Annotated in this window: 49 protein-coding genes, 2 tRNA genes and 1 other RNA gene (2 of these 52 running past the window's edge); 42 read left to right on the top strand and 10 right to left on the bottom strand. The window is 59.8% G+C overall.

Annotated elements, in window-relative coordinates; all coding sequences use genetic code 11:
• Together gap and tkt are read right to left on the bottom strand one after the other, a co-directional pair.
• Window positions 1-991, bottom strand: the 5' portion of a protein-coding gene (gap, locus tag PL640_RS10630; RefSeq protein ID WP_269699015.1) for a type I glyceraldehyde-3-phosphate dehydrogenase. The gene continues 20 nt to the left of window position 1, outside the view; 991 of the gene's 1,011 nt are visible here — the first part of the coding sequence; the start codon lies at window positions 989-991; its stop codon lies beyond the left edge, outside the window.
• Window positions 992-1,053: 62 nt separating this feature from the next.
• Window positions 1,054-3,036: a transketolase gene (gene tkt, locus PL640_RS10625; RefSeq protein ID WP_052819449.1), complete on the bottom strand. Its 1,983-nt coding sequence runs from the start codon at window positions 3,034-3,036 to the stop codon at window positions 1,054-1,056.
• 325 nt (window positions 3,037-3,361) lie between these two features.
• Between tkt and PL640_RS10620 the strand changes: the two genes are divergently transcribed.
• From PL640_RS10620 to PL640_RS10590, 7 genes are all read left to right on the top strand, one after another.
• Entirely contained in the window at window positions 3,362-3,634 is a 273-nt protein-coding gene (locus PL640_RS10620) for a DUF4164 domain-containing protein (protein WP_046799912.1), read from the top strand.
• Between the two features lie 10 nt (window positions 3,635-3,644).
• Window positions 3,645-4,022, top strand: a complete 378-nt coding sequence (locus PL640_RS10615) for a cell division protein ZapA (protein ID WP_046799911.1) — start codon at window positions 3,645-3,647, stop codon at window positions 4,020-4,022.
• Between the two features lie 78 nt (window positions 4,023-4,100).
• Window positions 4,101-4,259, top strand: a non-coding RNA gene (ssrS, locus tag PL640_RS10610) — 6S RNA.
• A 230-nt stretch (window positions 4,260-4,489) separates the two neighbouring features.
• Window positions 4,490-5,752: a hemolysin family protein gene (locus PL640_RS10605; RefSeq protein WP_046799910.1), complete on the top strand. Its 1,263-nt coding sequence runs from the start codon at window positions 4,490-4,492 to the stop codon at window positions 5,750-5,752.
• Window positions 5,752-6,369, top strand: coding sequence for a 5-formyltetrahydrofolate cyclo-ligase (locus PL640_RS10600; RefSeq protein WP_271361815.1), 618 nt, complete (start codon window positions 5,752-5,754; stop codon window positions 6,367-6,369). The genes PL640_RS10605 and PL640_RS10600 overlap by 1 nt, the downstream gene beginning before the upstream one ends.
• Window positions 6,370-6,439: 70 nt before the next feature.
• The gene (locus tag PL640_RS10595) at window positions 6,440-7,264 is read left to right on the top strand and encodes a TIGR00282 family metallophosphoesterase (RefSeq protein WP_269699017.1); all 825 of its coding nucleotides are present in this window, start codon (window positions 6,440-6,442) and stop codon (window positions 7,262-7,264) included.
• A gap of 119 nt (window positions 7,265-7,383) precedes the next feature.
• Window positions 7,384-8,226 (top strand): MBL fold metallo-hydrolase, encoded by an 843-nt coding sequence (locus PL640_RS10590; protein ID WP_271361814.1) that lies wholly within the window; start codon window positions 7,384-7,386, stop codon window positions 8,224-8,226.
• A gap of 65 nt (window positions 8,227-8,291) precedes the next feature.
• Here PL640_RS10590 and PL640_RS10585 read toward each other — a convergent pair whose 3' ends face one another.
• Window positions 8,292-8,795, bottom strand: coding sequence for a pyridoxamine 5'-phosphate oxidase family protein (locus PL640_RS10585; RefSeq protein ID WP_142841537.1), 504 nt, complete (start codon window positions 8,793-8,795; stop codon window positions 8,292-8,294).
• A 199-nt stretch (window positions 8,796-8,994) separates the two neighbouring features.
• Here PL640_RS10585 and PL640_RS10580 point away from each other — a divergent pair, with 199 nt between their 5' ends.
• Window positions 8,995-9,741 carry a YebC/PmpR family DNA-binding transcriptional regulator gene (locus tag PL640_RS10580; RefSeq protein ID WP_003497595.1) on the top strand — a complete coding sequence of 249 codons (747 nt, stop codon included), beginning with the start codon at window positions 8,995-8,997 and terminating at the stop codon, window positions 9,739-9,741.
• 57 nt (window positions 9,742-9,798) lie between these two features.
• On the opposite strand, the gene PL640_RS10575 is transcribed toward PL640_RS10580, so the two are convergent.
• Complete coding sequence (locus PL640_RS10575; RefSeq protein WP_142841536.1) at window positions 9,799-10,800, bottom strand: LLM class flavin-dependent oxidoreductase; 1,002 nt, start codon at window positions 10,798-10,800, stop codon at window positions 9,799-9,801.
• Window positions 10,801-10,927: 127 nt separating this feature from the next.
• Entirely contained in the window at window positions 10,928-13,237 is a 2,310-nt protein-coding gene (locus PL640_RS10570; RefSeq protein WP_271361812.1) for a methyl-accepting chemotaxis protein, read from the bottom strand.
• A gap of 249 nt (window positions 13,238-13,486) precedes the next feature.
• On the opposite strand from PL640_RS10570, the gene ruvC reads away from it, so the two are divergent.
• The 24 genes from ruvC (at window position 13,487) to PL640_RS10450 (ending at window position 37,868) form a co-directional block, all read left to right on the top strand.
• Window positions 13,487-13,999, top strand: coding sequence for a crossover junction endodeoxyribonuclease RuvC (gene ruvC, locus PL640_RS10565; protein WP_003523217.1), 513 nt, complete (start codon window positions 13,487-13,489; stop codon window positions 13,997-13,999).
• A gap of 28 nt (window positions 14,000-14,027) precedes the next feature.
• On the top strand, window positions 14,028-14,645 hold the full coding sequence (gene ruvA, locus PL640_RS10560; RefSeq protein ID WP_046799902.1) for a Holliday junction branch migration protein RuvA: 618 nt from the start codon (window positions 14,028-14,030) through the stop codon (window positions 14,643-14,645).
• A 128-nt stretch (window positions 14,646-14,773) separates the two neighbouring features.
• Complete coding sequence (gene ruvB / locus PL640_RS10555) at window positions 14,774-15,814, top strand: Holliday junction branch migration DNA helicase RuvB (RefSeq protein WP_271361805.1); 1,041 nt, start codon at window positions 14,774-14,776, stop codon at window positions 15,812-15,814.
• Between the two features lie 53 nt (window positions 15,815-15,867).
• On the top strand, window positions 15,868-16,086 hold the full coding sequence (locus tag PL640_RS10550; protein WP_271361804.1) for a DUF2945 domain-containing protein: 219 nt from the start codon (window positions 15,868-15,870) through the stop codon (window positions 16,084-16,086).
• A 36-nt stretch (window positions 16,087-16,122) separates the two neighbouring features.
• Complete coding sequence (locus tag PL640_RS10545) at window positions 16,123-16,701, top strand: DinB family protein (RefSeq protein ID WP_271361802.1); 579 nt, start codon at window positions 16,123-16,125, stop codon at window positions 16,699-16,701.
• Window positions 16,701-17,228: an NUDIX hydrolase gene (locus PL640_RS10540; protein WP_110758342.1), complete on the top strand. Its 528-nt coding sequence runs from the start codon at window positions 16,701-16,703 to the stop codon at window positions 17,226-17,228. The genes PL640_RS10545 and PL640_RS10540 overlap by 1 nt, the downstream gene beginning before the upstream one ends.
• Window positions 17,225-17,761, top strand: coding sequence for an NUDIX hydrolase (locus PL640_RS10535; RefSeq protein ID WP_271361800.1), 537 nt, complete (start codon window positions 17,225-17,227; stop codon window positions 17,759-17,761). The genes PL640_RS10540 and PL640_RS10535 overlap by 4 nt, the downstream gene beginning before the upstream one ends.
• Window positions 17,758-18,198, top strand: a complete 441-nt coding sequence (ybgC, locus tag PL640_RS10530) for a tol-pal system-associated acyl-CoA thioesterase (RefSeq protein ID WP_045019133.1) — start codon at window positions 17,758-17,760, stop codon at window positions 18,196-18,198. Before PL640_RS10535 ends, ybgC begins: the two co-directional genes overlap by 4 nt.
• A gap of 261 nt (window positions 18,199-18,459) precedes the next feature.
• A complete protein-coding gene (tolQ, locus tag PL640_RS10525; protein WP_003497570.1) occupies window positions 18,460-19,179 on the top strand; it encodes a protein TolQ in 720 nt (239 codons plus the stop codon).
• 61 nt (window positions 19,180-19,240) lie between these two features.
• On the top strand, window positions 19,241-19,702 hold the full coding sequence (tolR, locus tag PL640_RS10520) for a protein TolR (RefSeq protein WP_020012206.1): 462 nt from the start codon (window positions 19,241-19,243) through the stop codon (window positions 19,700-19,702).
• A gap of 9 nt (window positions 19,703-19,711) precedes the next feature.
• The gene (locus PL640_RS10515; RefSeq protein ID WP_269699027.1) at window positions 19,712-20,881 is read left to right on the top strand and encodes a hypothetical protein; all 1,170 of its coding nucleotides are present in this window, start codon (window positions 19,712-19,714) and stop codon (window positions 20,879-20,881) included.
• Window positions 20,882-20,901: 20 nt separating this feature from the next.
• A complete protein-coding gene (gene tolB, locus PL640_RS10510) occupies window positions 20,902-22,209 on the top strand; it encodes a Tol-Pal system beta propeller repeat protein TolB (RefSeq protein ID WP_052819686.1) in 1,308 nt (435 codons plus the stop codon).
• 210 nt (window positions 22,210-22,419) lie between these two features.
• The gene (gene pal / locus PL640_RS10505; RefSeq protein ID WP_046799894.1) at window positions 22,420-22,950 is read left to right on the top strand and encodes a peptidoglycan-associated lipoprotein Pal; all 531 of its coding nucleotides are present in this window, start codon (window positions 22,420-22,422) and stop codon (window positions 22,948-22,950) included.
• 158 nt (window positions 22,951-23,108) lie between these two features.
• A complete protein-coding gene (gene ybgF / locus PL640_RS10500; protein WP_271361799.1) occupies window positions 23,109-24,125 on the top strand; it encodes a tol-pal system protein YbgF in 1,017 nt (338 codons plus the stop codon).
• Window positions 24,126-24,155: 30 nt separating this feature from the next.
• Complete coding sequence (gene tilS / locus PL640_RS10495; protein WP_271361798.1) at window positions 24,156-25,493, top strand: tRNA lysidine(34) synthetase TilS; 1,338 nt, start codon at window positions 24,156-24,158, stop codon at window positions 25,491-25,493.
• A gap of 154 nt (window positions 25,494-25,647) precedes the next feature.
• Window positions 25,648-27,612 carry an ATP-dependent zinc metalloprotease FtsH gene (gene ftsH / locus PL640_RS10490; RefSeq protein ID WP_046799891.1) on the top strand — a complete coding sequence of 655 codons (1,965 nt, stop codon included), beginning with the start codon at window positions 25,648-25,650 and terminating at the stop codon, window positions 27,610-27,612.
• Between the two features lie 189 nt (window positions 27,613-27,801).
• Window positions 27,802-29,154 carry a phosphoglucosamine mutase gene (gene glmM, locus PL640_RS10485; RefSeq protein ID WP_046799890.1) on the top strand — a complete coding sequence of 451 codons (1,353 nt, stop codon included), beginning with the start codon at window positions 27,802-27,804 and terminating at the stop codon, window positions 29,152-29,154.
• A 185-nt stretch (window positions 29,155-29,339) separates the two neighbouring features.
• Window positions 29,340-30,185: an outer membrane protein gene (locus tag PL640_RS10480; RefSeq protein WP_142841529.1), complete on the top strand. Its 846-nt coding sequence runs from the start codon at window positions 29,340-29,342 to the stop codon at window positions 30,183-30,185.
• A 212-nt stretch (window positions 30,186-30,397) separates the two neighbouring features.
• Complete coding sequence (locus PL640_RS10475) at window positions 30,398-31,576, top strand: phosphoserine transaminase (RefSeq protein WP_271361797.1); 1,179 nt, start codon at window positions 30,398-30,400, stop codon at window positions 31,574-31,576.
• 85 nt (window positions 31,577-31,661) lie between these two features.
• Window positions 31,662-33,257: a phosphoglycerate dehydrogenase gene (gene serA / locus PL640_RS10470; protein WP_271361795.1), complete on the top strand. Its 1,596-nt coding sequence runs from the start codon at window positions 31,662-31,664 to the stop codon at window positions 33,255-33,257.
• A 225-nt stretch (window positions 33,258-33,482) separates the two neighbouring features.
• Window positions 33,483-34,562, top strand: a complete 1,080-nt coding sequence (locus tag PL640_RS10465; RefSeq protein ID WP_271361794.1) for a Tim44 domain-containing protein — start codon at window positions 33,483-33,485, stop codon at window positions 34,560-34,562.
• A gap of 497 nt (window positions 34,563-35,059) precedes the next feature.
• Window positions 35,060-36,250: an OpgC family protein gene (locus PL640_RS10460; protein ID WP_142841525.1), complete on the top strand. Its 1,191-nt coding sequence runs from the start codon at window positions 35,060-35,062 to the stop codon at window positions 36,248-36,250.
• Window positions 36,251-36,459: 209 nt separating this feature from the next.
• Window positions 36,460-37,656, top strand: coding sequence for a tRNA 2-thiouridine(34) synthase MnmA (mnmA, locus tag PL640_RS10455; RefSeq protein WP_142841524.1), 1,197 nt, complete (start codon window positions 36,460-36,462; stop codon window positions 37,654-37,656).
• A 135-nt stretch (window positions 37,657-37,791) separates the two neighbouring features.
• Window positions 37,792-37,868: transfer RNA gene (locus tag PL640_RS10450), tRNA-Met, on the top strand.
• Between the two features lie 830 nt (window positions 37,869-38,698).
• Here PL640_RS10450 and PL640_RS10445 read toward each other — a convergent pair.
• Window positions 38,699-38,773: transfer RNA gene (locus PL640_RS10445), tRNA-Gly, on the bottom strand.
• A 256-nt stretch (window positions 38,774-39,029) separates the two neighbouring features.
• Here PL640_RS10445 and PL640_RS10440 point away from each other — a divergent pair.
• The 10 genes from PL640_RS10440 (at window position 39,030) to PL640_RS10395 (ending at window position 54,070) form a co-directional block, all read left to right on the top strand.
• The gene (locus PL640_RS10440; RefSeq protein WP_225338763.1) at window positions 39,030-39,539 is read left to right on the top strand and encodes a prolyl-tRNA synthetase associated domain-containing protein; all 510 of its coding nucleotides are present in this window, start codon (window positions 39,030-39,032) and stop codon (window positions 39,537-39,539) included.
• 53 nt (window positions 39,540-39,592) lie between these two features.
• Window positions 39,593-40,561, top strand: a complete 969-nt coding sequence (gene trxA, locus PL640_RS10435) for a thioredoxin (protein WP_046799884.1) — start codon at window positions 39,593-39,595, stop codon at window positions 40,559-40,561.
• Between the two features lie 68 nt (window positions 40,562-40,629).
• Complete coding sequence (locus PL640_RS10430; RefSeq protein WP_161991344.1) at window positions 40,630-41,301, top strand: LON peptidase substrate-binding domain-containing protein; 672 nt, start codon at window positions 40,630-40,632, stop codon at window positions 41,299-41,301.
• Window positions 41,302-41,310: 9 nt separating this feature from the next.
• A complete protein-coding gene (locus PL640_RS10425; protein WP_006310303.1) occupies window positions 41,311-41,499 on the top strand; it encodes a Trm112 family protein in 189 nt (62 codons plus the stop codon).
• 118 nt (window positions 41,500-41,617) lie between these two features.
• On the top strand, window positions 41,618-47,071 hold the full coding sequence (locus PL640_RS10420) for an alpha-2-macroglobulin family protein (RefSeq protein ID WP_271361793.1): 5,454 nt from the start codon (window positions 41,618-41,620) through the stop codon (window positions 47,069-47,071).
• Window positions 47,068-49,146 (top strand): penicillin-binding protein 1C, encoded by a 2,079-nt coding sequence (gene pbpC / locus PL640_RS10415; protein WP_271361792.1) that lies wholly within the window; start codon window positions 47,068-47,070, stop codon window positions 49,144-49,146. The genes PL640_RS10420 and pbpC overlap by 4 nt, the downstream gene beginning before the upstream one ends.
• A gap of 513 nt (window positions 49,147-49,659) precedes the next feature.
• Entirely contained in the window at window positions 49,660-50,586 is a 927-nt protein-coding gene (locus PL640_RS10410) for a substrate-binding domain-containing protein (protein WP_161991693.1), read from the top strand.
• 86 nt (window positions 50,587-50,672) lie between these two features.
• On the top strand, window positions 50,673-52,208 hold the full coding sequence (locus tag PL640_RS10405) for a sugar ABC transporter ATP-binding protein (protein ID WP_271361791.1): 1,536 nt from the start codon (window positions 50,673-50,675) through the stop codon (window positions 52,206-52,208).
• A gap of 35 nt (window positions 52,209-52,243) precedes the next feature.
• Entirely contained in the window at window positions 52,244-53,257 is a 1,014-nt protein-coding gene (locus PL640_RS10400) for an ABC transporter permease (protein ID WP_046799878.1), read from the top strand.
• Between the two features lie 57 nt (window positions 53,258-53,314).
• A complete protein-coding gene (locus PL640_RS10395; RefSeq protein WP_236774974.1) occupies window positions 53,315-54,070 on the top strand; it encodes a sulfite exporter TauE/SafE family protein in 756 nt (251 codons plus the stop codon).
• A 10-nt stretch (window positions 54,071-54,080) separates the two neighbouring features.
• On the opposite strand, the gene PL640_RS10390 is transcribed toward PL640_RS10395, so the two are convergent.
• From PL640_RS10390 to PL640_RS10375, 4 genes are all read right to left on the bottom strand, one after another.
• Complete coding sequence (locus PL640_RS10390) at window positions 54,081-54,965, bottom strand: MurR/RpiR family transcriptional regulator (protein WP_110758040.1); 885 nt, start codon at window positions 54,963-54,965, stop codon at window positions 54,081-54,083.
• Between the two features lie 75 nt (window positions 54,966-55,040).
• Window positions 55,041-56,165, bottom strand: coding sequence for a Gfo/Idh/MocA family protein (locus PL640_RS10385; protein ID WP_271361790.1), 1,125 nt, complete (start codon window positions 56,163-56,165; stop codon window positions 55,041-55,043).
• A complete protein-coding gene (locus PL640_RS10380; protein WP_271361789.1) occupies window positions 56,158-57,126 on the bottom strand; it encodes a hydroxyacid dehydrogenase in 969 nt (322 codons plus the stop codon). The genes PL640_RS10385 and PL640_RS10380 overlap by 8 nt, the downstream gene beginning before the upstream one ends.
• Window positions 57,127-57,671: the 3' portion of an HpcH/HpaI aldolase family protein gene (locus PL640_RS10375; protein WP_271361787.1), read on the bottom strand. It continues 268 nt past the right edge of the window; 545 of the gene's 813 nt are visible here — the last part of the coding sequence; its start codon lies beyond the right edge, outside the window; the stop codon is at window positions 57,127-57,129.

Below are 57,671 nucleotides of genomic sequence, written 5' to 3'. Positions count from 1 at the left end.
CGACGGCCGTGTCCGACATGCGGTTGGAGAAGCCCCACTCATTGTCGTACCAGGACAGAACGCGCACGAACCGGCCTTCCATGACCTTGGTCTGGTCGATCGCGAAGATCGACGAATGGCTGTCATGGTTGAAGTCGCGGGAAACCAGCGGCTCTTCGGTATAGCCGAGAATGCCCTTCAGCTTGCCGTTGGAAGCGGACTTGATCGCTTCGTTGACTTCTTCAACCGTCGTGTCGCGCTTGGCGATGAACTTGAAGTCGACAACCGAAACGTTCGGGGTCGGAACGCGGATGGACGTGCCGTCCAGCTTGCCCTTGAGGTGCGGCAGAACGAGGCCAACGGCCTTGGCTGCACCGGTCGAGGTCGGGATCATGGACAGGGCTGCGGCGCGGGCGCGGTACAGATCCTTGTGCATGGTGTCCAGCGTCGGCTGGTCGCCCGTGTAGGAGTGGATCGTGGTCATGAAACCATGGTCGATGCCAACGACGTCATCGAGAACCTTCACAACCGGCACGAGGCAGTTGGTGGTGCAGGATGCGTTGGAAATGACCAGATGGTCCTTGGTCAGCTGGTCGTCATTGACGCCGAAAACGACGGTGAGATCAGCGCCATCAGCCGGAGCAGACACGATGACGCGCTTTGCGCCGGCGGTCAGGTGGGCAGCCGCCTTGTCGCGGGCGGTGAAGATGCCCGTGCATTCGAGCGCGATATCGACGCCCAGTTCCTTGTGCGGCAGCGTTGCCGGATCACGAACGGCCGTTACCTTGATCGGCTTGCCGCCACCAACGATGATGGTGTCGCCTTCGACCTTCACGTCAGCCGGGAACTTGCCGTGGATCGAATCGTAGCGCAGCAGGTGCGCGTTGGTTTCAACCGGGCCGAGGTCGTTGATGGCAACGACTTCGATATCGGTGCGGCCGGATTCGACGATGGCGCGCAGAACATTGCGGCCGATGCGGCCGAAGCCGTTAATGGCAACTTTTACAGTCATTTACAGTCTCCCGATCAAGATATGGGCTTGGTCTTTGCTTGAATGGTGAGGGCTTGGGGCCCTCACGCGAGTTTTGCCTCGACTGCGGCGACAACGGCTTCCGCCGTGATGCCGAAGTGCTTGAAGAGATCCTTCGCCGGTGCGGACGCACCGAAGGAATGCATGCCAACGAAAGCGCCGTCGGAGCCGATGAAATAATCCCAGCCCTGGCGGATGGCGGCTTCCACCGCGATCTTCACCGGCGCCTTGCCGATGATGGCATTGCGATAGGTTTCCGGCTGTTCCTTGAAGAGTTCGAAGCAGGGAACGGAGACGACGCGGGCCGAAATGCCGTTGTCCTTCAGCGTTGCAGCGGCTTTCAGCGCTACTTCGACTTCCGAACCGGAGGCGAAGATCGAAACCTTCGCGTCGCTTGCCGATACGAGCTCGTAAGCGCCATAAGCGGAGAGGTTCTTTTCTTCATATTCCTTGCGCGAAGGCGCGAGATTCTGGCGGGTAAGCGCCAGAGCAGACGGACGATGCTTCTGCTCTAGAGCCAGCTGCCAGCATTCCGCCGTCTCGGTTTCATCCGCCGGGCGGAAGACGAGAAGGTTAGGAATGGCGCGAAGGGCGGCGATCTGCTCGACCGGCTGGTGGGTCGGGCCGTCTTCGCCGACGCCGATGGAATCATGCGTCAGAACGTGGACGACGCGGATGCCCATGAGCGCAGCAAGACGGATCGACGGACGGCAATAGTCGGAGAAGATCAGGAAGCCGCCGGCATAGGGGATGAGACCGCCATGCAGGGCGATACCGTTCATCGCCGCTGCCATGCCGTGCTCGCGGATACCGTAATGCAGGTAACGGCCGGAGAAGTCGCTCGGCGTGATGGACTTCATCTGGCTGGTCTTGGTGTTGTTGGACGGCGTCAGGTCAGCCGAACCGCCGACCATTTCCGGCAGGATGCCGTTGATGACTTCGAGCGCGTCTTCCGAGGCCTTGCGAGTGGCAACCGTCGGGTTGTTTTCGATGATCTTCTTCTTGAAGGCATCGATGGAGCTGTCGAAATTGCCGGGCAGGTCGCCGGCGAAACGACGCTTGAATTCGGCCTTCTTGCCGGCTTCCGCGGCTTCGAGGCGGGCTTCCCAGTCCTGACGGGTCTTGGTGGAGCGCAGGCCGGCGAGGCGCCATGCATCGAGCACGTCTTCCGGAATGACGAAAGCTTCGGCTTCCCAGTTGAGGCTCTTGCGCGCAGCGGCGATTTCTTCGGCGCCGAGCGGGTTGCCGTGCACCTTGTGGGTGCCCTGCTTGTTGGGCGCGCCAAAACCGATCACGGTCTTGCAGGCGATGAAGGTTGGGCGGTCGGATTTCTGCGCCGCTTCGATGGCGGCAGCAATCGCGTCCGGATCATGACCATCAACGCGGATGGTGTTCCAGTGAACGGCCTGGAAGCGGGCAATCTGGTCGGTGCTGTCGGAAAGGCCAACTTCACCGTCGATGGTGATGTTGTTGTCATCCCAGAACAGAACGAGCTTGTTGAGCTTCAGGTGGCCGGCAAGCGCGATGGCTTCGTGGCTGATGCCTTCCATGAGGCAGCCGTCGCCGCACAGCACATAGGTGAAGTGGCTCTGCAGGTCGGAACCGAATTCCTCTTCCAGCTTGCGCTCAGCGATCGCCATGCCGACGGCGTTGGCGATGCCCTGGCCGAGCGGGCCGGTGGTGGTTTCGATGCCGGTCGCATGGCCATATTCGGGGTGGCCGGCGGTCTTGGAACCGAACTGACGGAAGCGCTTGATCTCGTCGATCGTCATGTCCTCGTAGCCCGTCAAATAGAGCAGCGAGTAAAGAAGCATCGAACCATGGCCCGCCGACAGCACGAAGCGGTCACGATCCGCCCAAAGCGGCGCCTTGGGATCGAATTTCAGGTAACGGGTGAAGAGAACGGTGGCGACATCAGCTGCGCCCATCGGCAGACCGGGATGGCCTGAATTGGCCTTCTCCACTGCATCCATGGCAAGAAAGCGGATCGCATTTGCCATCCGGTTGTGTTTGTCGCGAGAAATCATGGCTTTTCCGTCTGTTTCCGGGTGAAAGGAGATAGTTTTACGCAACTATCCAAAAAGCGGGTTGATCCATAGCAGGTGAGGCCGGCAAGTCAATAAATCCACGGGCGTTTGCGGTTCGCTGCGGGAGAAAAAATCGTTTAGAAAACCGGGTGTCCTGACAAAATTCGTGCGATATGGGCCGACATCCCTTCGTTCATCCACAGAGCAAAACGCCTCAATGCACTGGTTTGATTGACGGGATGATAAATCGGGTAATAACCTCGTGATTGTTGAAAAGGCCTGAAACCGGACGATTCGCCCGGTGGCGTGCGAGTTGGAAAAAACGATGTCGGCTGAGAAGACCGTACAATCTGCGCTGACGGAGCTGAATGCTGCCATCACAAATCTCGAAAATGCCATCGATATGCGTATCGAGCGGCAAAGGGAGACGGGCGAGATCGATAATGAGGTCAAACGGGTCCATGTCGACCGCGCCAGACTGGCGCAGGAGCTGGACCAGGCCGAGTTTCGCGCCAACCGTCTTGAAGAAGTCAACCGCGAGGTTTCCCGCCGTCTGGTGACGGCGATGGAAACGATCCGCGCGGTGCTGGATCGATAGGAGCGGTTTCATGGCGCAAGTCACTGTTATGATCGACGGCAAGGCCTATCGCATGGCGTGCGAGGCGGGGCAGGAAGATCACCTGACCGACCTTGCCACGCGCTTTGATCGTTATGTCGGGCACCTCAAGAGCCAGTTCGGTGAAATCGGCGATCTCAGGCTCACCGTCATGGCCGGCATCATGGTGATGGACGAGCTTTCCGAAATCAACCGCAAGCTCGAGAAGCTGGAAGGCGAAGTCACCTCCCTGTCCCGCAACCGCGACGGCATGGCCGAGCACAAGGCGAAATCGGACGAGATGGTGGCGCTTGCCATCGGCGATCTGGCCGATCGCCTCAACGGAATAACCGACAAACTGCTGGCCCGGCCGAAGCCCGCGGCGCATTGATTGGCTGAAGAGTTCTGAGGCGGCAAAATTTCGCACCGCCCCTCTGGCGGTTTTCCCCGATCCGTCCTATATCTTGGATGCGTTCTGCGCTTCCCGACAGGAACCACAATCCCTGGGGCCATACTCGATCCAAAGGGAGCTGTCCCTGGCCAGTCCCGTGGGGCTGGACACACGGTGCCCACCTACTTTTGTAGGCACCCAGGATCGTAAATCTCCATCGGTCGCCGTGGATCGCGCTTGAAGTTTCGGGTCAACCCCGGTTCTTCACCTGATTATTTTATCGTCGACAGTTATTTTTAACTACTGCCGGGAACGGCTTTTTTATAGTGCCGTCATTGCAATGGCGGAACAATTCCCTATTATCCGGATTGGTATGTCTGTCATGCCCTTTTATAAAAAGGGCGCTGCGGCCAAAACCGCGACGTGCCGTTCAACAGCCCAAAGAGCTAAACTTGTTTACTGAAATTATGATCGTGGTCCTGCTCACCGTATTGAACGGTGTGCTTGCCATGTCCGAGCTTGCCGTTGTCTCCTCCAGACCGGCGAGGCTCAAGGTGCTTGCCGCGCAAGGCAGCAGAGGCGCCACGATGGCGCTCGGCCTTTCCGAAAATCCCGGACGCTTCCTTTCCACGGTGCAGATCGGCATCACGCTGGTCGGCGTTCTGTCCGGTGCGTTTTCCGGCGCCACACTCGGCGCCCGGTTCACCGCATGGCTTCTGGAACAGGGCGTTCCCGATCGTGCCGCCGATGCGATCGGTGTCGGTTCGGTGGTTGTCGCCATTACCTATCTGTCGCTGATCGTCGGCGAGCTGGTGCCCAAGCAGATCGCGCTGCGCGATCCCGAAAAGGTTGCCGCCCGCGTCGCGCCAACCATGGTGATGCTGTCGCGGGTCGGCGCGCCGCTGGTATGGCTGCTCGACAAGTCGGGCAAGGCCGTTCTTGCCCTTCTTGGCCATAGCGGCGAGTCCAACGCCTCGGTGACCGACGACGAAATCCGCACGGTTCTGGCCGAGGCCCATAGCGCCGGCGTGATCGAAACCGAGGAATCGGCGATGATCACCAGCGTCATGCGTCTTGCCGACCGCAATGCGCGTGGCCTGATGACGCCGCGCCGTGACGTGGAAGTGGTCGATATCGAAGACAGCGCGGAAGAAATCCGCGAGCAGCTTCGGGGCACCCAGCGTTCGCGCCTGCCGGTGCGCAACGGCGCTTCCGATGAAATTCTCGGCGTGCTTTTCGCCAAGGACGCCTTTGATGCGCTGGCCTCCGGCAAGGAGCTGGATGTGCGCGAGCTCCTGCGCGAAGTTCCTGTCGTCTCGGACCTGACGAGCGCGGTGGATGTCATCCAGTCATTGCGCCGTTCGACCGTGCATATGGTTCTGGTCTATGACGAATACGGCCATTTCGAAGGTATCGTCAGTTCCGGCGACGTTCTGGAGGCCATCACCGGCGCGTTCCAGGAAGATAACGACGAGGAGCCGGCAATGGTCGAGCGCGAGGACGGATCGTTCCTTGTCGCCGGCTGGATGCCGGCCGATGAATTCGCTTACCGCATGGGGTTCCAGATCGACGAGGACGCCGAGTTCGAGACCGTTGCCGGTCTGGTGCTGGATGAGTTCCGTCGTCTGCCGGAACTGGGCGAGCACATTACCCGCAACGGCTGGCGTTTCGAAGTCATCGACCTCGACGGCCATCGTATCGACAAGGTGCTTGTGAGCCGGGCCGCCTGATGTCTGGCGACATTGCCGAAAAAGCAAGACTGCGCGGCGAAAGGCTTGCCGCGCGCGATGCGCTGACGCAGGCCGAGCGGCAGGAAAAGAGCCAGACGCTGACCGCCCTGGGTGCCTCCGCCATCTCCTTTGCGCCGGGCGCGATCATTTCCGGTTTCATGCCGATCCGTTCCGAGGCCGATATCCGGCCGCTGATGGAGGCGCTGCGGGCAAGGGGAGGGCGTCTTGTGCTTCCCGTCGTACTGGACCGCGAAACCATCGTTTTCCGCGCCTTCGACGCGGATACCACACTGGTGAAGACCGGCTTCGGCACGACCGGCCCGGGGGAGGATGCGGCGATTCTCGATCCGGATATTCTGCTCGTGCCGCTGTCTGTTTTCGACGGGCAGGGTCAGCGTATCGGTTATGGCGCGGGCCACTATGACCGCGCTATTGCACGATTGCATGGCAAGGGCCGGAGCCCCGTTCTCATCGGTGTCGCCTTTGATTGTCAGGAAGTATCGTCGGTGCCGGCGGAGCCGCATGACGTGCCGCTTGATGCAATTCTGACGGAGAGCGGCCTGCGCTGGTTTTCCGAACGGCGGTCGATGCCTGATCAGGGGCAAAAGGCGCTTTAGCACTTTTTAAAATACGGATTACCCGCTAGAGGGACGCAATCCAAAGAACATACGCAAAACGGGGCGGTGAATGAGACTTCTTTTTCTCGGTGATATGGTGGGCAAGACCGGACGCACGGCGGTCTGGGACAGGTTGCCGGGACTGATTTCCGATCTGAAGCTCGATTTCGTCATCGTCAATGGTGAAAACGCCGCCGGCGGTTTCGGCATCACCGAGGATATCTATCTCGAGACCATCAATGCCGGCGCCGATGTGGTAACGACAGGCAACCATGTCTGGGACCAGAAGGAGGCGGTTTCCTTCTGCGAGCGCCATGACCAGTTCCTGCGGCCCGCCAATTATCCCGATGGTACGCCTGGCAAGGGCTCAGGCATTTTTTACGCCCGTAACGGCGCACGTATCCTCGTCGCCAACATTATGGGCCGGGTGTTCATGCATCCGGAACTTGATGACCCCTTCAAGTCGGCCGAGGCTATTCTTGCCGCCTGCCCGCTGAAAGAGCAGGCTGACGCCATCATTTTCGATTTTCATGCCGAGGCGACCAGCGAAAAACAGTGCTTTGGCCATTTCGTTGACGGCCGCGCAAGTTTCGTCGTTGGCACCCATACGCATGTTCCGACGGCGGATGCGCAAATCCTCAATGGCGGCACCGCCTATATGTCGGATGCCGGCATGTGTGGTGATTATGACAGCTCGCTCGGCATGGAGAAGGAAGAGCCGATCAACCGCTTCATCTCCAAGATGCCGAAGGGGCGCTTCGAGGCGGCAAGCGGGCCTGCGACCATCTGCGGCGTCGGTGTCGAGATTTCCGACCGCACCGGACTGGCTGAAAAGATTGCGCCGCTGCGCATCGGACCGCGGCTTGCCGAAACCCTTCCGTCTTTCTGGGTCTAACCTTCCTTCGGCGAGAATGCTCACAATGACGAGATTGTGAGCATTCTCGCCGCTCTTGCAACTGGACGGCTTGCAAAACCTGTCTCATCCTCTGCCCTTCGCAAGTTCAGGGGAGTGGCATGATGCTGCGTGTGCTAATGCTTGCAATAACGGGATTGCTCACCGGCGCGGGAGCGACCTTCGCCCAGACGGAAAGTCGCCCGCCCGTCAGCCAGTGCCAGGCGATTGCCCGCAATATTCCCGGTGTAATGTTCGCCAGTTTCAATCCACTCGGCGTTCAGCTTGCCCAGGCCGCTTCCCGGGAAGAGGTGAAGATCAGTTTCATCGGCCATTCCACCTATCTTATCGAAAGCCCCGGTGGGGTGACGATCGCCACCGACTATAATGGCGTCTATCGCCCGCCCGTCACCCCGACGGTGGTGACGATGAATAGGGCGCATTCGACCCATTTCACCCTGAACCCGGATCCGGCGATTCAACACGTGCTGCATGGATGGAGTGATACGCCGGGAGAAAAGGCCGAACACAGGGTTCTGGTGGGAGATGTCTATATCCGCAATGTCGCGACCGATATCCGCAACCGCTGGGGTGACTACGAATCCTTCCAGGAAAACGGTAATTCCATCTTCATTTTCGAAATTGCAGGGCTGTGTATAGGCCATCTCGGCCACCTGCATCATGAATTGACGGACACGCATTATGCCGAAATAGGCCGTCTGGATGTGTTGATGGTGCCGGTGGATGGCGGCCTGACCATGGGGGCCGACAGCATGAGCCGGGTGGTGAAACGCCTGCGCTCCGCGCTTATCCTGCCGATGCACCGCACCGGGCCGCCGCTCGAACAGTTTCTGACGATGTTCGGCGAAAGTTTCCAGATTGCTTATGCCGCCGATCCGGTGATCCGCGTTTCAATGAGAAACCTTCCCCGCCAACCGCAGATACTGGTGCCGAAAGGCATGTAGCAGGCGGTGGGCGAGGAAGGCCGGGGGAGCCCGGAAAATCAGGAGCTAGAACCCAGGCAAAGGTATCAGGCGAAGGTGAGGTGCTGGCGGACACCGACGTCAGGTGTCTTGTCATCCGACATGTTGGCCTTGGCGATTTCCCAGCCGAATTTCAGCGTGCTGTCGGTTGACGCCCAGATATCGGCATCATCGACGTGAAGTGCCAGCATCGTCAGCAGCGGGTCGGCCTTGCCATGTTCGAACCAGGCGGCGGTGACGGAATTCCAGTATTCGTCGATCTTCGCCCTGTCGTCACGCGCTTCCAGAATGCCGGAGAGGCAGGCGTGATAATCATGGTCCTTGCCGACGAGGCAGAAATGCGCACGCGAGCCTGACTTCAGCGATTTTACGAGATCGGTGTCTTTTTTGGAGAAAAACCAGATGGTGTTGGTTTTCGGGTCAGCATGAGGCGCCATGGGCTGCATGTGGTTGTGCAGTCCTTCCAGACCGAGCATGCCGGCATGGACGGAATTGATTTCGTCCCAGAGCTGGCGGGCCGGGGCTTCTCTTGCTTCAGTCAGGCTGACCATATGTTTTCTCCTTCCGGTCTGTTTTGCTGCGACGGAGAGAAATCCAAGCCCTCATGTGCCGCGTTCATGATCAAAACGAGAAGCGGATAAATCAGTTCCTTCTATTGTTCACGGAAGAGAAAGCGCTTGCGGGGTTGAATGGCGGGCGTATCGCACTTATAAGGCCCGCAATCTCCAAATTAAGACAATCAGGTTTTCCATGGCTGGTCATTCACAGTTCAAGAACATCATGCACCGCAAGGGCAAGCAGGACTCCGTACGGTCCAAAATGTTTTCCAAGCTTGCGCGTGAAATCACCGTTGCGGCAAAGGCGGGCATGCCCGACCCGAACATGAACGCACGCCTGCGTCTGGCAATCCAGAACGCCAAGGCCCAGTCCATGCCGAAGGACAATATCGAGCGCGCGATCAAGAAAGCTTCCGGTGCTGACAGTGAAAACTACGATGAAGTCCGTTACGAGGGTTACGGCCCGGGTGGCGTCGCCGTCGTCGTCGAGGCCCTGACCGACAACCGCAACCGCACCGCCTCCAACGTACGCTCCATCTTCACCAAGGCTGGTGGCGCACTCGGTGAAACCGGCTCGGTCTCCTTCTCCTTCGACCGCGTTGGCGAAATCACCTATAAGGCGGAAGTGGGCGATGCCGACAAGGTCATGGAAGCGGCCATCGAAGCCGGCGCTGACGATGTCGAATCCTCCGAAGACGGCCACACCATCATCTGCGGTTTCGAAGCGATGAACGAGGTTTCCAAGGCGTTGGAAGGCGTGCTTGGCGAGGCCGAAAGCGTCAAGGCCATCTGGAAGCCGCAGAACACGGTGCCGGTGGATGAAGAAAAGGCGCAGTCGCTGATGAAGCTCATCGACAATCTCGAAGACGATGACGACGTGCAGAGCGTCTATTCCAACTTCGAGGTTTCCGAAGAAATTCTCGCCAAGCTTTCCGCCTGACGTTTCATGTTCTTAAAGAAAAGCCCCGGCAGCGATATCGCTCCGGGGCTTTTTTATTCAGGCGGCCTTCCTGATGGAACTCCGCACATCGGCGAAAATTTCCACGGAACGCAGCCGTTTTTCGATGTCATGGATCGGCATCGATACGATCAGTTCGTCTGCCTGCGTTTCGGCAAGGAAACCACCGAGATGGCGCTCGATCGTTTCCGGCGAGCCGACTGCGGCGAAACGCAATGTGTGTTCCACCGAGAAGCGTTCCATCTCGTTCCAGTAATCATCCATGCTGTGCACCGGCTTCGGGAACGGAGTGCGGACATTGCGGCGCAGATTGACGAATTGCTGCTGTGACGAGGTGAAGAGATGCTGTGCCTCCTCATCCGTCTCGGCGCCGACACCCATCACACCCACCATCACATAGGGCTTGTCCAGCACCTCCGAGGGCTGGAAGCGCTCACGATAGATATGGATCGCCTCCATCAGCATGTCGGGGGCAAAATGCGATGCGAAGGAATAGGGCAGGCCAAGTGCCGCGGCGAGATGCGCGCTATAGGTGCTGGAGCCGAGCAGCCAGAGCGGCACGTTGGAATTCATGCCCGGCACGGCAAGGATCGCCTGATCCTGCTGCGGCGGGCCGAGGTAACGCTGCAACTCGATGATGTCCTGCGGGAAGTTTTCCGCACCGGCATCGAGATTGCGGCGCAGCGCCCGTGCCGTGCGCATGTCGGTTCCGGGCGCGCGGCCAAGTCCGAGATCGACCCGGCCGGGCAGCAGTGCCGCTAGCGTGCCGAACTGTTCGGCAATGACGAGAGGGGAATGGTTGGGTAGCATGATGCCGCCGGAGCCGACACGGATATGTTTCGTGGCCGCCCCCACATGGGCGATGACGAGTGATGTCGCGGCGCTGGCAATGCCCGGCATGCCATGGTGTTCCGCCAGCCAGATGCGGTTATAGCCATGGTCTTCGGCCTTGATTGCCATGCGGCGGGAATTTTCAAGCGCCGCGCTGACGCTCTCGCCTTCGCCGATGGGCGAAAGGTCGAGAATGGAAAAGGGGATCATCCGACGCTCCTGCGTAAATTCAAATCTTTGCTGCGGATGTAAGGCGCGTGTCCCGATTTACCATAGAAGTCGCATAGAATTGATGGATGGTTCAAAAAAATTGGGGCCTCCGAAGAGGCCCCCATATTCAGCCGGCCCGCCGGAATTGAGGGGCTTTGCCGTGTGCCGCTGCTTGCCCGTCAGTGGCCAGCACAAATTGTCCGAGCCTGCCGTCCATCTCGCCTGCTTCGGAGGCAAGGTTATGTATGGCGGCCGTCGTTTCCTCCACCATGGCGGCATTTTGCTGCGTCATGGTGTCGAGGCTGGTGACGGTGCCATTGATTTCTGCAAGCGTTTGCGCTTCCTCGCGGGTCGATTCCATGATCTCCTCGATGCGGGAGCTGATGGTCTGCACATGCTTGCCGATGCCGTTGAGTGAAGCGCCCGCCTTTTCGACTAAGACAACACCTGCGGAAACCTCGTCGGTGGAGCGTTTCAGCAGGCTGGAGATTTCCTTGGCGGCAGCGGCCGAACGTTGCGCCAGTTCACGCACTTCCTGCGCCACAACCGCAAACCCCCTGCCGGCGTCGCCCGCACGGGCGGCTTCCACACCCGCATTCAAAGCAAGAAGGTTGGTCTGGAAAGCGATTTCATCGATGACGCCAATGATCTGGTTGATCTGGCGCGATGAGGTCTGGATCGCCTCCATGGCGGCGATGGTCTGCTCCATCACGCGGCTGGATGCTGTCGCCTCCGTGCTCGCGTCATGGGCGATCCGTGTTGCCTGTTCGGCACGTTCGATCTGATCGCGGACGGCCTCGGTGATGGCCTTGATGGCGCTTGCCGTCTCGGTAATGGAGGCCGCCTGCCGCTCGGTGCGTTCCGCCAGCTGGTCGGCACCCACCCGCATTTCTTCGGAACCGCCCCGAACGGCGGTGGAATTGCCGCCGATGGCCTGCATGGTCTCGCTGAGCCGGGCAAGCGCCGTATTGAAGTTGTGGCGCAGGCTTTCGAGATCCTCGGGGAATACGGTGTCGATACGATAGGCAAGATTGCCATTCGCCAGCCGGTCCAAACCTTCGTCCAGAGACTGCACGACCATCTGCAGGGTTCCGGCTTCGGCTTCGCGCTCGGCAAGATGCGCGCGGCGGGCGGTTTCGGCTTCCTCCCGGGTGCGCGATGCGGTCTCTTCCATCTCCCGCTGCAGAATAAGCTTTTCACGGAAACTGCCGAGCGCCCGCGCCATGCGGCCGATCTCGTCCTTCCGGTCCTGATTGCCGATCTCCATATCGAGACGACCTGCCGCGACTTCGCCAGTCAGCCCGGCGAGCTTTTCCAGCGGGGCGAACAGGCGCCGTGCGAAAAAGGCCGTTGCCGCACACATGGCGGCCAGAACGCAAAGGCCGATCACGGCAAGTGTGCCGGCAATCGAGATGGAACCCGCATTCAGTTCGCTGCGTAACATGCTTTCGACGGCGAGATATTTTTCACCTGCAAAGGAGAAGGGGCGGGCATAGGCATTGGCCTCGCCATCCGGGCGGTCGATCTTGGCAATCGTCATGCCGGCGGCGTTCAGCGCCTGTCCATGGAAACCGTAGATTGCCGGGTCAAGACCGATGAGCTTTTCGCCCTGTGCGCCCAGAACTTTGCCGTCCGCCGAAATGATTGCCGATTGTTCGGAACTGCCGGCCGCGATGCCCTTTGCGAGTATCTGGCTGAACACCTCTTCCTTGACACGGAAGAGGACGATGCCCTTGAAGGCACCGAATTTGACGACCGGGACGCCGAAATAAATACCGGCCTCTTTTGTTGCCGTGTCTATGCGCAGGCCGGAGAAACTGGTCTGCGCAATGTCGTTGACGGCTTTCTCGGCATTCGCGGCACCGCGCGCAAATGCCGCGCCAAGACCACTTTCCGTCCAGACGCCGCCGGTCACGGTTTCCGCAAAGGCCGTTCCCTTCAGATAAGAGTAATAGACCGTGCCGGCCGGATCGATGAAAAGGACGTCGCTGAACGGCGTTCCCTGCAGATATCCGCCGATATCCGTCTGGGTCTTTTCATGGGTCGAATAATAAAAGCCGCTCGGGTTTTCCGGCTTGATCAGCTTTTCCTTTTCGCCGAATGGATTTTCCTTGACGAAGACGCGCTGCAGTTCCGCTTTTGCGTCACCGGAATTCTTCTGTACGGTCGCCCAGCCGCTGCGCATGGAAACAACAGCCATTTGCAGCGCTTCGATCTTGGCGATGGAGTCCGCCTGCGTCTTCAGCTGTTCAAGGCGTTCCTGAAGCATGTCGCCGCGGAAGACGAGAATGCTCTCCATCGATTTCGACGCCTGTTCTTCGAGAACGCCACTGCTGCTTTGATAACCGAGAAGTGTCAGAGCCCCGGTGGATACCGCCATCAGCGCCAGGAAAATCACCAGCACTTTGGTGGATATGGAATGAAAACGGTTCAGCATGGCCGAAGCAGCCCCCAATGCCGGATCAGTTCCCGCGCCATGCATGGATGGCGCCATCGGACGGCTGATATGGCGAAAATACTGTGCTGCGGATCATCATGTCCGCAGCTCCCCTTTTTTTGGTTTTGTGGGGGAACAATGCGGTACGCGGTTTAAGCAGAGGTAAATGCTGTGTTGCAAATTTGATCAATGTTGTCGTTTTGTTCACTTATCGCTGGCAGGGTCGCAACCGGAAAGATAAGGTAACTCATGCAAAAGACGATTCGAATCATCGGCATCGACCCCGGACTGCGGCGCACCGGCTGGGGTGTGATCGACACCCTCGGCAACAGCCTGCGGTTTGTCGCTTCCGGCACGGTAACGTCGGATGGCGATATGGACCTTGCCTCCCGGCTCTGCCAGTTGCATGACGGGCTGGCGGACATCGTGCACAGCCATCAGCCCGATGAGGCGGCGGTGGAGCAGACCTTCGTGAACAAGGATGCGGTGGCCACGCTGAAACTCGGTCAGGCGCGCGGCATTGCCATGCTGGTTCCGGCACGGGCAGGATTGCCGGTCTTCGAATATGCGCCGAATGCGGTCAAGAAAGCGGTTATCGGCGTCGGGCACGGCGAAAAGCAGCAAATTCACATGATGCTGAAAATCCTGATGCCGAAGGCCGAATTCAAGGGTAACGATGCGGCGGACGCGCTCGCCATCGCCATCTGCCACGCCCATAATCGCGGTGGTGACAGGATGCGACGGCTCCTGGCGGCCGGTTGAATATAGGTCTCATTGAGCGGGCGGCATCATGATCGGAAAATTGAAGGGCAGCATCGAGGAAATCGGCGCGGATTACGTGCTGGTGGATGTGCATGGCGTTTGTTACGTCGCCTATTGTTCGGCGCGGACACTGTCGAAAATCGGCTCCGTCGGAGAGGCGGTGGTGCTGTTCATCGAGACATATGTGCGCGAGGACCAGCTTAAGCTGTTCGGATTCCTCTCCGCACTGGAGCGGGAATGGTTCAACCTGCTGCAGAGTGTGCAGGGAGTGGGCTCAAAAGTGGCGCTGGCCGTCTTGTCCACCCTGTCGCCTTCCGAGCTCGCCAATGCCATAGCACTTCAGGACAAGGTAATGATTTCGCGTGCGCCCGGCGTTGGGCCGAAAGTGGCGGTTCGCCTCGTGACGGAACTTCGCAACAAGGCGCCCGCTTTCGCTGGGGATGCTTCGGCGTCCATCGGGCTCAAGCAGGAACTTGGGGAAGGCGTTGCCTCCGCGCCGGTTGCCGATGCGGTCTCCGCGCTCACCAATCTCGGCTATTCGCGTGACCAGGCCGCCAATGCGGTTGCCGCCGCGCTGAAGAATGGCGGGGAGGGCGGCGATAGCGCCAAGCTGATCCGGCTGGGGCTGAAGGAACTTTCGCGGTAAGACTGGCTTGGCAAGCGGGCGTGTAGCCCAGGCGCATCCTGAATTTCGTGAAGCGCCTTGTTGCGATACTCATGATATAGCGGCGGCGGTTACCTGATGAATTCGGCCATAACAATGGAATGCCCTGAATGAGCGATGCGGAGAGACTGATTACCCCGGAAAAGCGCGGTGAGGATATCGACACCACGCTACGCCCGCAGTCGCTGGACGATTTTACCGGCCAGGCAGAGGCCCGCGCCAATCTCAAGGTGTTTATCGAGGCCGCCAAGAACCGGGGCGAGGCGCTGGATCATGTGCTGTTCGTCGGCCCGCCCGGTCTCGGCAAGACGACGCTGGCGCAGATCATGGCCAAGGAGCTTGGCGTCAACTTCAAATCCACCTCGGGACCGGTCATTGCCAAGGCGGGGGATCTTGCCGCACTTCTCACCAATCTCGAGGAGCGCGATGTTCTTTTCATCGATGAAATCCACCGCCTCAACCCAGCGGTGGAGGAAATCCTCTACCCGGCCATGGAAGATTTCCAGCTCGACCTCATCATCGGCGAGGGGCCGGCGGCGCGCTCGGTGAAGATCGATCTTTCCAAATTCACCCTCGTTGCCGCCACGACCCGCCTCGGCCTGCTGACGACACCGCTTCGCGACCGTTTCGGCATTCCCGTCCGGCTGGCCTTCTACACGGTCGATGAGCTGGAACTGATCGTCCGGCGCGGGGCGCGGCTGATGGGGCTCAATATGACCGATGGCGGTGCGCGGGAAATCGCAAGGCGCGCGAGGGGCACGCCGCGCATTGCCGGTCGGCTTTTGCGCCGCGTGCGCGATTTTGCTGAGGTGGCGCGGGCCGAAGCCGTTACCCGCGAGATTGCCGACGAGGCTTTGACGCGGCTCCTGGTCGATAATATGGGCCTCGACCAGCTGGATATGCGTTATCTCACCATGATTGCCGTCAATTTCGGCGGCGGCCCGGTCGGCATCGAAACCATCGCCGCGGGCCTCTCGGAACCACGCGATGCCATCGAGGACATTATCGAACCCTACATGATCCAGCAGGGTTTCATCCAGCGCACGCCACGCGGGCGCATTTTAACCGCAACCGCCTGGAAACATCTCGGCATGCAGCCGCCAAAGGATCTCGAGACCGCGCAGTTCCGGCTCACGCTGGAAGACGATTGAGGGAACAAGCCCCGGCGAGCTGGCATTTGACCATCTTTGGTAAGGAGATGATCATGTCGGCATTTCGCAAGGGAACGAAAGTTCGCTGGAACTGGGGTCACGGAACCGGTGAAGGTAAGATTGTCGAGACCTTCACGGATGATGTTGAGCGCATAATCGCCGGCTCCAGGATCAAGCGGACGGCGAGCAAGGACGAGCCCGCTTTTCTGATCGAACAGGAAGACGGCGCAAAGGTTCTGAAAAGCCGATCGGAGCTTGAGCGGGCCGATTGAACAGCGCCGCCATCCGGCGGTCACGGAGGGACGCTGATGCCTTACGATCCGCTGCGGATTTTCCGCAAACTCGCTCGCAACAACCGGTTGGCCAATTTTCGACTGCATCAGGCCTGTCTTCGGCTTTCGCAGGAAGCGTTCATCGCTCCGCGCGTCAGTTTTTTCCCCACTCTAAGGGCGACGCTGAACCACATCTACACCGTCGACCGCTTCTATATCGATGCCCTGCAGGGTGGAACGCTCGGTCTGACCGCCTTTGCCGAAGAGGAGCCCTTCTCCACCATGGCGGAACTGCACACCGCCCAGACGGAACTTGACGAGGTACTGATCGCCTTTGTCGACGGTTTGGATGAAGACGGCCTCGCGGCCACGGTCAATATCCATCGTGGCGCGCGTATCCAGCAGGATCGCTGCGACGATGTCCTCTCCCATCTCTTCCAGCACCAGACGCATCATCGCGGGCAGGCGCATGCCATGCTGTCCGGCACGGCGATAAAGCCGCCGCAACTGGATGAATTCATTGTGGGGGATGATGCAAAGGCGAGAAAAGAAGAGATGGATGCGTTAGGGTGGACGGAAGATGATTTGATGTTTCCAGCCCACAGGCCAGCATGATGACGCATGATAACAAAAGCCAGGACACCCGCATCCGCATGAAATTCAAGCCGAAGCGCATCTTCCAGATGCGCGTTGCGGGTCTGGCGTTTCGTGATGGGCATGTGCTGGTGCACCGGGCGTCGCATGAAAAATTCTGGACCTTTCCGGGCGGTCGCGCCGAAATGGGCGAACGCTCCGAGGAAACGCTGGCACGTGAAATGGTGGAGGAGCTTGGTGTCGAGGCCAAGGTGGGGCGGCTTCTCTGGGCGGTCGAAAACTTCTTCCATTATGAAGGCAAGGACTGGCACGAACTCGGTTTTTATTACCTGATGGACCTGCCGGAGACACTGGCCTTTCATCCGACCGACATCATCCACCGCGTTCAGGATGGCGACAACGAACTGGAGTTCCGCTGGGTCGCGGCAACGCGTGAGGCGTTGACGGAACTGGATATTCCGCCCTATTTCATCGCTGACGAAATAGAACACCTGCCGCAGACCACAAGACACCTCGTCTGGCATGACGGCGATCTGGACGATAAATGACCTTTGCCCCCGAACGCCATATGATCCGGCTGGACCGCAAGCCGCAGCTTTTCAGCATGCGCGTGGCGGCGTTGATCTTCCAGAATGGCCATGTTCTCGTTCAGCGCGGCACAACGGACAGTTACTGGGCCCTGCCGGGCGGACGGGCGGAAATCGGCGAAAGCTCCGAAGAAACCATCATCCGCGAAATCGGCGAGGAACTTGAGCGAGATTGTTCGGTCGAACGCCTTTTATGGTCCGCCGAGAATTTTTTTGCTTACGGCGATTATGCCGCGCATGAGCTGGCGTTTTATTATCTGGTGTCGCTTCGCCAGGCGTTTCCCTTTCATGAAAGCGATATCGTTCACCGGGTGCTGGACGGTGTCGAAGTAGAGTTCCGCTGGTTGCGCGCGCAATCCTCCACTCTGCTGGAGCACGATCTCAGACCACGTTTTATTGCAGACCGCATTGAGGTGCTGCCTCCGCGCCACGAACATCTCATCGTCCGCGAAGGTGGCATCGATGCGGATGCACTTACCAAGGAGACATTATGAGCGAGCTTGTGGTTTCGCTTTCCGGCGAACTCATCGAACATGGGCACCGCCTGACACAACGCGTCTATTATGAGGACACGGATTTTTCCGGCCTCGTTTATCACGCGCGCTACCTGCATTTTCTCGAGCGCGGCCGTACCGATTACCTGCGTTGCCTCGGCTGCGAGCAGAGCGCGCTTTTGACCGCTGACGAGGAGGGCCTTGTCTTCGTCGTTCATCGCATGGAGATCGATTTCAAGACCCCGGCGCGGATGGATGATGTCTTGACGATCACCACGGTGACCGAAAAGGCCGGCGGCGCAAAAATGGTGCTCAATCAGGAAATCCGGCGTGGTGAAACCCTGCTGGTCGCCGCCAAGGTCATCATCGCCGTCATCAATGCCAACGGCCGGCCAAGGCGTCTTCCGGAGACGGTTGCGGAAAAATTCCTGAAGTAATTGGCGGCCGGGTTCAGTAAATCCACCCGGCATGCCCCGGTTGTAACACTCCTTTAACCATAATGGTGTCTTACTTTAGCAACTGGCATTTGTGCGGCGCACGCCTTCCTTTCACCAAATTTATTGGCAAGTAAGGCTTACTGGCAAGTATCGGGGTATGGCAAAGGGGTTAACGGCTGCGGCCGCATGACTTCGAGCGTTAACACGCGTTTGAATCGCCCGGTCCCGTACCGGGCGTTTGGATTCGGGGATTGGATATTTATGGAACAGGCAGGTTTGGCAGCGGCGACACACGATGTAAGTCTCTGGGCACTGTTTATGCAGGCGGGCCTCATCGTGAAGCTCGTGATGATCGGACTTATCGCCGCCTCGGTCTGGACGTGGGCGATCGTGTTTGACAAATATGTGAGCTTCGGCAAGGCAAAGCGCCAGTTCGACCAGTTCGAACAGGTGTTCTGGTCGGGCCAGTCGCTTGAGGAGCTTTATCGCACGCTGGCGGAACGCCAGAATGGCGGTCTTGCGGCTATTTTCGTTTCCGCCATGCGGGAATGGAAAAAATCATTCGAGCGCGGCGCGCGTTCTCCCATCGGTCTGCAGATGCGCATCGACCGGGCAATGGACGTGACGATTGCGCGTGAAGGCGAACAATATGAGGCCCGCCTCGGTTCGCTGGCCACCATCGGTTCTGCCGGTCCCTTTATCGGCCTCTTCGGTACGGTTGTGGGTATCATGACCTCGTTCCAGGCGATTGCCGGTTCGAAGTCGACCAACCTTGCGGTTGTGGCGCCCGGTATCGCTGAAGCGCTTCTGGCAACGGCCATCGGCCTTGTCGCTGCTATTCCCGCGGTTATCGCCTATAACAAGTTCACGGCTGATGCGCACAAGCTTTCCGCCCGTATGGAAGGTTTCGCAGACGAGTTCTCCGCGATCCTGTCGCGCCAGATCGATGAAAAACTTCAGACACGGCAGGCCGCCCAATAAGCGGCCCCGCAACTTGCATGCTGTGCAGTGATTTGCCGCAAGGCAAAATGGAGTAAAAACTATGGGTATGTCAGCAGGTGGCGGCGGCGGCGGTTCCGGTGGACGCCGGGGTGGGCGCGGCGGACGGCGCAAAGGCGGCGCGATCAGCGAGATCAACGTAACGCCGCTGGTCGACGTCATGCTCGTACTGCTTATCATCTTCATGGTGGCGGCACCGATGATGACGGTCGGCGTGCCTATCGATCTGCCGCAGACATCCGCCAATGCGCTGAATTCGGACACGCAGCCGATCACGATTTCCGTCAATGCCAATGGCCAGATCCATTTGCAGGAAACCGAAATCCAGGCGGCCGAGGTGGCCGACAAGCTGCAGGCAATCGCCACGACAGGTTATAACGAACGTATCTTCGTCCGCGCGGATTCCGTTGCCGCATACGGCGTCGTTGCCGATGTGATGGCGCGTATCCAGGCGGCAGGCTTCAAGAATATCGGCCTTGTGACCCAGCAGAAACAGGACAATTGACGTAAAACGATGAAGGGCAGCATCACCACATCCGCGATCGTGCATGCGTCGCTTCTGGCTTTCGCCCTGGTTTCCCTGGGCTCGCCGGAACCGCTCGACGTGTCGCAGGCCGAGGCCTTGCCGGTGGAACTGGTGCCTATCGAGGAATTGACCCAGATCCAGCAGGGCGACAAGAACGCTCCGAAGGCCGAAAAATCGGCTCCTGTTCCGACCACACGTCCTGACATCATCGAAAACGCCCAGAATATCGGTAATAACACCGCCGATATAGAGGCGCCGCCGACGCCGACGACAAAGCCCAATGACAATATCAGCGCCGCTGCCCCGCCAAAGCAGGAAAAGCCGCAGCCGGTCGTCGATACCAAGGCGAATGAAGTAAAGGAAATCGTCAAGGAAGAAACCTCGGCTCCCAAGCCGCAGGAAATGGCCGCCTTGCCGCAGACCAAACCGGAAATAGCGCCGCAGCCGAAGACGGAACCGCCGCCGCAGGAAACCAAGGCGGAAGAACCGCCGCCGGCCACGCAGGAACCGGCCGAAATCCCGGTGCCGCAGAACGTGCCGCGCCCGAACTCCCGCCCCGAACCGCCGAAGCCGGAAGAGCCGAAGCAGGCAGAAACCAAGCCTGCAGAGCAGAAGCCTGCTGAAAAGCCGGCCGAGACCAAGCCCGATCAGGCAAAGTCCACCGACAAACCTTCTGACAAGAAGCCGGGCGAGAAGAAGCAGGAGACGGCTAAATCCGCTTCGTCCAAGGAAAGCGATTTCAACGCCGACGATATCGCCGCGCTTTTGAACAAGCAGGCGCCCTCCGGTGGCGGGGCGAAGCGGTCGACACAAACCGCTTCGCTTGGCGGCAAGAAAACAACGGGCGGCTCTACGCTCAGCCAGACGGAAATGGATGCGCTGCGTGGCGCGATCCAGAAGAACTGGCAGATCATTCCCGGCATGGCGGATGCCTCGGACGTTCGCGTTCGGGTCACCATGAAGCTCGACCGTGATGGAACCATCATCGGTCGGCCCGAGATCGAGGCGACGGGTGGTTCCGAAGGAACGCGCCGTGCCCTTTCCGGCGGAGCCTATCGCGCCATCATGCGTTCTGCTCCGTTCACGAACCTTCCTGCCGACAAATATGACGCATGGAACGAAGTCGTTGTGAACTTCGATCCCAGTGAATTGCTATGAATGCTGAAAGGCCTGGCAACATGAAGATATTTTCGCCGATCCGGCTGGTGCTCGCTGTCGCGGCCCTCATGTCGGTTTTCTCCGCACCGGCTTTTGCGCGGGTGGAAATCAACATCAACAAGGGTAACGTCGAGCCGCTGCCCATCGCCATCACCGACTTCATGTCGAGCGACGGTATCGGCGCACAGGTCTCGGCGGTCATCGCCGCCGACCTGCAGCGTTCCGGTCTTTTCGCGCCGGTCAACAAGAGCGCCTTCATCGAAAAGATTACCAGTCCGGACCAGCAGCCACGTTTCGAAGACTGGAAGGTCATCAACGCACAGGCGCTCGTGACTGGCCGTGTGACGCGCGAAAGCGATGGTCGCCTGCGCGCCGAGTTCCGCCTGTGGGATACTTTCGCAGGCCAGCAGATGACCGGCCAGCAATTCTTCACCCAGCCGGAAAACTGGCGTCGCGTCGCCCACATCATCGCGGATGCGATCTATGAGCGCATCACCGGCGAAAAGGGTTATTTCGACACCCGCGTTGTCTTTGTCTCCGAAAGCGGCCCGAAGACAGCCCGCAAGCGCCAGTTGTCGATCATGGACCAGGACGGTTTCAACGTCCGCAACCTCACCAATTCGAACGACATCGTTCTGACGCCGCGTTTCTCGCCGAACCGTCAGGAAGTGACCTACATGTCCTTCGAAGGCCAGCAGCCGCGCGTTTACCTGCTGCAGCTGGAAACCGGACAGCGCGAAGTGGTCGGCAATTTCCCCGGCATGACGTTCTCGCCGCGCTTCTCGCCGGATGGACAGAAGGTCATCATGAGCCTTCAGCAGGATGGCAACGCCAATATCTACACCATGGATCTGCGTTCGCGCACCACGACCCGCCTGACGAACACGTCGGCGATCGATACGGCGCCGTCATTTTCGCCGGATGGCCAGCGCGTCGCCTTTGAAAGCGACCGTGGCGGCCGGCAGCAGATTTATGTGATGAATGCCGATGGTTCCGGCCAGCAGCGTCTTTCTTTCGGCGACGGCTCCTATTCCACTCCGGTTTGGTCGCCGCGCGGCGATCTGATCGCCTTCACCAAGCAGTCGGGCGGCAAGTTCTCGATCGGCGTGATGAAGACCGACGGTTCGGGCGAGCGCATTCTGACCAGCGGCTTCCACAATGAAGGTCCCACCTGGGCACCGAATGGCCGCGTGCTGATGTTCTTCCGCCAGAACGCCGGTGCGGGCGGCCCGCAGCTCTATTCGATCGACCTGACGGGCTACAATGAACAGCTCATCAAGACGCCAACCTTTGCTTCGGACCCGGCATGGTCGCCGCTTCTGGACTGATATTGACTGCCATGACGGCGCCGGTAACTCCGGCGCTGTCATGTTTTACGCATGCCACACGGGAAAATGCCTCTTTCTTGCCGCAAAGTGTTGTGAGGGAGCAAAAAAGTGGGACATTTCCTTTCTGTTAACCATAAGCGTTTGCCGGCTATTAACCGCGATCAGTTAGTGTCTGGCAACGTTATTGAAATTTCCAAGGAGAGACCGGCGATGAGCCGTACACACATTTCGGCACTCAGCCCGATGCAGAAACTGGCCCGTAACCCGGCTGTTATCGCCATGACGCTCGCACTTGCCCTTGCAGGCTGCGCGAAGAAGAACATGCCGAACAATGCCGGTGAACTCGGTCTTGGTGGCGCAGGTTCCGCAACGCCGGGCTCCCAGCAGGACTTCACGGTCAATGTCGGCGACCGCATCTTCTTCGATACGGACTCGACCTCGATCCGCGCCGATGCGCAGCAGACCCTGCAGCGCCAGGCCCAGTGGCTTGCCCGTTACCCGAACTACGCCATCACCGTCGAAGGCCATGCCGACGAACGCGGTACGCGTGAATACAATCTGGCGCTCGGCGCCCGTCGTGCGGCTTCGACCCGTGACTTCCTGGCTTCCCAGGGCGTTCCGGCAAACCGCATGAAGACGATCTCCTACGGCAAGGAACGTCCGGTCGCCGTTTGTGACGACATCTCGTGCTGGTCGCAGAACCGCCGCGCCGTGACAGTTCTTGGTGGCGCAGGCATGTGATTGCCTGACGTTATTGTGATCTTGAATGGAAGGCGGTCTTCGGGCCGCCTTTCGTTTTTTTCATAGTTTGGCCGAAGTTAAGTTGCTTTTTTGGTTGATATGGAAAAAATCCGGCTTGCGCCATTCCGGTGCAAATCAGTTAAGGCAGGACGAATGAGATGAAGAAACTTGTCGTGGCGGGAATGCTGGGGCTTGCAGCCTGCACCGGCCTGAGCGGCATCGCCGTTTCGGGTCCGCTGTTCGGTGCGGGGGGTAGCTTCGGCACGATCAACTCTCAGCAGGCCCCGGTCATCCGGGTTCAGGCCAACGAAGCCTATCGGGTTCAGCAGCTTGAAGAGCAGATTCGGCAGCTCAACGGCCGTATCGAGGAAATGAGCTTCCAGCTTCTGCAGATGCAGGAAACGATCCGCAAGGCGCAGGAAGACAATGAATTCCGCTTCCAGGAACTGGAAAGTGGTAATGCCGGCGGCAAGGGCACAAGTCCTACGGCGCCGAAAAAGAAGGCGGAAGCCAGTCCGGTCAGTCCGGGCACGCCGCCGACAGACGACGTTGCAACGATCATCGAAACGCCACCCGAGGGTGGCGCTTCCGTTTCGCCGTCTGCTCCATCCAATGCACCGACAGGTGCACCGGGAGAGACGACGCTCGGCTCGATCGAGCTTGATTCCAAGGGAATGCCGATCGGTGGGACGCTCAATCAGGGTGCCAACAATTCTTCCGGCAGTCTTCCCGGTGTGACCACCGGCAATACGCCGCGCAAAACGACCGATCCGGTCAACACGGCGGCGCTGACCAGCGAGAGCGATATTTATCAGGCCGCTTACGGCCATGTTCTGTCCGGCGATTACAGGCTGGCGGAGCAGGGGTTCCAGCAGTATCTGCAGGGTTATCCCAAAGGCACCAAGGCAGCGGATGCAAGCTTCTGGCTGGGCGAGGCGCAATATTCGCAGGGCAAGTTCAACGAGGCGGCGAAAACCTTCCTCAATGGTCACCAGGCCTATGGCAAATCTCCCAAGGCTCCGGAAATGTTGATGAAGCTCGGCATGTCGCTTGCAGCTCTCGACAATACCGAAACCGCCTGCGCTACGCTGCGCGAGGTGCCGAAGCGTTATCCCAGTGCGTCGAAGACCGTACTGAACAAGGTTGCAAGCGAACAGAAGCGGCTGAGCTGCTGATCTTTTTCCTGCCATGGTGGCGGTTTTTCCATGCCGGTTGATGCCCGCATTCTAAGCGACAACACAGCTGCGCCGCTTGCGGCGGCGAGGTCTTTCATCGAAAGACTCCGCAAACACGCCCATATCCTCGTCGCAATCTCCGGCGGCAGTGATTCCACCGGCCTGTTGCTGGCATTACATCAGGTAATGACGGAGGCGGATCGCGACGGATTGCGGATTTCCGCCATTACGGTCGACCATGCGCTGAGAGCGGAATCCGCCGATGAGGCCCGCAAGGTTGCCGCGCTTTGTGCCGAACTGAATATCTTTCATGCCACGCGCCGATGGGGCGGCGTCAAGCCGGCGGCCGGCATCTCCGAAGCATCCCGTCTTGCCCGCTACCGCCTGATCGCCGGGGTTGCCCAGGAGGTTGGCGCTGATCTCGTCGTGACCGGGCATACGATCGGCGACCAACGGGAAACCGTGGCGATGCGTGCCGCCCGCAGCGCGGGGGCTGACAATCTCGGCCTCTCGGGCATGGCGGACGCGGTGTTATACGATCGGCGCTATTGGATCATGCGGCCGTTCCTGAAATGTGAGAGGCAGGCAATCCGCGACTACGTGTCATCCCGCTCGCGTGGCTGGTTTGATGATCCGAGCAACGAGAACACAAAATATGAGCGCGTGCGCGTGCGGCAGACGCTTCCCGATTTTCCGGTGCAGCCTGATGCGGAGGCCGCCGCGAAAAGGCAGGCGCTTTCTGAAAAAAGCGCCGATTTCCTACGTAGGCACGCGCAGATATTTCAGGCCGCAATCGCCAGATTGCCGGTGGACAGCAAGCTGGTCGATCACCCCGAATTCCGGCACGGGCTGGCGGCGCTCATCGCCGCGCTTGGCGGAAGGGCCTATTTCCCGGCTGCGAGCAGCATGGCGCGGGTTCTGCAATTTCTCAAAACCGGTGAAAACGGTCGGATGACGGTCGGTCGCGTCCTGCTCGATCGTCGACGAGATGGGCTTTATATTTTCCGGGAGCAGCGAAACCTGCCGGAGCTTCGTCTCGAGGCTTCCGAAGAGGGACTGTGGGACGACCGTTTTTCAGTGAGGAACGGGTCCACATTTCCGATCCGCGTTGCGGTAGGCAGGGTGGGTGATGCTCTGGAAGCAGTCAGGCTTTTTCCATCAGTGCCGCCCGGGGTGGCAAAATCGGCGATGGCGGGCCTGCCGCAAATCGCCGCAGCCGTTGCCGGATCGGCCTCCATTGCGGGAGGCGTCGAGATTACGACATGGCTTGCACCATTTGATCTTTTTCTGCCGCGTTTCGACCTTGAGTTGGCGAATGCAATCGCAATTTTATTCGGTCGCCCGGCATATCCACAGCCCCCGGTTTAAATCGGGCCTCTTTTTCGTGAATTGCCTTGGAATACTTTTTACACCAAAACGCATCAGATAACGCCGTTCGCCTTGGCAACGGCAGATGTCGTCCTTATGTTAGGGGCACATAATAGCGGGCAGCAGATATGTCCGTGTGAGTTCGGGGAGTTCGATGAACCCAAATTTCAGAAATTTCGCCTTGTGGGCCGTGATCGCCCTCTTGCTGATCGCGTTGTTCAGCATGTTCCAGACGTCGCCGACGCAAACGGGTTCGCGGGAAATTCCGTATTCCCAGTTTCTTCGCGACGTGGATTCCGGGCGAGTTCGCGACGTGACCGTCACCGGTAACCGGGTTCTCGGAACCTATACCGAAAATGGCACGGCCTTTCAGACCTATTCCCCCGTCATCGACGACAGCCTGATGGAGCGCTTGCAGAGCAAGAACGTCACCATCGTGGCGCGTCCCGAAAGCGACGGCTCTTCCGGTTTTCTGAGCTATCTCGGCACGCTTCTGCCGATGTTCCTCATTCTCGGCGTCTGGCTGTTTTTCATGCGGCAGATGCAGGGCGGCTCGCGCGGCGCGATGGGCTTTGGCAAGTCCAAGGCGAAGTTGCTGACGGAAGCTCATGGCCGCGTGACGTTTGACGATGTTGCCGGCGTGGACGAGGCCAAGCAGGACCTTGAGGAAATCGTTGAGTTTCTGCGTGATCCGCAGAAGTTCCAGCGCCTCGGCGGTAAAATCCCGCGCGGTGTGCTGCTGGTCGGCCCTCCTGGCACCGGTAAGACGCTTCTGGCGCGGTCTGTTGCTGGCGAAGCCAATGTGCCGTTCTTCACCATTTCCGGTTCGGACTTCGTGGAAATGTTCGTCGGCGTCGGCGCAAGCCGCGTGCGTGACATGTTCGAGCAGGCCAAGAAGAACGCACCCTGCATCATCTTCATCGACGAAATTGACGCCGTTGGCCGCCATCGTGGCGCCGGTCTCGGCGGCGGTAACGACGAACGCGAACAGACGCTGAACCAGCTGCTGGTCGAGATGGACGGTTTCGAGGCGAATGAGGGCATCATCCTCATTGCCGCCACCAACCGTCCCGACGTTCTTGACCCCGCACTTCTGCGTCCCGGCCGTTTCGACCGTCAGGTCGTTGTGCCGAACCCTGACATCGTCGGCCGTGAGCGCATCCTCAAGGTGCATATCCGCAACGTGCCTCTGGCGCCGAATGTCGATCTCAAGGTTTTGGCCCGCGGTACACCCGGCTTTTCGGGCGCGGATCTGATGAACCTCGTCAACGAAGCAGCCCTCATGGCCGCCCGCCGCAACAAGCGTGTGGTCACCATGCAGGAATTCGAGGACGCCAAGGACAAGATCATGATGGGTGCGGAACGCCGCTCCTCTGCCATGACCGAGGCCGAAAAGAAGTTGACTGCCTATCATGAGGCCGGTCACGCGATCACCGCGCTGAAGGTTGCCGTGGCCGATCCGTTGCACAAGGCGACGATCATTCCGCGCGGCCGGGCGCTCGGCATGGTGATGCAGCTGCCGGAAGGCGACCGCTACTCCATGAGCTACAAGTGGATGGTGTCGCGCCTCGTCATCATGATGGGTGGCCGCGTTGCCGAGGAGCTGACCTTCGGCAAGGAAAACATCACGTCAGGCGCTTCTTCGGATATCGAGCAGGCCACCAAGCTTGCCCGCGCCATGGTGACGCAATGGGGCTTCTCCGACGCTCTCGGCCAGGTGGCTTATGGTGAAAACCAGCAGGAAGTGTTCCTTGGCCATTCCGTCTCGCAGTCGAAGAATGTTTCCGAGGCAACTGCCCAGACGATCGACACTGAAGTTCGTCGCCTGATTGACGAGGCCTACACCGAGGCACGGCGTATCCTGACCGACAACCACGATGGCTTTGTCGCGATTGCCGAGGGTCTTCTCGAATATGAGACCCTGACGGGCGACGAGATCAAGGCATTGCTGAGGGGCGAGAAGCCCGCGCGCGATCTGGGTGACGATTCTCCGGGCAGCCGTGGTTCGGCGGTGCCGAAAGCTGGCGCCAAGAAGGACGGCCCCAGTGAAGTGAAGGGTGACGGCGAAGCCAAGGGCGACGGCGAGGCCGAAGGCGGCATGGAGCCGCAGCCGCACTGATCGCCTGTATCAGGCAAGCTATTGTAAAAGGCCATCCGGTAATCCGGGTGGCCTTTTCAGTTTGGTAACAAGATATAAGCCATTTTCGCGGTAATTTACGTGCTGTTTATCGTGGTTTGTGGCATCTAGCCAAAAACGCTTCCGGCTGTTTTCACCTTTGCCGGAGTGCTCGAAAGATTTGGAGTTCAAATGGCACGCCGTTATTTCGGAACCGATGGTATCCGCGGACAATCGAACGTCTTCCCCATGACGCCGGATCTGGCGATGCGTGTGGGCATTGCGGTCGGCACGATCTTCCGGCGTGGCCATCATCGCCATCGCGTCGTCATCGGCAAGGATACGCGCCTTTCCGGTTACATGCTGGAAAACGCACTGGTTGCCGGTTTCACCGCAGCCGGCCTCGATGTTTTCCTGCTCGGACCTATTCCGACGCCTGCCGTCGCCATGCTTACCCGGTCGCTGCGCGCTGATATCGGTGTAATGATCTCGGCATCGCACAATCCCTTCTCCGATAATGGCATCAAGCTTTTCGGACCTGACGGATACAAGCTTTCCGACGAGCTGGAGTTGGAGATCGAAGATCTTCTCGACAAGGATATCTACGCACAGCTGGCCAAGCCGAGCGAAATCGGCCGCGCCAAGCGCGTGGATGGCGATATTTACCGCTATATCGAATTCGTCAAACGCACCCTACCGCGCGATGTGACGCTGAGTGGCCTGCGGATCGCCATCGACTGCGCCAATGGCGCAGCTTACAAGGTGGCTCCCGCCGCCCTCTGGGAACTCGGCGCTGAAGTGGTCACCATCGGCAACGAACCGAATGGCATCAATATCAACCTCGAATGCGGCTCCACCCATCCGGAAGCCCTGCAGAAGAAGGTGCATGAGGTGCGGGCCGATATCGGCATCGCACTCGATGGCGATGCGGATCGTGTCATCATCGTCGATGAACGCGGTGAGATCGTTGACGGCGACCAGCTGATGGCCGTCATCGCCGATAGCTGGGCCGACGATAACACGCTGCGCGGCGGCGGCATTGTCGCAACCGTCATGTCCAACCTTGGCCTGGAACGGTTCCTCGGCGACAAGGGCCTCACCCTTGCCCGCACCAAGGTCGGCGACCGTTATGTGGTCGAGCATATGCGCAACCACAATTTCAACGTTGGTGGTGAGCAGTCCGGCCATATCGTATTGTCGGATTACGGCACGACCGGTGATGGTCTTGTCGCGGCATTGCAGGTTCTCGCCAAGGTCAAACGTTCCGGCCGCACGGTTAGTGAAGTATGCCGCAAGTTCGAGCCGGTGCCGCAGCTTTTGAAAAATGTGCGCATTTCCGGTGGCAAGCCGCTGGAAAATCCAGTCGTGCTGCAGGCGATTGCCGATGCGGAAAGCGCGCTGGCCAATAATGGCCGCCTCGTCATCCGTCCTTCCGGCACCGAGCCGCTGATCCGCGTCATGGCGGAGGGTGATGATAGCGCGAAGGTGGAAAAGATCGTCAACGATCTGGTCGGCGTCATCTCCAGCGCCCGCTCGGCTGCATGAGTTATCAGCGACAGTAACGAAAGACAAAAGCCGGCCTTCCAGCCGGCTTTTTCTTTGAGTATTTGCTAATAAATATAGTGAATGATCGTGGTTAATCGGGACTTAACCATTTTACGCCACTCTCCGAACCTGAACAGTTCACTGGCAGCTGCCGCAACGCACGTGCCTCTTCTGGAGTGGAAGTCATGAAAAACGCCCTGGCCGGATTTCTGGCCGTTCTGCTGACCGGCACAAGCGCCGTCGGCGCCGACCTTTACCAAGCCGAACCAGCACCCGCCTATGTCGAGGCGCCTGAAGTTCAGATCACGCAGTCTAGCGGCTGGTATCTGCGCGGCGACGTCGGTTATTCTTTCAACAAACTGCGCGGCGCCCATTATTATCAGGGCGGCCCCGGCGGTTATCTGCAGGATTTTGATACGGCTGATATCAAGGACAGCTATGTCGTTGGCGCCGGTGTCGGTTACCAGTTCAACAACTATTTCCGCAGCGACGTAACCTTCGACTATATGGGCAAATCGGATTTCCGCGGTTCCACAAGCGGTTTCTGCGGCTCGGTTCCCGGTCGCTGTGTTTCGGCTGATCTGAGCTCGCTGAGAGCCTATACGCTGATGGCCAATGCCTATGTCGATCTCGGCACTTACGGCCGTGTCACCCCTTATGTCGGTGGTGGTATCGGTGGCTCTTACGTCAAGTGGGACAAGCTGCGCAACACATCGTGCAGCGTTAATGGCCTTGGCTGCGACCCGACCACCGAGCACGGCGGCAAGGGCAAGTGGCGCTTCGCTTACGCCCTGATGGCAGGCGCGTCGATCGACGTCACCTGTAACCTGAAGGCCGATATCGGTTACCGTTTCCGTCACATCAACAAGGGCGACATGTTCGGTTATGAGAACGGCGGCGGTCCGGGCCGTGACAAGGGTCTCTATTCGCATGAAGTGCGTGTTGGCGGTCGTTATGTCTTCAACGGCTGCGATACGGCACAATACATGCCGCCTGCCGATATTCCGCTGCAGCCTGCCGTTTATAAATAAACGTCACGCCAGACTGCTAGTTTCAAACCGTCCGCATCCTTCGGGTGCGGGCGGTTTTGTTTTGGCGGCATCTGACGCGCTGCGTGACGCATATGGACTAAAATTTCCATGCGTAGCGACATATTCCGCTTGACTGAGGTCGATGACAGGAATAGCAACGACGGCAGGACACCTCTCCCTAACGAGAGGCGCCTATCTGAAAGGGTAGTCAAATGACAGATATAGTGAAGCCGGACCTCCGGCCGGGCAATACGCATTTCTCTTCTGGTCCCTGCTCGAAGCGTCCCGGTTGGTCGCTAGATGCTCTCTCCGATGCACCGCTCGGTCGCTCGCATCGCGCCAAGGTTGGTAAAGCCAAGCTGAAGCAGGCCATCGATCTCACCCGTGAAATTCTAAACGTTCCCGCCGACTATCGCATCGGCATCGTTCCTGCATCCGATACCGGCGCTGTTGAAATGGCGCTCTGGTCGCTGCTCGGTGAACGCGGCGTCGATATGCTCGCCTGGGAAAGCTTCGGCGCAGGCTGGGTCACCGACGTCGTCAAGCAGCTGAAGCTGAAGGATGTGCGCAAGTTCGAGGCCGATTATGGCCTGCTGCCGAACCTTGCCGAAGTCGATTTCGACCGTGACGTGGTTTTCACCTGGAACGGCACGACGTCAGGCGTTCGGGTTGCCAATGCCGATTTCATTCCTGCTGACCGCAAGGGCCTGACGATCTGCGACGCCACCTCGGCGGCCTTCGCACAGGACATGGACTTCACGAAACTCGACGTCGTCACCTTCTCCTGGCAGAAGGTTCTGGGCGGTGAGGGTGGCCACGGTGTCATCATCCTTTCGCCCCGTGCTGTCGAGCGCCTGCTGAGCTATTCGCCGGCATGGCCACTGCCGAAAATCTTCCGCATGGTCTCCGGCGGCAAGCTGATCGAAGGCATCTTCACCGGCGAAACCATCAACACGCCGTCCATGCTCTGCGTTGAAGACTATATTGATGCGTTGCTGTGGGCGAAGAACCTCGGTGGCCTGAAGGCGCTGATCGGCCGTGCCGATGCCAATGCCAAGGTTATCTACGACTTCATCGAGAAGAATGGCTGGATCGCCAACCTGGCCGTCAAGCCGGAAACCCGCTCCAACACCTCCGTCTGCCTAAAGATCGTCGATCCCGAAGTACAGGCGCTGGATGCGGCCGCACAGGCGGATTTCGCCAAGGGCATCGTTGCCCTGCTCGAGAAGGAAAATGTCGCGCTCGATATCGGCGCTTACCGTGACGCACCGTCCGGTCTGCGCATCTGGGCCGGCGCCACCATCGAGACGGCCGATATGGAAGCCGTCATGCCCTGGCTCGCCTGGGCCTACCAGACGCAGAAGGCAGCACTTTCCAAGGCTGCCGCCTGATTTTGATACCGGCCCTGCGCAGATGCAGGGCCGCGCATTCTCCATTCGCACATCTCAATCGTTTCCTCCAAGGAGCCCGTAAACCATGGCACCTCGCGTACTCGTATCCGACGAACTGTCGGAAACCGCCGTCCAGATTTTCCGTGATCGTGGCGTCGAAGTCGATTTCCAGCCGAAGCTCGGCAAGGACAAGGACAAGCTTGCCGAAATCATCGGCAATTACGATGGTCTGGCCATCCGCTCCGCCACCAAGGCGACAGAAAAGCTGATCGAGGCTGCGACCAACCTCAAGGTCATCGGCCGCGCCGGTATCGGCGTCGACAATGTCGATATTCCGGCAGCCTCGCGCCGCGGTATCATCGTCATGAACACGCCCTTCGGCAACTCTATCACCACTGCCGAACATGCGATTGCGCTGATGTTCGCAGTCGCGCGCCAGCTTCCGGCTGCCGATAGCTCCACGCAGGCCGGCAAGTGGGAAAAATCGAAATTCATGGGTGTCGAAATCACCGGCAAGACGCTCGGTGTTATCGGTGCCGGCAATATCGGTGGCATCGTCTGCTCACGGGCCCTGGGTTTGAAGATGCATGTTCTGGCCTACGACCCCTTCCTCTCGCCGGAGCGCGCGCAGGAAATGGGCGTAACTAAGGTCGAGCTGGACGAGCTGCTGGCGCAGGCCGACTTCATCACCCTGCATGTGCCGATGACCGACAAGACACGCGGCATCCTCAACGCTGAAAACCTTGCCAAGACCAAGAAGGGCGTTCGTATCGTCAACTGCGCCCGTGGCGGTCTGGTAGATGAAGCAGCGCTTGCCGAAGCCATCAAGTCCGGCCATGTCGCCGGTGCCGGTTTCGACGTGTTCGAAGTCGAACCAGCCACTGAAAGCCCGCTTTTCGGCCTGCCAAACGTCGTCTGCACGCCGCATCTCGGCGCTTCGACTACGGAAGCACAGGAAAATGTTGCCCTGCAGGTTGCCGAGCAGATGTCGGATTATCTCGTCAAGGGTGCCGTCTCCAACGCCATCAACATGCCGTCGATCACGGCTGATGAGGCGCCGCGCCTGAAGCCTTTCATCCGTCTGGCGGATGTTCTCGGCTCCTTCGTCGGTCAGGTGCAGGAAAGCGCCACCAAGGAAATCGAAATCCTCTATGATGGCGCAACCGCCAACATGAACACCAAGGCATTGACCAGTGCATTGCTGGCCGGCCTGATCCGCAGCCAGGTGGCTGACGTGAACATGGTTTCGGCTCCTGTCATGATCAAGGAAAAGGGCATCATCCTTTCCGAAGTCAAGCGCGACAAGACCGGCGTTTACGACGGCTATATCAAGCTGACGGTCAAGACGGAAAACCAGATCCGCTCGGTTGCCGGCACGGTGTTTTCGGATGGCAAGCCGCGCTTCATCCAGATCAAGAACATCAACATGGATGCCGATGTCGGATCGCACATGATCTACATCACCAACACGGACGTTCCCGGCATGATCGGCTTCATGGGCACCACGCTCGGCGAGGCTGGCGTCAACATCGCCAACTTCCAGCTCGGCCGTGAAAAGGAAGCCGGTGACGCCATCGCGCTGCTTTATGTCGATGGTCCGGTTTCCGAAACGGTGCTGGACAAGCTGCGCGCCAATCCGGCGATCCGCCAGGTCAAGCCGCTGACTTTCAACGTCGACTGATCTTATCGTTCCTCCCAAGGGGACAATAAGGCCCGGTTCAGGGGAAACCCTGTGCCGGGTTTTTCGGTTTTTCGGCCACGGATTTTATGGCAATACGCGTCTGTCTCGCGTGGCGGTTGTATATCACGAAAAATTTAAGCCGAGTGGTCTAAAAATGATGATCATGAGTTGCTATATCGCCTGCTGAGATGCTGCTCATGGGAGGGCGGCCAACAGGAGATAGTGATGTTTGCTGCCTTTCGGCGCTTCAAGGGTTTGTTCGCAGTCGCCGCACTTGGTATCGCGGTGTCTTTCGTGGCGGTTGATATGGCCGAGGCACGTCGTGCCGGCGGTGGTTTCGGCAGCCGTGGTACGCGGACATACTCCGCACCACCTGCGACCACCACTGCGCCGGGCCAGACCGCGCCGATTAATCGCAGCATGACCCCCAATACCAACCAGGCGGCGCCCAATGCTGCCCAGCCGGCGCGCCCCGGTGCGCAGGCGGCCCCGCAGCAGAGCCGTGGCCTGTTTGGCGGCATGATGGGTGGTCTTATGGGCGGCCTGTTGATGGGCGGCCTGTTCGGCATGCTGATGGGCGGCGGTTTTGGCGGTATGGCCGGTTTCTTCGGCATGCTGATGCAGGTACTGCTTATCGGTGGTCTGGTGATGCTCGCCATGCGTTTCTTCGCATCGCGCCGTCAGGGCCAGCCCGCTTATGGTGCAGCCGGCGGCTCGCAGCGCACGGATCATTCCGGTTCGTCCTCTAATGGTGGCTCGCAGGCAGGTCCTTCCGCATCCTCGTTCAAAATCCCGAAGATCGGCGCTCTCGCCGGTGCTACGGGCGGTGCGGCAGCGGTCACTGCGGCAGCAGCCAAGCCGGTGGCGCACGAGAACGCCGTTTCCGAAGGTGACGAGATCGGCATCACCCAGGGCGACCTCGAAACCTTCCAGAAAATGCTCGAAGACGTCCAGTCCGCCTATGCTGCAGAGGATTACGGCACGTTGCGCAAGCTGACGACCCCGGAAGCCATGTCCTATCTCGCCGAGGAATTGAGCGACAATGCCACGAGCGGTGTGAAAAACGACGTCCGCGACGTGACGCTGCTGCAGGGCGATGTTGCCGAAGCCTGGCACGAAGAGGGCCAGGACTATGCGACGGTGGCCATGCGCTACTCCGCCATCGACATCATGCGCGATCGCACCTCGGGCAAGGTTATCGAGGGTGACGAGCACAAGCCTTCCGAAGCGGTGGAAATGTGGACCTTCGTGCGCCATGGCGGCAACGACAACTGGCAGGTCGCCGCCATTCAGGCCGCCGCCTGAGGCGAGAGCGAGTTTCATTTCTAGACTGAACAGCCCGGAGGTTACCAACCTCCGGGCTTTCGTTTGTCAGGATCAGCGATATTACCGATTTCGGCGTTGATTCGGGTTGTGCCCGGGCGCAGACGGGGGGCAGGGCAGGGGCACGAAAAAAACGGCTGATAAATCTAACGGGTGATATCTGCCGCACTCTCAAATCCGGACTTGGCCTCTCGCCCTGCCATGCAAGGGTTTGCGTGCTCACTGCCAAGGCATCTTGTCTGCGCATGGCTCGGTGCTTCCACGGAATCGCCTTTTTTCATTCATCCGGCATTCAGTCCCCGCGTCCTACCACGGGGCATACACGTCAATGTGACTTTTCGCGTCGGTTCTAAACCGCTTTGGAAAGGGAACCTCAGCCGCAAAACAGCGTTGACAATCCAATCCCCGGCCCGCCTCCCGCACGCCGGGCTGGGTGGCCGGGCAACGCAGGCCCTGTGAGAGAACGGAGAGCTATCGAGATGAAACGCTTTGACCTGATCGACGGGATGCGTGGTTACTTCCTCGTTTTCATGCTGATCAACCATCTGGTGTTTGCCGGCGGCTTCTGGCTGGTGGAAATCAATCACCGGCAGTTTGCCTTTGTCGAGGACGCGCAGGGCTTCGTGTTCCTGTCCGGTCTCCTGATCGGTATGGTCTATGCCCGCAAGATGATGAAATATGGTTATGACGCCGGCAAGCAGATGATCTGGAACCGGGCGATGGAGCTTTATCGCTACGCGATGGGCCTTGTCATTGCCGTGCTGTTCTTCCGCATGGTCATCCCGCATGCGCCTTACATCTGGTACAACTGGCTCGGCATGACGACCTTCGACGATCCGCTGCGTCTCGCTGCCATTGCGACATTCCTCTTCCAGCCGACCTTCATGGATATCTTGCCGCAGTACATCGTCTACATGCTGTTTGCGCCGATCCTTGTTAAGCTCTGCCTTGATGGCAAGTGGGCCTACGTCATGGCCGGCTCCCTGCTGGTCTGGATGGCTGGCCAGCTTGGCCTGCAGCAGATCGTCACGACGCCGCTCAACGAACTCGTCAAGGGTGCGGATGAGCAGGGCATCCGCGTCAGCTTCAACCTGCTGGGCTGGCAGCTGGTGTTCTATTCGGCATTGGTGATGGGCGCGATGACGGCGCAGAACCGTATTCCGTGGAAGGCGATCTTCTCGCCGCAGCATACGTGGTTGCCTAAGGCCGCGCTGCTTATCTGCCTGTTCTTCCTGCCGCTGCGCATCGCCACGGCATGGGGCCTGATGCCGGAATTCATGATGGGCAAGTTCTCCACGATGGAAATCCGCGCCGATTTCGGCCCCGTCTATCTCATCAACTTCCTCGCCGTCGGCGTCGGCCTGACCTGGCTGGTGATTGCCGGTCCGAAGCATCACAACCCGCTCGTGCGTTCCATTGCCGAAGGCGTGATCTGGGTGCTGTCGCTGAAGTTCCTGCAATTGCTCGGTCGCCATTCGCTGCAGGTCTATGTCTGGCACGTGGCGATCGTCTACGGCGTCTATTACCTTGATGGCCGCACGGCGGAATTGTCGCAGGTCAGCAAGACGCTGATTGCCTTCACGGCCATCGGCCTGCTGGCGTTGCCGGCCCTGTGGCGGGAGCGCGACAAGTGGATCGGCAGCAGCGGCCAGAAGACGGCTGGCGCTTAACACCACCACTATTTCCGGTGTCTGAGGGCTTTACGGGGCGGTTTTCCGCCCCGTACTTGCGTGCGCGGCCATTCCTTTCTATATGCAGCCCTTAAATCCGCAGGATGGCGGCGCAGGACAGTCCGGTTTTTCCGGCTGATGCCCACGCGGCGGATGACCGACAGGCGGCGGGGCCTTTACCCCCGTTATGACTGACGATGGGAAAAAACGTGAATACGCTCGATTTTGACAAGAGGCCGGAAGATACCCGGATCGTTGTCGCCATGTCCGGTGGCGTCGATTCTTCGGTTGTGGCCGGTATCCTCAAGCGCGAGGGCTATGATGTCCTTGGCATTACGCTCCAGCTCTATGACCATGGTGCTGCCGTGCACCGCGCCGGTTCCTGTTGCGCGGGGCAGGATATTGATGATGCGCGCAGGGTCTGCGAAACGCTGGGTATTCCGCATTATGTGCTGGATTACGAAGCGCGGTTCCGTGAAACCGTCATCAATCCTTTTGCCGAAGCCTATGCGATGGGTGAAACGCCGATCCCCTGTGTCGCCTGCAACCAGACAGTAAAATTTGCCGATCTGCTCGCCACCGCGCAGGAACTGGGCGCCGATGCGCTGGCAACCGGCCATTATATCCGCTCACGCCCCAATCCCGTGTCTGGCCAGCCGGGCCGCCGCGCGCTTTATCGCCCGATCGATAGCGACCGCGACCAGAGCTGGTTCCTGTTCGCCACCACGCAGGAGCAGATCGACTATCTGCGCTTTCCGCTGGGTGGCCTCTCCAAGGCCGAAACGAGGGCGCTGGCGGAAGATATGGGGCTCGTCGTTGCCAAGAAGGCCGACAGCCAGGACATCTGTTTCGTGCCGCAGGGCAAATATACCGATATCATCAACAAGCTGAAGCCGAATGCGGCTCTGGCCGGCGATATCGTCCATCTGGATGGTCGTGTGCTCGGCCGCCATGATGGTATCGTGCATTATACGATCGGCCAGCGTCGTGGCATCGGTGTTGCCACCGGGGAGCCTCTCTACGTCGTGCATCTCGATGCGCGTGGCCGCCGTGTTATTGTTGGCCCCCGCGAAGCGCTGGAAACCCGCCGCGTCTATCTGCGTGACATGAACTGGCTGGGTGACGGCGAACTGGCTGTCGACGCCGGGCAGGGTTTTGCCTGCTTCGCCAAAGTGCGCTCCACGCGCCCACCAACCGAAGCGGTGCTGCATGCCGACGAAAATGGCATCTATGTGGATCTGATGACCGGCGAAGCCGGCGTCGCCCCGGGCCAGGCCTGCGTGCTCTATTCAGCGCCGGGCGCGGATGCCCGCGTTTACGGTGGTGGTTTCATCGAACGTTCGGAACGCTCGGTGGAAGCCGAGGCTTCGCTGAAGGCACTTCTGGAAAAGCCGGTTGCGGCCTGAAACAGTTCGCTTTTTGCCGCGAGGTGGAAAGCGAATTTTTTGCGCATCTTGCGCTTGACACTTTGGGGAGCGGCACCTTATAAGCCGCTCATCCTGATGGAGCGGCCAGTCACATGACTGTCACGTTTCCCCTGTGGCGGGGTAGCTCAGGTGGTTAGAGCAGCGGAATCATAATCCGCGTGTCGGGGGTTCAAGTCCCTCTCCCGCTACCACTTTCATCCAAAGTACAAAATTAAATAAGCGCCTTGTGCGCCTGTTTTTTGCCGTCTGCTCAAGGCCGGAAAGTGCCTACAGCAGTGTATTGGCCCATAGCGGTCGCCAAAAAAAGGGAAACCCGCCTGCTGCCAAAATGCAGCCAGCGGGTCTCGACCTCTACCCCCTCCCACAAGGGCGGCTGCACAAAAGCACATCAAATGAATTATGGCAAGATCATGGCGACCATATTGTTGCCGTGGACGGCTCCGTTCGCCAATTTAGTGGCGGATGGCACAGTGTGACCAGTTCCGTGTGCCGCTGGTAAGGCGCCTGATAGGAGACGATGTTCTCTGAGCAGCGCATTTCGGTGCGATTCGAATAGGTGTTCTCAGCCCTGTGTGACTGATAGTGGTCCCTGTGCCGTGAAGGCTGATGCTGGCCATAAACGACCGTGTCTGCCGCGAATGAGGCGGGCGGCATCGTTACGGCAGCGAGTGCTGCAATCAAAAGAGTTTTCGAAATTGCGGACATGGGTGTTTCCCCCGGTGTTGATCAACAGAGGGAAACACCCTCTATACGGGCGATGTTCCGGACGGGGAGATTTATTTTTTGGCGGCAGATGCAAAAAAATGCCCGCTCATGGCGGGCAATTCAGAGGGGAACCGAGGTTAGGAGCCTCGCATCTGAAACGACCATTTCTGACGGAAGTTCCATTCGTCCGATAATTTCATTGCGGTTCTGAAAAGGCAGGATGACGAACTCTTGAGCGCCGAGCCGCATAACCCAGCACAATACGGCTGGTCTGAAATTCGGTATTCCGCTGAAAGATTACGTCTCTTGGAAAATTTGGAGCGGGCGAAGGGATTTGAACCCTCGACCCCAACCTTGGCAAGGTTGTGCTCTACCCCTGAGCTACACCCGCTCAAATCCACCGGTCCGGGGTAGTCGCTGAACCGTGGGTCACCACGTTGCGGCGACGGGCGCTATATCGCTCAATCGATTTTGGAATGCAACAGGGAAATGACAAAAACGCGAAAATTTCTTTGAAAAATGCGACAAGCGACGGAAATGATTGGCGGTTTTTCATCTCTACGTTTTTTCCGGCGTTGCCAAGCGCCGGTTGCCCCCTTAATCAGGAATGCAATGATAATGGAATCGGCAGAGGCGGGCGGCGGAATATGGCGGAGAATTCTCCCAGAACGGCAACGGAGCTCTTCCAGTTTCTGGATGGGCTCGGCATTTCTCATACCACGAAACAGCACGAACCGGTGTTTACCGTTGCCGAATCCCAGTCGCTGCGCGATCTCATTCCCGGCGGCCATACGAAAAACCTTTTCGTAAAGGACAAGAAAGATCAATATTTTGTTCTGACTGTCGAAGAAAATGCCGTCGTCGATCTCAAAAGCGTTCACAAGACGATAGGTGCTGCAAGCCGCGTGTCCTTTGGCAGGCCGGAAAAAATGCTTGAATATCTGGGCGTCGTGCCGGGATCGGTGACGGTGTTCGGGGCGATCAACGACACTGGCAGGCAGGTCACCTTCGTGCTCGACAGTGATCTTCTGGAAAACGAACTGGTCAATGGCCATCCGCTTTCCAACGACCAGACGACGACGATCGCGTCGAAGGATCTTATCCGCTTTCTTGAGGCGACCGGACATGCGCCGCTTGTCTTGAAAGTCAGCGAGTGAGATACGATCTTTGCTTCAACTGAGACATGCGACAGAAATTGCGGGAGACCGGCATGAGCGACACCAATAATCCTTACGGCGGTTCCTATGGCGGGCAGATGTCTGCAAGCGCGCATCACAACGGCGAGCTGAATGGTGCGGCCTCCGGTCACATCAAGGACACAACGACGGCTGCTTTCTCCAAGGATGTTCTTGAGGAATCGCGCCGCCAGCCGGTTCTGGTGGATTTCTGGGCGCCCTGGTGCGGCCCGTGCAAGCAGCTGACGCCGGTGCTTGAAAAGGTCATCAACGAGGCGAACGGCCGTGTGAAGCTTGTGAAGCTGAACATCGACGATCACCCGTCCATTCCGGGCCAGCTCGGTATCCAGTCCATCCCCGCCATCGTCGCTTTTGCCGATGGCCGGCCGGTGGATGGCTTCATGGGCGCGGTGCCGGAAAGCCAGATCAAGCAGTTCATCGACAAGATTGCCGGACCGGATGCGGGTGATCCCAAAGCCGAAATCGAGGCGGCTCTGACCGAGGCGAAACAGCTTCTGACGGATGGCGATTTTAACGGCGCGGCACAGCTGTTCGGCGCCGTCATGCAGGCCGATCCGGAAAACCCCGCGGCGATTGCTGGTATCGCCGAATGCATGATTGCTGCCGGTCAGTATGAGCGGGCTAGCGAACTGCTCTCCTCCCTGCCTGCGGAGCTCAACGAAGATGCGGGCATTCAGCTCGTTCTGAAAAAGATCGCGCAATATGAGGAAGCCCGAAAGATCGGGGATCCGGTGGCGCTGGAAAGCGATCTGGCGCTCAATCCCGATCATCACGAGGCGCGGGTGAAGCTCGCCAAGGTGCTGAACGCTCAAGGGCGGCGCGATGAAGCGGCAGACCATCTGCTCTATGTTATGCGCAAGGACCGGACCTTTGATGATGACGGCGCGCGCCGCCAGCTTCTGGAGTTTTTCGAGGCCTGGGGCTTCAAGGACCCGGCAACCGTCGCCGGCCGCCGGAAGCTTTCGGCAATATTGTTTTCGTAATGCGGGCATATCCCGGCCGAGGCGGTTGATCTGCAGGCCGGGCAGCAGTGAACAGGGGGCTTGATCCCATGCATGTCGGAAATGCGAGATATGTGAAGAACGACGATCTGCCGGAAACCGTGCCGGTATTTCCCTTGCCGGGTGCCCTGCTGCTACCGGAAGGCCATCTTCCGCTCAATATTTTCGAGCCAAGATATCTCGCCATGATCGACATGGCACTGGCTGGCCACCGTGTCATCGGCATGGTGCAGCCGGCCCTGAACGTCATTGAGGCGGGGATTGAAGGCGGGCCTTTGAGCGCGGTCGGATGTCTCGGCCGCATTACCTCCTTTTCCGAAACCGGGGATGGCCGTTATGTCATCTCTCTCACCGGTGTCTGCCGTTTCCGCTTGCTGGAAGAGGTGGAGGCAGGCAAGCCCTATCGCAGCTTCCGTCACGCGCCGTTCATTGCCGATCTTTCCGGCGAATATGACGAGGAAGCGGTGGATCGCGAAAATCTGCTCCGGGTATTCCGCGCATTTCTGGACGCAAACCAGCTGGAGGCTGATTGGGAAAGCGTGGAAAGGGCGGGCAATCGTGTCCTCGTCAATTCCCTGTCCATGATGTCTCCCTTCGGTCCGGCCGAAAAACAGGCGCTGCTTGAAGCCCCCGACCTGAAGACACGGGCCGAAACATTGATTGCCATCACCGAGATCGTTCTTGCCCAGGGGTCGGGCGAGGGCGGCACTGTGCTGCAATAGGATCGCCCCATGGACGACAGAATGAGCAATGTCGATCCGAAGCTCCTGGAGCTGCTGGTCTGCCCTTTGACCAAGGGACGTCTTTCTTATGACCGGACCCACAACGAGCTCATCTCCGAAAGCGCAAGGCTCGCTTACCCGATCCGCGACGGCGTGCCGATCATGCTGATTTCCGAAGCGCGTAAAATAGAAGACTAGCCTCCCCGTCTGCTGGCCGCCACGCATCCTCCTGTTGTGAATTGACGAAGATGCGTTGACAACCATGCGTGGATTTGACCAGAGTCCCGCCCGACATGTCTGTTGCGGGAGAATACTGATGTCGTTGCGCGCGCTCGTCCGGATTTCGTTGGTTGCGGTCTCTACCGCCCTGATTTTTCTCCCGGCCACGGCGGCCGAACCTTCGCGGAAAGTGGTAACCACGCAAAACGGCGATTATTTCGGCTTCGATCTTCGGACGGAGCAGAATGTCTCGCTGGAACAATGCGGCGAGATTTGCGTCGGCGACGCTGCCTGCAAGGCCTTCACCTACAATCCCAAGGTGAAATGGTGCTTCCTCAAATCGGATTTCAACCAGCTGAACGCTTTCCCCGGCGCAGTTGCCGGCAAGATCGTGGAAGTGGCGACGGAAGCCGATATCGGTGCGCCGCAACGCCTTTCCTTCGTGACGGACAGCCTGCAGCAGGAAGCCCGCCGGCTGAAATCCGGCCTTGCTGCCAGTGACGGTGACGAACAGGGCGTGGAAGCCCTTGTGCAGACGGCGCGGCAACAGGCAGCCGCAGGCAATGTTGCCGATGCGGTCACGACCTATAAACAGGCTCTAGCCATCACGCCTGATGACGGTGCGCTCTGGGCGGAATTGTCGGAAAAGGCGGCGCAGGTCACGGATAATTATTCGATCGCTGGGCAGGCGGCGTCTGCCGCCATCAACGCCTATCAGCTGAGCCGCACGGTCAGCGCCCGCACCGAGGCCCTGAACCGGCTGGCGAAGGCTTTTGAGCGAACCCAGAATTATCGCGCGGCACTCAATTCCTATAAGGAGAGCCTTGCGCTCACCGACAACGCACAGACAACGGCGGCCTATGCCGATCTGCGCACGCGTCAGGGTTTCCGCGTCATCAACAACACCGTGGATACCGATAGCGTCAGCCCGCGCGCCTGCGTGCAGTTTTCCGAACCGCTGGTGAAGAACGGCGTCGATTATTCCTCCTTCATCACGCTGGATGGGGCAGCCCCCAAGGCCATCGAAGCGAAGGGCAGCGAGATCTGCGTGGAAGGCCTGACCCATGGCCAGCGCTACAAGATAGCGCTGCGCGCCGGCCTGCCGTCTTCGGTGGAAGAGCCTCTGGAAAAGCAGGTCAATCTCGATATTTATGTGCGTGACCGCGCCGCCAGCGTGCGCTTCACGGGTGAAAATTTCGTACTGCCGGGTACTGCGCGCCGCGGCATTCCGATCGTCTCCGTTAATGCCGACAAGGCCGATCTGAAGCTCTATCGCGTCGGTGATCGCAACATCACCGCGCTGCTTTCCAATTCGCAGTTTCTGACGCAGATGGACGGTTACAACGCCGACCGCATCGAAAATGAAATCGGCGAACTCGTCTGGCAGGGCGCGATCGATATCCAGCCGGATCTCAACAAGGATGTGGTGACGAGCTTCCCGGTGGATGAAGCTTTGCCGGAGCGGAAACCTGGCATCTATGTGCTGACAGCCGTGCCGCCCGGCACCGCGCCGGAAACATGGGATTCCCGCGCCACGCAATGGTTCCTCGTATCCGATACCGGCATCACGACCTATGCCGGAACCGATGGGCTCAATGTCTTCGTCCGCGCCCTTGGCAGCGCCAAGCCGCTCGCGGACGTGGATTTGCAGCTGCTTGCCAAGAATAATGAGGTGCTTGGCACGGCTAAGACCGATGCGGACGGCCGCGCGGTGTTTTCCGCCGGCCTGATGCGCGGCACCGCTGCGCAGGCGCCCGCAATCCTCACCGCACGCAACGGCGACAAGGACTACGTGTTCCTCGACATGACCCGCGCCGGCTTCGACCTCTCGGATCGTGGCGTGACGGGACGTGCAGCACCCGGCGCGATCGATGTGTTCAGCTGGACCGAACGCGGCATCTACCGCGCCGGCGAGACCGTGCATGCCGCAGCGCTTGCCCGCGACGTCGACGGCAAGGCAATCGAGGATCTTCCGCTCACTTTCATCTTCTCGCGCCCTGACGGTGTCGAGGACCGGCGTTTCGTCAGCGACGGCAAGGCGCTGGGCGGCCATGCGGTCGATCTGCCGTTGCAGGCAAATGCCATGCGCGGCACCTGGACAATGCGCATCCATACCGATCCGAAGACGGCTGCCATCAGCGAAAAGAGCTTCCTCGTCGATGATTTCGTGCCTGATCGCACCGAGTTCGATCTTTCCAGCAAGGCAAAACAGATCGACCCGGCTGCGGAAACCGCGATCGACGTCGATGGCCGTTATCTCTATGGCGCGCCCGCTGCCGGCCTGACGCTGGAAGGCGAGGTCGCGATCAAGCCGACGCGCACCAGCGCCGATTTCGAGGGTTATTTCTTTGGCCTGGCCGATGAGGAAAGCGAAGAGGAAAACCGCACCACGCTTGCCGATCTGCCGGTTCTGGATGAAGAGGGCAAGGCGAGCTTCAATGTCGATCTGACCGACCTGCCCTCCACCACGCAACTGCTCTCCGCCAACATCACCGTGCGCATGCAGGAGGCGGGTGGACGTGCCGTGGAGCGCTCGCTGACGCTGCCTATCAAGGCGGAAGCCTCTGTTATCGGCATCAAGCCGCAATTTTCCGGCGATCTCGCCCAGAATTCCGTTGGCCGTTTCCACATCATCGGCGTTGATGCCGATGGCGTAAAACAGGCGATGAGCGGCCTCAACTGGAAGCTCATCAAGGTCGAGCGCAACTATCAATGGTATCGTCAGGGCAATTCCTGGCGTTACGAGCCGGTGGAATATACCAAGCAGCAGGAAGCCGGCAGCTTGTCCGTCGATGCCAATGGCGGCGAGATTTCCGTGCCCGTCACCTGGGGCCGCTACCGGCTGGAAGTGGAGGGTGCCGGCAATGGCGCACCGGTTTCCAGCGTTGAATTCGATGCCGGTTTTTATGTTGAGGCAAGCTCGACGGAAACGCCGGATGCGCTGGAAATCGCGCTGGACAAACAGAGCTACAAGATCGGCGATACGGCGAAACTCAAGGTTTCCTCGCGTTTTGCCGGCGAACTGATGATCACGTCCGGTTCCGAGAAGCTGATTTCCGTTCAGAATGCCGAGATCGGCGCGGATGGCGGCGAGATCGACATTCCGGTCACCGAGGAATGGGGTGCGGGCGCTTACGTCACGGCCACGCTGTTCCGGCCCGGCGATGCGCAGGAAAGCCGTATGCCGATGCGCGCCATCGGCATCAAATGGCTTGCCGTCGATCCGGCCGAGCGCAAGCTTGCCGTCACCCTCGGCGCGCCGCAGAAGACGCTGCCGCGCCAGCCGCTTGAAATTCCGATCACGGTTGCGGGCGCTGGTGTCGGCGAAAAGGCCTATGCCATCGTTGCGGCCGTGGATGTCGGCATCCTGAACCTCACCCGCTATGAGCCGCCGAAGCCGGATGAATGGTATTTCGGCCAGCGCCGGCTGGGGCTGGAAATCCGCGACCTTTATGGCCGCCTGATTGACGGTTCGCTTGGTACCACCGGCCGGTTGCGCACCGGCGGTGATGGCGCAGGCGCCGCCCTTCAGGGCAGCCCGCCCACCGAAAAGCTGGTGGCGTTCTTTGCCGGCCCGGTCGAACTCGACGCGGACGGCAAGGCAACGGTGAGCTTCGATATTCCGCAGTTCAACGGCACGGCCCGCATCATGGCGGTTGCCTGGACGAAGACGGGTGTGGGACACGCGGTCTCCGATGCGATCATCCGCGATCCCGTCGTGGTCACGGCCAGCGCGCCGAAATTCCTCGCCCCCGGCGATGTCTCGCAATTGCGGCTCGATATCGCCAATACCGATGGTGAGGCCGGCGATTACCGGCTGGATGTGACCAGCAACACGGCCTTGACGGTCGATCAGGGCGAGATGTCGCAGACCCTGGCGCTGCAAAAGGGCGGCAAGTCGTCGTTGACCGTTCCGCTGACGGGCGAACAGCCCGGCAATGGCGCAATCACCATCAAGGTTTCCAATGCTGCGGGTGTCTCGCTGGAGCAGGTTCTGAATGTTCCGGTGCGCCCGGCCGTTCTGCCTGTCACAACGCGGCGCGAAATCAAGATCGCGCCGAACAGCAGCCTGACGATCAACGGCGATCTTCTGGCCGACAGCATGCTGCTCGGCTCTTCGGTCGCCGTCAACGTCACGCGCTCGCCCGCCTTTGATATTCCGGCGCTGGTGATGATGCTGGACAAATATCCTTACGGCTGCGCCGAGCAGACGACGAGCCGTGCTTTGCCGTTGCTCTACCTTTCGGAGCTGACGAAGGATAGCGGCATGGCGGAAGACCCCGATACCCGCAAGCGGGTGCAGGAGGCGATTTACCGGGTGCTGTCCTTCCAGTCCAGTTCCGGCAGCTTTGGCCTCTGGTCGCCGGGTTACGGCGATCTGTGGCTCGATGCCTATATCAGCGACTTCCTGACCCGCGCCCGCGAGCAGAGTTACGATGTTCCCGAAGCGGCTATGGTGCAGGCGCTGAACAATCTGCAGAACGGCCTTTCCTATGACAGCAACGTCAAGGATCGCGGTAACGAGATCGCCTATTCGCTTTATGTGCTGGCACGCAACCGCAAGGCGGCGATCAACGATCTGCGTTATTACGCGGATACGGCGCTTGCCGATTTCCCGACGCCGCTTGCCAAGGCGCAGGTTGCCGCCGCGCTTTCGCTTTATGGCGATCAGGCCCGTTCGAAGAGTGTGTTCGGCGCTTCGCTCGATATGGCAAGCCGTGCCACCAATGTCAGCTTGGCGCGGGCAGATTATGGCTCTGCGCTGCGTGACGGCGCGGCGACACTGGCGCTTGCGGCCGAAAGCCGTCCGGTTCCGGCCGTCGTGCCGCAGCTTGCCGGTGCGGTGGCCAAGGAATGGGAAAAGAAGCCCTATACCAGCACGCAGGAACAGGCCTGGATGTTGCTGGCCGCCCGTGCCGTCAAAGGCGAGGACAAGGACATCCGCCTCGACGTGAACGGTGATCTGCAGACCGGCGGTTTCGGCAAGCGGATGAGCGGCGATGAATTGCTGGCCGCTCCCTTGAAGATCGCCAATGCCTCGGCCGATCCGGTCACGGCTGTTGTCACCACCGTGGCGCCGCCGGCGCAACCGCTTGCGGCGGGCGGCGAGGGTTTCACCATCACCCGCACCTATTATTCCATGGATGGCGAGGAGGTGAACCCGAGCGAGGTCACGCAAAACGAGCGTTATGTCGCGGTGCTTAACGTCGTGCCGCAAAATAACTGGCAGTCGCGCATTCTGGTGACGGATCTCTTGCCTTCCGGTTTCGAAATCGACAATCCGAGCCTCGTCAATTCGGCAGCGCTTTCGAATTTCGACTGGTTGCCGGAAACGGAAGCGGCCCATACCGAATTCCGCTACGACCGCTTCGTGGCGGCCTTCGACCGCTCGGCCGGCGACAGTTCGGAGATCACGCTTGCCTATGTCGTCCGCGCCGTTACTCCGGGCACCTATGACCATCCGGCAGCCTCGGTTGAAGATATGTACCGGCCGCAATTTGCCGCCCGCACGGCAACCGGCCGCATGGAGGTGCGCTCGGCAACCCCATGAGGCGACGCAAGGCGATCATCGTCGGCATCGTGTCAGCCGCGCTGCTTCTCGGCGGCGCGGCCTTCGGTCTTGATGCACTGGACAAGGCCTATCCGCCGCCGCTGGAGGCTGCGCAGCAACGATCCTTCGAGGTGTTAGACCGCGACGGCAAGCTGTTACGCGCCTTTGCGACAGCGGATGGCCGCTGGCGGCTGAAAACGACTGCAGCCGATGTCGATCCGCAGTTCCTGCGCATGCTGGTCGCTTATGAGGACCAGCGGTTCTACGATCATCACGGGGTCGACCCATGGGCGCTTATGCGCTCCGCCTGGCAACTGGCCAGCAACGGCCGGATCGTCTCCGGCGCTTCGACTCTTTCCATGCAGGTGGCGCGGCTGATCGAGCCGCGCGCCGACCGCTCATTCTCGGCAAAATTGCTGCAGGCCATGCGGGCGCTCCAGATCGAAAGACGGCTCGACAAGGCTGATATCCTCGATCTCTATCTGAATATCGCGCCCTATGGCGGCAATCTCGAAGGCGTCAGGGCCGCAAGCCTCGCCTGGTTCGGCAAGGAGCCGGGCCGGCTCGATACGGCGGAGGCGGCCCTGCTGGTGGCGCTGCCGCAGCTGCCGGAGAAACGTCGTCCGGACCGTTTTCCGGAAGCGGCAAGGCAGGCGCGCGAGCGGGTGCTGCAACGGCTTGCCGTCGAACGCGTGGTGGGCGAAGGGGAAGCGGAGCGGGCGTCTCTTTCCGCTGTGCCCACCAGCCGGCGCGATTTGCCGGCTTATGCGCCGCATATGGCGGTCGCTGCGCGGGCGAAATTTCCGAATACCACAGAGGCGCGCTCGACGCTGAAACTGCCGATCCAGCGGGAGCTCGAGGGGGTTGCCCGCCATGCGGCGGAAAAGCTAGGCGACAAGGTTTCCGTCGCGATCGTCATGGCCGACGCGCAGACCGGCGATATTCTCGCGGAGGTCGGCTCGGCGGATTATCTCGATACGGCGAGGCGTGGTTTCGTCGAGATGAGCCGGGCGGTGCGCTCGCCGGGCTCCACCCTGAAGCCGTTCATCTATGGCCTTGCCTTTGAAGACGGTCTTGTCGGGCAGGAAACCATCATCGAGGATCGCCCGGCGGATTTTTCCGGTTATCGACCGCGCAATTTCGATATGCATTATCAGGGCGATGTCAGCATCCGGCAAGCTCTGCAACTGTCGCTCAACGTACCCGCCGTCAAGCTGCTGGATGCGGTCAGCCCATCGGCGCTGATGGTGCGGTTCCGGCGGGCGGGCGTCCGGCTGGTGCTGCCGTCAAGCGAGGCGCCCGGACTTGCCATTGCGCTTGGCGGGGCGGGGATTTCGCTTGTTGATCTGGTGCAGCTTTATGCCGGGCTTGCCGGCAGCGGTGATCCCGTGCGGTTGGGCGACGGCGTCCGGTCAGTCCCTGAGCGCCTTGCCGGTGACCGGCTGTTTTCCGATGCTGCGATCTGGAATGTCTCTGACATACTTTCCGGCGTGCTGCCGCCGCTCGGTATGAAACAGCGCGGAATCGCCTACAAGACAGGCACGAGTTACGGTTATCGTGATGCCTGGTCGGTGGGCTATGACGGGCGGCACGTCATCGGCGTCTGGGTCGGCCGGGCTGATAATGGCGCGGTGCCGGGTATTGCCGGTTACGCGACAGCGGCCCCGATCCTGTTCGAGGCCTTCGCAAAATCCGGTGTGGCAATCACGCCGATGCCCGGCGCACCCTCCGGTGTGGCGCGCGTTGCCGTCACCGACCTTCCCGCCAACCAGCGGCGTTTCACCCTAACCGCAAGCGGCCTGCTTTCAGCCTCGAGACGCGAAAGCGCCCCGCGCATCGTTTATCCGCCGGAAGGAGCAAGGGTTGAGCTTTCCGGCCAGTCGGGCATTTCACCGCTGGTGCTGAAGCTGCAAGGCGGGCGCGCTCCCTTCCGCTGGCTCGCGAATGGCATGCCTCTGCCCGACGCTTCCCATCGCCGCAACAGCGAGTGGCGACCCGAGGGGCAAGGGTTTTCCACCCTCACGGTGATCGATGCCGATGGCCGCGCCTCGAGCGTGCGGATTTTCGTCGAGTGAGTTTTGCGGCCTGACGGTGCCGCTTTCAACTGCCGTTCCCCAAAAAGCGATATTGAGCATATCCAGGAAAAGTGGCTCCCGGGTTTCTCTCCGGAAATGCGACAACGCTCCAGTCGTGCGGTGCGGTCTGCGAAGCCGAGGCATCCGGGCCCGGCGCTCTCCCCAATCATCTTCCGGCGCTTGGTGGTCCGTGGCCCACGAGTGAGATTTTGGAAATTTTATTGCCGTATAGAAATTTTGCAATTTTTGTTGCGAATTCCGTTCCATCCCGCTATGTTGAAACTGCGCCCGGAAAATACCCGGTCGCATGGGAGAGACGGGCGCAGCACTAAAGCTGCGCGCAAACAGTGCTGCCGTTTCGACTGATCGACAGGACATGACTTCGCTTGAGGCGGATTTTGCTGCTGCATCCGTCACCGGCGAAGCCATGCCTTGAGACGGCCGGGAGGCGCCGGTTTGGGTGATCGCACACATTCGTCACGTGCGGGGAAAAGAGGAGGAGAAAATCTCGTGATCAAAAAAATCGTAATCACAACCGCATTCTGCGCCCTGATGGCAAACGCTGCCCATGCCGAGAAGATCGGTGTGGCAATGTCGCTTTTCGACGACAATTATCTCACCGTATTGCGTCACAACATTCAGCGCCATGCCAAGGACCTCGGCGTCGAAGTCCAGATGGAAGATGCGCAGGGCGATATCGCCCGCCAGCAGTCGCAGATCGAAAACTTCGTGGCGGCTGGCGTTGATGGCATCATCACCATGCTGGTGGATGCGGATTCCGGCAGGGCGATGTCGAAGATCGCCGATCAGGCGGGTATTCCACTGGTCTTCGTGAACATGCTGCCGGCCAATATGGAAAAATTCCCGGAAAAGCAGGCATGGGTCGGTTCCAATGAGGAGCAGGCCGGCGAATTGCAGGCAACAGAGGTTTGCAAGCTTGCCAGCGGCAAGGGCGATGCGGTCATTCTCATGGGGCAACTCGGCACCACCGGCCAGCGCGGCCGCACCGCGGCGGCTGAACGTGTCCTCAAAAGCGATGCCTGCAAGGACATCAAGGTGCTGGACGCGCAGACCGCGAACTGGATGCGCACCCCTGCCATGGACCTGATGACGAACTGGATCACATCCGGAATGAAGCCGACCATCGTGCTTGGAAACAATGACGAGATGGCGCTTGGCGCGATCCAGGCGTTGAAATCATCCGGTGTCGGCATGAAGGATGTCATCGTCGCCGGTGTTGATGCAACGCAGGATGCGTTGGCGGCGATGGAAGCGGGCGACCTTGACGTCACGGTCTACCAGTCTGCCAAGGGTCAGGGTGAAGGATCGCTCGACACCGTCCTTAAAATCGCACGCGGTGAAAAATTCGAGCACAAGGTCGATGTGCCCTTTGAACTCGTCACCCCCGCCAATGTCGCTCAATACAAGTCCAACAACTGATTTGTGGCCGGCGACCGGGCATTGCCTCGGTCGCCGGCACAGCAAATCACGGCCCGGCCGCTGGCCGGATAAAGGACGGGTGAGATATGATTTCCACAACCACCTTAGAGGCGATCGAACGCTTCAAGCAGGCCGCCGGCCCATACCTTCTCGAAATCGAGGGGGTGCGCAAGGAATTCCCGGGTGTCGTCGCGCTGGATGATGTGCAGTTTCGGCTGCGCCCCGGTTCCGTGCACGCGCTGATGGGCGAAAATGGCGCTGGCAAGTCGACGCTCATGAAGATCATCGCCGGTATCTACAGCCCGGATGCCGGCACCGTCAGGCTGCGGGGAGAAGACGTCCGCCTCAAAAGTCCGCGGGATGCGCTGGAGCGCGGCATCGCCATGATCCATCAGGAACTGGCGCTGATGGACTGGATGAGCGTGGCGGAGAACATCTGGATCCGCCGCGAGCCGAAAAACCGCATCGGCCTCATAGACCATGCGAAAATGCTGGCGGAGACGCAGGCGCTGTTTAACCAGCTGAAGATCAATATCGATCCGGCGGCGGAGGTCAGCACGCTGACGGTGGCGCAGCGGCAGATGGTCGAAATCGCCAAGGCCGTCAGTTACCAGTCCAGCGTGCTCATCATGGATGAGCCGACATCGGCTCTGACGGAGTCCGAGGTCGCGCATCTCTTCGATATCATCCGCGATCTGCGGTCACGCAATATTGGCATCGTCTACATCACTCACAAGATGAACGAGCTGTTCGAGATCGCTGACGAGTTTTCGGTGTTCCGCGACGGGCGATATGTCGGAACCCATGCGAGCACCGATGTCACGCGCGACGACATCATAAAAATGATGGTCGGCCGCGAGATCACCAACATGTTTCCCAAGCAGGAGGCATCGATCGGCGACGTGGTTCTTGAGGTCCGCGATCTCGGCTTGTCCGGGGTTTTCCGCGGTATTTCCTTCGATCTGCATCGTGGCGAAATCCTGGGCTTGGCGGGGCTGGTGGGTTCCGGCCGTTCCAACGTCGCCGAAGCGATTTTCGGAGTGGTGCCGGCGAGCGAAGGGACCATCCGCATCAACGGCGCCCCGGTCACGATCCATTCGCCGGCGGATGCGATGCGCAGGGGCATGGCGTTGCTGACGGAAGACCGCAAGGCAACCGGCTGTTTTCTGCCGCTCTCGATCCTTGAAAACATGCAGATCGCGGCCCTCCAGAATGGCCATGCGGCGATGGGTTATGTCGATGAACGCGGTTTGACGGTGCTGTGCAACGACATGAAAAAGACGCTGCGCATCAAGACGCCCGATCTCGACGAGCGGATCGAAAACCTGTCCGGCGGCAACCAGCAGAAAGTGCTGATCGCCCGCTGGCTTCTGACGAAACCGGCAATCCTCATTCTCGACGAGCCGACGCGCGGCATCGATGTCGGCGCCAAGGCAGAAATCCATCGCCTGATTTCCAGTCTGGCGAAGGAAGGTGTCGCCGTCATCATGATCTCGTCGGAACTGCCGGAGGTTCTTGGCATGTCCGACCGGATTGTCGTGATGCATGAGGGGCATATGACCGGGATTCTCGATCGCGCCGAAGCGGACCAAGTCAAAATCATGGAACTGGCGGCCCGCTGAGGCTGCGACGGCGGTAACGCCGGGGAGGAAAAATCATGGATAGCGTACAGACCGAACCGGTCGAACGGAAAAGGCGCAAGCTACCTCAGGAACTGAATATTCTGACCGTGCTGATCGGCGTTGCACTTGTGTTTGAGTTGCTCGGCTGGTTCGTGCAGGGGCAGAGCTTTCTCGGCAGTCCACAGCGCCTGACGATCATGATCCTGCAGGTCTCCGTCGTCGGCATCATCGCCGTCGGGGTCACCCAGGTCATCATCACCGGCGGCATTGACCTCAGTTCGGGCTCGGTGGTGGCGATGACGGCCATGATCGCCATGAGTTTTGCGCAAAGCAGCGATTTCGCCCGGGCGATCTATCCGGCGCTCACCGATATGCCCGTGGTGGTGCCGCTGGCCGTCGGCCTCGGTCTCGGCCTGATCGCCGGCATCGTTAACGGCATGCTCATCGCGGTGACGGGAATACCGCCCTTCATCGCCACGCTGGGCATGATGGTGACCGCACGCGGCATCGCCAAGTGGTATACGAAGGGGCAACCGATCTCCTTCCCGACGGAGAGCTTCGCGTCGATCGGCTCGGGCGCATGGCCTGTCGTCATCTTCCTGCTCGTCGCCGTCACCTTCCACATTGCCCTGCGTTATACGCGTTATGGCAAGTTCACCTATGCGATCGGCGCGAACATGCAGGCGGCCCGCGTGTCGGGCATCAATGTCCAGCTGCATCTGGTCAAGGTCTATGCCATTGCCGGCCTGCTCGCGGGCCTCGCCGGCATCGTCACCGCCGCCCGTGCGGAAACGGCGCAGGCCGGCATGGGCATGATGTATGAACTCGACGCCATCGCCGCGGCGGTCATCGGCGGCACATCCCTTTCCGGCGGGCGGGGACGCATTTTCGGCACCGTTATCGGCACGGTGATCCTCGGTCTGATGATGTCGGGCTTCACATTTCTGCGTGTGGATGCTTACTATCAGGAGATCGTCAAGGGACTGATCATCGTCAGCGCGGTCGTCGCTGATGTTTACCGTCAAAAAGCCCGGCTCAGGAAGGGCTGATATCCATGCGCGCGGTGCCCCGGCAGGGGTGCCGGCGGCAATGCCGAGGAGATGCACTTGAACCTTTTCAACTCTCCTTTGGAACTGGGCGTCACCGTGCTTGCCGTCGTGCTGGTCGGGCTTTCCAAGGGTGGGCTCGGCGGCATGAGCCTGCTTGGCGTGCCGCTGATGGCGCTGGTGATGTCACCGGTCACGGCGGCCGCCATCCTGCTGCCCATTCTGGTGGTCATGGACATGGTCGGCGTGGCCGCCTGGCGCAAATGGGTCGACTGGCGGATCATGCGCCAGCTTCTGCCGGCAGCCGTTCTCGGCATCGGGCTTGGTTGGATGACCGCCGAGATCACCTCGGATGCCGTGGTGCGCCTGATCGTCGGCCTTGTCTCGGCCGTGTTCGTGCTGCGCGTCGTGCTTTCAAGGGGCGTCCTGGTGACGGTTGCGAAGGAGCGGCCGATGGCGGGGCGGTTCTGGAGCCTGCTGGCGGGTTACACCAGTTTCGTCGCCCATGCGGGTTCGCCGCCGCTGCAGGTCTACCTGCTGCCGCTTCGCATGGACCCGAAGGTTTTCACCGGCACCAATGTGATGTTCTTTGCCATCACCAATGTGCTGAAGCTCGTGCCCTATGCGGCTCTTGGCGGTTTCGGCGCGCAAAACCTCGGCCGCGCCGCCCTGATGGTGCCGCTGGCAATCGTCTCCACATGGCTTGGCGCCTGGACGGTGCGCCATATGCGCGCCTCGATCTTTTATCCGCTGACCTATGTGTCCGTGGCGCTGGTGGCGGTGAAGCTGATCTGGGACGGCGTGACAGGGCTTTGAGTGTGGGTGCCTAGAGGCCGGTCACCGTCGGAATGCGCGGCGCTGTTTCGTTCTTCTGAACCCGCGCGGCAACGGCGACGGCCAGAGCCTGCGCAAGGCACATCGGCGCGGCCAGAGACCGGGAAAAGCTGTAATCATGCTCGGGGACCGAAAACAGGACCTTTGCGGATTTTGCCAGCGGCGACAGGGTACTGTCGGAAATCGCCACGGTGGGCACACCGATCCTTTCCGCCTCCTCGACGATATTCACCACTTCCGTCGCGTAAAATCGGAACGACACCGCGATCAGCACGTCACCGGTCTTCATCGTCCGCGCCATATGGGTGGCGAGGCCGCCGCCCGGATCGAGAAGGATACATTGCTTGCCGAGCATGGTGAGGATGTAACGCAGCAGTTCCGCCACTGGTGCGGAGCGCAGCTGGCCGACGAGATAGACTGTACCGGCGGCCTCGATCAGATCGGCGGCAGTGCCGAGCTGTTCGGCGCTGATGCGTTCGAGCAGATCCTGTAGCGAGGCGATATCCCTGACGACCAGATCGTGAAGGAAACCATATTCCGAACGGTCCTCGCGGCTTTGCAATTCATCGTCGAGCGCGCGCACGCGTGCCTCGAAACCCGGAGCCGCCGTCGCCAGCCGTTTCTGGAACAGCGCCTGGAGTTCCTTGAACCCCTTGTAGCCCAGCGACTGCGCAAACCGCACGAAGCTGGAGGCGTGGATGTTGTGCCGCTCTGCAATGGTATTGACCGAATGCACGGCGACTTCATTGGGGTTCTGCGTCAGATAAACGGAAATCCGCTGATAGGTCTTGCTCATCTGATCATGACGATCATGGATGAGGCGGATCAGTTCTTCGTAATCTTTCGGAGGGTCGACGGGCTGCGGTTGTTGCTTCATGGCATGATCTTGCAATATTTATTGCGGTTTTCCAAGAGGCATGAAGGTCCGCAGCCCGCCGCTTAATCCGGGATTTCAGGCAGCGACATCCATCCATTGCCGTGCCGATGACGAGCGCTGGATCGTCTCGACCAGCCGCTGGATGCGCAGGCCGGCAGCGAAGCCGAAAGGCTCTGGTGCCTGTCCCGCGATCGCTCGGAGATAACCTTCGATTTCGATGGCTTTCAGGTCGTTGAAGCCGAGTTGATGGCCGGGCGCGAAGCAGAAGCGGCCATAGGGCGCGTGGTCAGGAGAGGCCTCTATTTTGCGGAAGCCACGGCGGCCGGCTGGATCGGCGGCGGAATAGAAATGTAGCTCGTTGAACCGCTCCTGCGTGAAACAAAGCGCACCCTTGTCGCCGTAGATCTCGAAATCATGCTGCATCTTGCGGCCGGTGGCGATCCAGTTGCCTTCGACCGAGCCCTGCGCGCCATTGGCGAAACGCAGGAAGGCGCGCCCCACATCGTCCACTTCCACCTTGCGTGTGCCGCCCTTGCCATCCGGCCGCTCGGTAATCAGCGTCACGCAATCCCCCATCACTTCGGTTATCGGGCCGAGCAGGAATTCGGCGGTAGCAAGTGCGTGAGAGCCGATATCGGCAAGCGCACCGCCGCCGGCCGGATCGTGGCGGAAGGTGAAGGCGCCTGCGGCGTCGGCCATATAATCTTCTGCGTGCAGACCACGATAACCGCGTATCTTGCCGAGTTCGCCTGCCGCCACCATTTCCCGCGCCAGCCGCAGCATGGGATTGCAGAGATAGTTGAAGCCCACTTGTGTTTTGACGCCACGCGCAGCCGCGGCTGCCGCCATCTCGCCGGCATCCGCAGCAAGCGGCGCCAGCGGTTTTTCGCAATAGACATGTTTGCCGGCGGCAATGGCGGCAATCGCCATTTCCTTGTGCAGGGCGTTCGGCGCGGTGATGTCGACGAGGTCGATATCCGGATCGGCGATGATGCTGCGCCAGTCCGCCGTGGAATGCGCAAAGCCGAAATCCGCAGCTGCCCGTGCAGCCGCATCTTCGGTGATGTCGGCAACGGTGTGCAGTTCGATCCGGTAGGGGAGGTCGAAGACCTTCTGGGCAGAGGCGAAACCGAAGACATGGGCTTTGCCCATGAAGCCGGTGCCGATGAGGCCGACGCGTAGAACGGGTTTTTCAGACATGGGCAAATTCCGGATTGACGATGAGGCCGGGATCGATCGTCCCTTTCAGATAATTGACGGCGTTTTGTATGGACGCGATGGCCATCCTCTCCCCGCATTCCTTCGTAAGCCCGGCAATATGCGGCGACAGGACGGTGTTGAACTGCGACAGCAGCGGGGAGGAGCCTTCCGGCGGCTCGTCGTCGAAGACATCAAGCCCGGCCGCACCGACATGACCCGAGGCGAGTGCTTCGCTGAGCGCCTTTTCACAAACGACACCGCCACGGGCCGTGTTTGACAGGACGACACCGGGTTTCATCAGAGCGATTTCGGCGGCCCCGATTGCCGGGCTTGCTCCCTTGGGAATATGCACGGAAATATAGTCGGCCCAGGGCAGGCCCTTTTCCAGCGATACGGGTCTTGTCGGCCCTTCGGGCCATCCCGATTGCAGCAGGTAGGGGTCGTGGGCGCGGATATGCATGCCGAAACCCGAAGCCATTCTGGCGAGATGCCGCCCGATCCGGCCATAACCGAGGATGAGCAGGTTCTTGCCGGATATTTCCTGCTGCTCCAGCCTGTTGCGCCAGCTCCACTGTCCGGTCTCCCGGACAGCGCGGTCGGCGAGTATGGCCCGCTTTGCCGCCGCCAGCAGCAGCATCATCGCATGTTCGGCGACGGAGACGGAATTGACGTCGCCGACGATGGTCAGCGCGATGTTGCGACGGTTGAGTTCGGCAAGATCGACGCTATCGTAACCCACCCCATGGCGGGACACCACTTTCAGCCGTCCGGCCCTGGCAATGGTGGCTGCCGAAAGTGGTTGTGTGCGAATGACGATGGCATCCGCTTCTTCGATGAAAGGCGCGTAGGAGGCTTCGGAAACGTCTTCGATATAGCGGACGGAGAAGCCGAGGGCCGGCAGGTCACGGAGCATGGCCTCGCCGGAAGGATGAAGTTTTCCGGCCACGAGAAGGTTCGGCATTTAATACCCCCCTTTGCCATCGGTTTTTTTGGCGGTCTTTTCCACCAGCCTGCGCCACGTCGCGGTCGATTCTGTCGCTGCGGCGGCCAGCAGGCGGGAATCGCCTGACACTGTGGTCATGTCGAAGCCCCATTCCACGGCACGGGCTGCGTAATCCGCCGTGCCGCAATGGAGGGCCGCCTTGATGCCGTTGCGGTGGCAGGCATCGAGGATGCGCTTTATGGCATCGATGACTTCAGGCTCCTCGCGGTCGAAGGCAGGCGTCAATTGACCTTTAGAGAGCGAGAAACTGAGATCGGCGGGGCCGACATAAATCCCGTCGAGGCCGGGGGTGGAGGCGATTTCTTCGAGATTGTCCATCGCCTCTGCCGTTTCGATCATCGCAAAGGCGAGGATTTCGTCATTGGCTTCCGCGGCATAATTGCCGCCGGCGGCGTAAACGGCGCGGGTGGGGCCAAAGCTGCGTTCGCCAAGGGGCGGATAACGCATGTATCGGACAAATTTCTCGGCCTGTGCCCGGTTGTTGATCATCGGGCAGATGATGC

It is taken from the genome of Agrobacterium sp. ST15.16.024 (genome assembly GCF_027956545.1).
Taxonomy (GTDB): domain Bacteria; phylum Pseudomonadota; class Alphaproteobacteria; order Rhizobiales; family Rhizobiaceae; genus Agrobacterium; species Agrobacterium cucumeris.
This window is presented reverse-complemented; position numbering and strand designations above follow the sequence as displayed.

Coding starts and splice junctions, on each gene's coding strand:
- trxA (WP_046799884.1), top strand. CDS start 39,593: ATGAGCGACACCAATAATCCTTACGGCGGTTCCTATGGCGGGCAGATG.
- PL640_RS10600 (WP_271361815.1), top strand. CDS start 5,752: ATGTCTGGCGACATTGCCGAAAAAGCAAGACTGCGCGGCGAAAGGCTT.
- PL640_RS10535 (WP_271361800.1), top strand. CDS start 17,225: ATGACCTTTGCCCCCGAACGCCATATGATCCGGCTGGACCGCAAGCCG.
- serA (WP_271361795.1), top strand. CDS start 31,662: ATGGCACCTCGCGTACTCGTATCCGACGAACTGTCGGAAACCGCCGTC.
- PL640_RS10550 (WP_271361804.1), top strand. CDS start 15,868: ATGTCGGCATTTCGCAAGGGAACGAAAGTTCGCTGGAACTGGGGTCAC.
- PL640_RS10475 (WP_271361797.1), top strand. CDS start 30,398: ATGACAGATATAGTGAAGCCGGACCTCCGGCCGGGCAATACGCATTTC.
- PL640_RS10585 (WP_142841537.1), bottom strand. CDS start 8,795: ATGGTCAGCCTGACTGAAGCAAGAGAAGCCCCGGCCCGCCAGCTCTGG.
- pal (WP_046799894.1), top strand. CDS start 22,420: ATGAGCCGTACACACATTTCGGCACTCAGCCCGATGCAGAAACTGGCC.
- tolQ (WP_003497570.1), top strand. CDS start 18,460: ATGGAACAGGCAGGTTTGGCAGCGGCGACACACGATGTAAGTCTCTGG.
- PL640_RS10430 (WP_161991344.1), top strand. CDS start 40,630: ATGCATGTCGGAAATGCGAGATATGTGAAGAACGACGATCTGCCGGAA.
- glmM (WP_046799890.1), top strand. CDS start 27,802: ATGGCACGCCGTTATTTCGGAACCGATGGTATCCGCGGACAATCGAAC.
- PL640_RS10615 (WP_046799911.1), top strand. CDS start 3,645: ATGGCGCAAGTCACTGTTATGATCGACGGCAAGGCCTATCGCATGGCG.
- PL640_RS10590 (WP_271361814.1), top strand. CDS start 7,384: ATGATGCTGCGTGTGCTAATGCTTGCAATAACGGGATTGCTCACCGGC.
- PL640_RS10400 (WP_046799878.1), top strand. CDS start 52,244: ATGGATAGCGTACAGACCGAACCGGTCGAACGGAAAAGGCGCAAGCTA.
- tkt (WP_052819449.1), bottom strand. CDS start 3,036: ATGATTTCTCGCGACAAACACAACCGGATGGCAAATGCGATCCGCTTT.
- tolR (WP_020012206.1), top strand. CDS start 19,241: ATGGGTATGTCAGCAGGTGGCGGCGGCGGCGGTTCCGGTGGACGCCGG.
- ruvC (WP_003523217.1), top strand. CDS start 13,487: ATGCAAAAGACGATTCGAATCATCGGCATCGACCCCGGACTGCGGCGC.
- PL640_RS10405 (WP_271361791.1), top strand. CDS start 50,673: ATGATTTCCACAACCACCTTAGAGGCGATCGAACGCTTCAAGCAGGCC.
- PL640_RS10580 (WP_003497595.1), top strand. CDS start 8,995: ATGGCTGGTCATTCACAGTTCAAGAACATCATGCACCGCAAGGGCAAG.
- PL640_RS10540 (WP_110758342.1), top strand. CDS start 16,701: ATGACGCATGATAACAAAAGCCAGGACACCCGCATCCGCATGAAATTC.
- tolB (WP_052819686.1), top strand. CDS start 20,902: ATGAAGATATTTTCGCCGATCCGGCTGGTGCTCGCTGTCGCGGCCCTC.
- PL640_RS10385 (WP_271361790.1), bottom strand. CDS start 56,165: ATGTCTGAAAAACCCGTTCTACGCGTCGGCCTCATCGGCACCGGCTTC.
- PL640_RS10480 (WP_142841529.1), top strand. CDS start 29,340: ATGAAAAACGCCCTGGCCGGATTTCTGGCCGTTCTGCTGACCGGCACA.
- PL640_RS10465 (WP_271361794.1), top strand. CDS start 33,483: ATGTTTGCTGCCTTTCGGCGCTTCAAGGGTTTGTTCGCAGTCGCCGCA.
- PL640_RS10605 (WP_046799910.1), top strand. CDS start 4,490: ATGATCGTGGTCCTGCTCACCGTATTGAACGGTGTGCTTGCCATGTCC.
- ftsH (WP_046799891.1), top strand. CDS start 25,648: ATGAACCCAAATTTCAGAAATTTCGCCTTGTGGGCCGTGATCGCCCTC.
- PL640_RS10420 (WP_271361793.1), top strand. CDS start 41,618: ATGTCGTTGCGCGCGCTCGTCCGGATTTCGTTGGTTGCGGTCTCTACC.
- pbpC (WP_271361792.1), top strand. CDS start 47,068: ATGAGGCGACGCAAGGCGATCATCGTCGGCATCGTGTCAGCCGCGCTG.
- PL640_RS10595 (WP_269699017.1), top strand. CDS start 6,440: ATGAGACTTCTTTTTCTCGGTGATATGGTGGGCAAGACCGGACGCACG.
- ybgF (WP_271361799.1), top strand. CDS start 23,109: ATGAAGAAACTTGTCGTGGCGGGAATGCTGGGGCTTGCAGCCTGCACC.
- PL640_RS10545 (WP_271361802.1), top strand. CDS start 16,123: ATGCCTTACGATCCGCTGCGGATTTTCCGCAAACTCGCTCGCAACAAC.
- PL640_RS10575 (WP_142841536.1), bottom strand. CDS start 10,800: ATGATCCCCTTTTCCATTCTCGACCTTTCGCCCATCGGCGAAGGCGAG.
- PL640_RS10380 (WP_271361789.1), bottom strand. CDS start 57,126: ATGCCGAACCTTCTCGTGGCCGGAAAACTTCATCCTTCCGGCGAGGCC.
- ybgC (WP_045019133.1), top strand. CDS start 17,758: ATGAGCGAGCTTGTGGTTTCGCTTTCCGGCGAACTCATCGAACATGGG.
- PL640_RS10620 (WP_046799912.1), top strand. CDS start 3,362: ATGTCGGCTGAGAAGACCGTACAATCTGCGCTGACGGAGCTGAATGCT.
- ruvA (WP_046799902.1), top strand. CDS start 14,028: ATGATCGGAAAATTGAAGGGCAGCATCGAGGAAATCGGCGCGGATTAC.
- PL640_RS10515 (WP_269699027.1), top strand. CDS start 19,712: ATGAAGGGCAGCATCACCACATCCGCGATCGTGCATGCGTCGCTTCTG.
- PL640_RS10390 (WP_110758040.1), bottom strand. CDS start 54,965: ATGAAGCAACAACCGCAGCCCGTCGACCCTCCGAAAGATTACGAAGAA.
- PL640_RS10570 (WP_271361812.1), bottom strand. CDS start 13,237: ATGCTGAACCGTTTTCATTCCATATCCACCAAAGTGCTGGTGATTTTC.
- ruvB (WP_271361805.1), top strand. CDS start 14,774: ATGAGCGATGCGGAGAGACTGATTACCCCGGAAAAGCGCGGTGAGGAT.
- tilS (WP_271361798.1), top strand. CDS start 24,156: ATGCCGGTTGATGCCCGCATTCTAAGCGACAACACAGCTGCGCCGCTT.
- PL640_RS10425 (WP_006310303.1), top strand. CDS start 41,311: ATGGACGACAGAATGAGCAATGTCGATCCGAAGCTCCTGGAGCTGCTG.
- PL640_RS10460 (WP_142841525.1), top strand. CDS start 35,060: ATGAAACGCTTTGACCTGATCGACGGGATGCGTGGTTACTTCCTCGTT.
- PL640_RS10440 (WP_225338763.1), top strand. CDS start 39,030: ATGGCGGAGAATTCTCCCAGAACGGCAACGGAGCTCTTCCAGTTTCTG.